The 57,671-nt window shown below is 63.9% G+C and carries 48 protein-coding genes (2 of these 48 only partly in view); 23 read left to right on the top strand and 25 right to left on the bottom strand.

Features of this window, described 5'->3' with window-relative positions:
- A protein-coding gene (gene katG / locus KA712_07390; protein ID MCG5052769.1) for a catalase/peroxidase HPI crosses the window boundary here: on the bottom strand, positions 1–240 show its 5' end (the start). 1,965 nt of this gene lie to the left of the window's left edge; only the first 240 of its 2,205 coding nucleotides appear in the window; the start codon lies at positions 238–240; its stop codon lies off the left edge, out of view.
- Positions 241–396: 156 nt separating this feature from the next.
- Positions 397–837, bottom strand: coding sequence for a VOC family protein (locus KA712_07385; protein MCG5052768.1), 441 nt, complete (start codon positions 835–837; stop codon positions 397–399).
- A gap of 157 nt (positions 838–994) precedes the next feature.
- On the opposite strand from KA712_07385, the gene KA712_07380 reads away from it, so the two are divergent.
- The 6 genes from KA712_07380 to KA712_07355 all read left to right on the top strand — a co-directional run bounded on the left by KA712_07380 (position 995) and on the right by KA712_07355 (position 10,003).
- Complete coding sequence (locus KA712_07380; protein MCG5052767.1) at positions 995–2,266, top strand: tetratricopeptide repeat protein; 1,272 nt, start codon at positions 995–997, stop codon at positions 2,264–2,266.
- A gap of 81 nt (positions 2,267–2,347) precedes the next feature.
- Complete coding sequence (locus tag KA712_07375; GenBank protein ID MCG5052766.1) at positions 2,348–3,157, top strand: hypothetical protein; 810 nt, start codon at positions 2,348–2,350, stop codon at positions 3,155–3,157.
- A gap of 74 nt (positions 3,158–3,231) precedes the next feature.
- A complete protein-coding gene (locus KA712_07370) occupies positions 3,232–5,427 on the top strand; it encodes a prolyl oligopeptidase family serine peptidase (protein ID MCG5052765.1) in 2,196 nt (731 codons plus the stop codon).
- 298 nt (positions 5,428–5,725) lie between these two features.
- Positions 5,726–6,136 (top strand): RNA-binding protein, encoded by a 411-nt coding sequence (locus KA712_07365; protein MCG5052764.1) that lies wholly within the window; start codon positions 5,726–5,728, stop codon positions 6,134–6,136.
- A 293-nt stretch (positions 6,137–6,429) separates the two neighbouring features.
- Positions 6,430–8,484, top strand: a complete 2,055-nt coding sequence (locus tag KA712_07360; protein ID MCG5052763.1) for a DUF1592 domain-containing protein — start codon at positions 6,430–6,432, stop codon at positions 8,482–8,484.
- A 55-nt stretch (positions 8,485–8,539) separates the two neighbouring features.
- On the top strand, positions 8,540–10,003 hold the full coding sequence (locus KA712_07355) for a DUF1552 domain-containing protein (GenBank protein ID MCG5052762.1): 1,464 nt from the start codon (positions 8,540–8,542) through the stop codon (positions 10,001–10,003).
- A 76-nt stretch (positions 10,004–10,079) separates the two neighbouring features.
- On the opposite strand, the gene KA712_07350 is transcribed toward KA712_07355, so the two are convergent.
- Entirely contained in the window at positions 10,080–10,724 is a 645-nt protein-coding gene (locus KA712_07350; protein ID MCG5052761.1) for a TetR/AcrR family transcriptional regulator, read from the bottom strand.
- 102 nt (positions 10,725–10,826) lie between these two features.
- Here KA712_07350 and KA712_07345 point away from each other — a divergent pair, with 102 nt between their 5' ends.
- Positions 10,827–11,861: a hypothetical protein gene (locus KA712_07345; protein MCG5052760.1), complete on the top strand. Its 1,035-nt coding sequence runs from the start codon at positions 10,827–10,829 to the stop codon at positions 11,859–11,861.
- A gap of 1 nt (position 11,862) precedes the next feature.
- Here the strand turns inward: KA712_07345 and htpG are convergent, their stop codons facing one another.
- The 5 genes from htpG to KA712_07320 all read right to left on the bottom strand — a co-directional run bounded on the left by htpG (position 11,863) and on the right by KA712_07320 (position 21,171).
- Entirely contained in the window at positions 11,863–13,779 is a 1,917-nt protein-coding gene (htpG, locus tag KA712_07340; GenBank protein MCG5052759.1) for a molecular chaperone HtpG, read from the bottom strand.
- Positions 13,780–13,903: 124 nt separating this feature from the next.
- Positions 13,904–15,844 (bottom strand): class I tRNA ligase family protein, encoded by a 1,941-nt coding sequence (locus KA712_07335; protein MCG5052758.1) that lies wholly within the window; start codon positions 15,842–15,844, stop codon positions 13,904–13,906.
- Between the two features lie 75 nt (positions 15,845–15,919).
- Complete coding sequence (locus KA712_07330; protein MCG5052757.1) at positions 15,920–17,362, bottom strand: DUF1552 domain-containing protein; 1,443 nt, start codon at positions 17,360–17,362, stop codon at positions 15,920–15,922.
- 24 nt (positions 17,363–17,386) lie between these two features.
- Positions 17,387–19,045: a DUF1592 domain-containing protein gene (locus KA712_07325; GenBank protein MCG5052756.1), complete on the bottom strand. Its 1,659-nt coding sequence runs from the start codon at positions 19,043–19,045 to the stop codon at positions 17,387–17,389.
- Positions 19,046–19,326: 281 nt separating this feature from the next.
- Positions 19,327–21,171, bottom strand: a complete 1,845-nt coding sequence (locus KA712_07320; protein MCG5052755.1) for a hypothetical protein — start codon at positions 21,169–21,171, stop codon at positions 19,327–19,329.
- Between the two features lie 218 nt (positions 21,172–21,389).
- Between KA712_07320 and KA712_07315 the strand changes: the two genes are divergently transcribed.
- The gene (locus tag KA712_07315; GenBank protein MCG5052754.1) at positions 21,390–22,790 is read left to right on the top strand and encodes a hypothetical protein; all 1,401 of its coding nucleotides are present in this window, start codon (positions 21,390–21,392) and stop codon (positions 22,788–22,790) included.
- A gap of 55 nt (positions 22,791–22,845) precedes the next feature.
- A complete protein-coding gene (locus KA712_07310) occupies positions 22,846–23,487 on the top strand; it encodes a GNAT family N-acetyltransferase (protein MCG5052753.1) in 642 nt (213 codons plus the stop codon).
- On the opposite strand, the gene KA712_07305 is transcribed toward KA712_07310, so the two are convergent.
- The 6 genes from KA712_07305 to KA712_07280 all read right to left on the bottom strand — a co-directional run bounded on the left by KA712_07305 (position 23,434) and on the right by KA712_07280 (position 29,514).
- Complete coding sequence (locus KA712_07305) at positions 23,434–24,486, bottom strand: HAD-IIIC family phosphatase (GenBank protein ID MCG5052752.1); 1,053 nt, start codon at positions 24,484–24,486, stop codon at positions 23,434–23,436. The two genes, KA712_07310 and KA712_07305, sit on opposite strands and share 54 nt — an antisense overlap.
- 28 nt (positions 24,487–24,514) lie before the next feature.
- Positions 24,515–25,654: an acyl-CoA/acyl-ACP dehydrogenase gene (locus KA712_07300; protein ID MCG5052751.1), complete on the bottom strand. Its 1,140-nt coding sequence runs from the start codon at positions 25,652–25,654 to the stop codon at positions 24,515–24,517.
- A gap of 3 nt (positions 25,655–25,657) precedes the next feature.
- Positions 25,658–25,909, bottom strand: a complete 252-nt coding sequence (locus KA712_07295; GenBank protein MCG5052750.1) for an acyl carrier protein — start codon at positions 25,907–25,909, stop codon at positions 25,658–25,660.
- Entirely contained in the window at positions 25,906–26,736 is an 831-nt protein-coding gene (locus KA712_07290; protein ID MCG5052749.1) for a 3-hydroxyacyl-CoA dehydrogenase family protein, read from the bottom strand. Before KA712_07290 ends, KA712_07295 begins: the two co-directional genes overlap by 4 nt.
- Before the next feature lie 35 nt (positions 26,737–26,771).
- Positions 26,772–27,848, bottom strand: coding sequence for a hypothetical protein (locus tag KA712_07285; protein MCG5052748.1), 1,077 nt, complete (start codon positions 27,846–27,848; stop codon positions 26,772–26,774).
- 160 nt (positions 27,849–28,008) lie between these two features.
- Entirely contained in the window at positions 28,009–29,514 is a 1,506-nt protein-coding gene (locus KA712_07280; protein MCG5052747.1) for an isocyanide synthase family protein, read from the bottom strand.
- Positions 29,515–29,710: 196 nt separating this feature from the next.
- Here KA712_07280 and KA712_07275 point away from each other — a divergent pair, with 196 nt between their 5' ends.
- Positions 29,711–30,808, top strand: coding sequence for an alpha-hydroxy-acid oxidizing protein (locus KA712_07275; GenBank protein ID MCG5052746.1), 1,098 nt, complete (start codon positions 29,711–29,713; stop codon positions 30,806–30,808).
- A 23-nt stretch (positions 30,809–30,831) separates the two neighbouring features.
- On the opposite strand, the gene KA712_07270 is transcribed toward KA712_07275, so the two are convergent.
- Positions 30,832–31,773 carry a hypothetical protein gene (locus KA712_07270; GenBank protein ID MCG5052745.1) on the bottom strand — a complete coding sequence of 314 codons (942 nt, stop codon included), beginning with the start codon at positions 31,771–31,773 and terminating at the stop codon, positions 30,832–30,834.
- Positions 31,760–32,587, bottom strand: a complete 828-nt coding sequence (locus tag KA712_07265; GenBank protein ID MCG5052744.1) for a hypothetical protein — start codon at positions 32,585–32,587, stop codon at positions 31,760–31,762. The genes KA712_07270 and KA712_07265 overlap by 14 nt, the downstream gene beginning before the upstream one ends.
- A gap of 265 nt (positions 32,588–32,852) precedes the next feature.
- On the opposite strand from KA712_07265, the gene KA712_07260 reads away from it, so the two are divergent.
- Together KA712_07260 and KA712_07255 are read left to right on the top strand one after the other, a co-directional pair.
- A complete protein-coding gene (locus tag KA712_07260) occupies positions 32,853–34,658 on the top strand; it encodes an SPASM domain-containing protein (protein MCG5052743.1) in 1,806 nt (601 codons plus the stop codon).
- On the top strand, positions 34,655–35,407 hold the full coding sequence (locus tag KA712_07255) for a sulfotransferase (GenBank protein ID MCG5052742.1): 753 nt from the start codon (positions 34,655–34,657) through the stop codon (positions 35,405–35,407). The genes KA712_07260 and KA712_07255 overlap by 4 nt, the downstream gene beginning before the upstream one ends.
- On the opposite strand, the gene KA712_07250 is transcribed toward KA712_07255, so the two are convergent.
- The 3 genes from KA712_07250 to KA712_07240 form a co-directional block, all read right to left on the bottom strand.
- Positions 35,303–36,070: a hypothetical protein gene (locus KA712_07250; GenBank protein ID MCG5052741.1), complete on the bottom strand. Its 768-nt coding sequence runs from the start codon at positions 36,068–36,070 to the stop codon at positions 35,303–35,305. The two genes, KA712_07255 and KA712_07250, sit on opposite strands and share 105 nt — an antisense overlap.
- A 6-nt stretch (positions 36,071–36,076) precedes the next feature.
- Positions 36,077–36,973 carry a ThiF family adenylyltransferase gene (locus KA712_07245; protein ID MCG5052740.1) on the bottom strand — a complete coding sequence of 299 codons (897 nt, stop codon included), beginning with the start codon at positions 36,971–36,973 and terminating at the stop codon, positions 36,077–36,079.
- Positions 36,974–37,679: 706 nt separating this feature from the next.
- Positions 37,680–37,901 (bottom strand): hypothetical protein, encoded by a 222-nt coding sequence (locus KA712_07240; protein ID MCG5052739.1) that lies wholly within the window; start codon positions 37,899–37,901, stop codon positions 37,680–37,682.
- Positions 37,902–38,120: 219 nt separating this feature from the next.
- On the opposite strand from KA712_07240, the gene KA712_07235 reads away from it, so the two are divergent.
- Entirely contained in the window at positions 38,121–39,104 is a 984-nt protein-coding gene (locus KA712_07235; GenBank protein ID MCG5052738.1) for a GDP-mannose 4,6-dehydratase, read from the top strand.
- Positions 39,086–40,198, top strand: a complete 1,113-nt coding sequence (locus KA712_07230) for a DegT/DnrJ/EryC1/StrS family aminotransferase (GenBank protein MCG5052737.1) — start codon at positions 39,086–39,088, stop codon at positions 40,196–40,198. Before KA712_07235 ends, KA712_07230 begins: the two co-directional genes overlap by 19 nt.
- On the opposite strand, the gene KA712_07225 is transcribed toward KA712_07230, so the two are convergent.
- Positions 40,170–41,885 (bottom strand): glycosyltransferase, encoded by a 1,716-nt coding sequence (locus KA712_07225; protein ID MCG5052736.1) that lies wholly within the window; start codon positions 41,883–41,885, stop codon positions 40,170–40,172. The genes KA712_07230 and KA712_07225 overlap by 29 nt on opposite strands.
- A 77-nt stretch (positions 41,886–41,962) precedes the next feature.
- Between KA712_07225 and KA712_07220 the strand changes: the two genes are divergently transcribed.
- Complete coding sequence (locus KA712_07220) at positions 41,963–42,736, top strand: hypothetical protein (GenBank protein MCG5052735.1); 774 nt, start codon at positions 41,963–41,965, stop codon at positions 42,734–42,736.
- A 10-nt stretch (positions 42,737–42,746) separates the two neighbouring features.
- Positions 42,747–43,712 (top strand): GSCFA domain-containing protein, encoded by a 966-nt coding sequence (locus KA712_07215; protein ID MCG5052734.1) that lies wholly within the window; start codon positions 42,747–42,749, stop codon positions 43,710–43,712.
- Between the two features lie 18 nt (positions 43,713–43,730).
- Here KA712_07215 and KA712_07210 read toward each other — a convergent pair whose 3' ends face one another.
- The gene (locus KA712_07210; protein MCG5052733.1) at positions 43,731–46,037 is read right to left on the bottom strand and encodes a VCBS repeat-containing protein; all 2,307 of its coding nucleotides are present in this window, start codon (positions 46,035–46,037) and stop codon (positions 43,731–43,733) included.
- Between the two features lie 71 nt (positions 46,038–46,108).
- On the opposite strand from KA712_07210, the gene KA712_07205 reads away from it, so the two are divergent.
- The gene (locus tag KA712_07205) at positions 46,109–47,671 is read left to right on the top strand and encodes an arylsulfatase (GenBank protein MCG5052732.1); all 1,563 of its coding nucleotides are present in this window, start codon (positions 46,109–46,111) and stop codon (positions 47,669–47,671) included.
- A 15-nt stretch (positions 47,672–47,686) separates the two neighbouring features.
- On the opposite strand, the gene KA712_07200 is transcribed toward KA712_07205, so the two are convergent.
- A complete protein-coding gene (locus KA712_07200; protein ID MCG5052731.1) occupies positions 47,687–48,796 on the bottom strand; it encodes a lactonase family protein in 1,110 nt (369 codons plus the stop codon).
- Positions 48,797–48,873: 77 nt separating this feature from the next.
- Complete coding sequence (locus KA712_07195) at positions 48,874–49,410, bottom strand: hemerythrin domain-containing protein (GenBank protein MCG5052730.1); 537 nt, start codon at positions 49,408–49,410, stop codon at positions 48,874–48,876.
- Between the two features lie 181 nt (positions 49,411–49,591).
- Here KA712_07195 and KA712_07190 point away from each other — a divergent pair, with 181 nt between their 5' ends.
- A complete protein-coding gene (locus KA712_07190) occupies positions 49,592–50,059 on the top strand; it encodes a DNA starvation/stationary phase protection protein (protein MCG5052729.1) in 468 nt (155 codons plus the stop codon).
- Positions 50,060–50,141: 82 nt separating this feature from the next.
- Here KA712_07190 and KA712_07185 read toward each other — a convergent pair whose 3' ends face one another.
- Positions 50,142–50,531, bottom strand: coding sequence for a PilZ domain-containing protein (locus KA712_07185; GenBank protein ID MCG5052728.1), 390 nt, complete (start codon positions 50,529–50,531; stop codon positions 50,142–50,144).
- 80 nt (positions 50,532–50,611) lie between these two features.
- Entirely contained in the window at positions 50,612–50,785 is a 174-nt protein-coding gene (locus KA712_07180) for a Trm112 family protein (protein ID MCG5052727.1), read from the bottom strand.
- 123 nt (positions 50,786–50,908) lie between these two features.
- On the opposite strand from KA712_07180, the gene KA712_07175 reads away from it, so the two are divergent.
- From KA712_07175 to KA712_07155, 5 genes are all read left to right on the top strand, one after another.
- Positions 50,909–52,996, top strand: coding sequence for a 4Fe-4S dicluster domain-containing protein (locus KA712_07175; GenBank protein ID MCG5052726.1), 2,088 nt, complete (start codon positions 50,909–50,911; stop codon positions 52,994–52,996).
- 4 nt (positions 52,997–53,000) lie between these two features.
- The gene (locus tag KA712_07170) at positions 53,001–54,368 is read left to right on the top strand and encodes a sigma 54-interacting transcriptional regulator (protein ID MCG5052725.1); all 1,368 of its coding nucleotides are present in this window, start codon (positions 53,001–53,003) and stop codon (positions 54,366–54,368) included.
- Between the two features lie 95 nt (positions 54,369–54,463).
- On the top strand, positions 54,464–54,991 hold the full coding sequence (locus KA712_07165) for a pyridoxamine 5'-phosphate oxidase family protein (protein ID MCG5052724.1): 528 nt from the start codon (positions 54,464–54,466) through the stop codon (positions 54,989–54,991).
- A 132-nt stretch (positions 54,992–55,123) separates the two neighbouring features.
- Positions 55,124–56,665 carry a PfaD family polyunsaturated fatty acid/polyketide biosynthesis protein gene (locus KA712_07160; GenBank protein MCG5052723.1) on the top strand — a complete coding sequence of 514 codons (1,542 nt, stop codon included), beginning with the start codon at positions 55,124–55,126 and terminating at the stop codon, positions 56,663–56,665.
- 102 nt (positions 56,666–56,767) lie between these two features.
- Positions 56,768–57,671 carry the 5' portion of a transporter gene (locus KA712_07155; GenBank protein MCG5052722.1) on the top strand. The gene runs 749 nt beyond the window's last position, so only the first 904 of its 1,653 coding nucleotides appear in the window; the start codon lies at positions 56,768–56,770; the stop codon falls past the right edge of the window.

Raw genomic sequence — 57,671 nt, 5'->3', positions numbered from 1 at the left:
GCCGAAATCCGCGGGCCAAAAGTCCTGCGAGTCGGTCATCACGGCGGCAAGATCTTTTTTGAGCGCCGCGAAGTCGAGGCTGGCGAACGCGGCCGCGTAATCGAATCCGTCGCCCAGGGGGTTCGACTTGGACGAGTGCTGGGCGAGCACCTCGAGGCGCAGCTGATGAGGCCACCAGTCGCGGTTGGACGTTCCGCCCCCGGCGGACTGGTGAAACGGACACTTGGATGGGGTCGACATGGGCTTTCTCCTGCGTTGGAATCCCCCACCGGCGTCGAGGCGGAAGAGGTTGGGAATGAGAAAACCCTAAGCCCGGGGGCGGCCATGCGGCAAATCGAATGATTTTATGCATGTGATAGCCCACAGCTATCACGCGAAACCAGCGCCTCAGACGAGCTACCCCTCCATCAGCTGCGTATACCGCCGCTGCATCTCTTCGGGTGCGAGCTCCTCGAGGCTGTGTCCCAGCATCCACTCGTGGCCGAAGGGATCACGAACGGTGCCAGAACGCTCACCGTAAAAGTGGTCTTGCGCCGCGCGCACCAAAGTGGCCCCTGCGGCCACCGCACGTGCAATGACCGCATCGGCGTCGTCCACGTGCAGATGAATCGAAAAACTCGTACCGCCGAGCGACTCCGGCCCCCGCAGATTCAACTCGGGATACTCCTCGGAAAGCATCAACGTGGTGCCTCCGAGGTCCAGCTCTGCGTGGCCTACCCGCCCCGATGGCTCGACCAGGCGAAACTTTTCCTTCGCGTCGAACGCGCGCTCATAAAACGATATGGCCTCCGCAGCTCTGCGCACGCGGAGGTAGGGAAACACTTCGTGAACCTTCATCGCAAGCTCCTTGTCATGTTCGGGTTTCAGTGTGGCGCCGCCCCACCCCGTCGTCTTGAAGAATCGTGACCTGTCCCCTACGGACAACGCGCGGCATGTGAAAGCTGCCCCTCGCGGGCACCCGCTCTCGTGTTCTGGTGGTACGTTTGCATCCCCGTTGACCGCTCGACGAACCAAGGCCGGTGGCCCCAAAAAGCGCCCGACGCGCTACGCACCCCCCCACGACACGCCGCTCGATCTCGCCGAGGCGCTGCGCGCCCACCGCAAAGGCCGCGTCGCCGAGGCTGTTGCGCGTTACCGGGAACGGCTGGCCCGGAACCCCACCTGCCTCGACAGCCACATGAATCTGGCCACCGCCCTCGTGCGCCTCGGCCGCGCCCGCGAGGCCCGCTTGGCCTTCGCCCGCGCGCTCGCCCTGGCGCCGCAGGACCCCCGGGTGCACCGGGACGCGGGCATCGGGTTCGCCTCCCTCGGCGCCCTCGGTGAAGCCCGCACGGCGCTTGCCACGGCGTTTGACCTCGATCCGGGCAGCCTGGGCGCCCCCCTCGCCCTCGCCCGCCTCCTCGCCGAGCAAGGCCACAAGCGCGCGGCGCTCGATCTGCTCGCGCAGGCAAGCGCTGTCGATCCCACCAACGCCTCGGTGCAGCTCGAGCGCCACCGCGTGCTCTTCGACGATCGTGCCCTCGGCCCCGCGATCGAGGCCGCGCACCGGGCCGTGGACCTGGATCCGCATTACGCCCTCGCACGCTTTTTTCTGGCGGGGGCCCTGGGGCGTGAGGGGCAACGCGCAGCCATGCAGGACGCGCTCGGCCCCCCGGGACTCGTGGCCGAAGGCCTCGTGGACGCGCTCATGTTCGCGCTCGAAGAGCGCACGGAGCGGCCTCGACATTTCGCCACCAAGCGCGACACGTTCACCTTTGCACTGGGACAGACCGACCTGCCGGGCCCCCTCCTCGAGTTCGGCGTGCGCCACGGGATATCCACCCGCATCCTGGCCGAAGACGAAAACGTCACGGTCCACGCCTTCGATTCGTTTTGGGGCCTTCCGCAAGGCTGGCAGGGCCACGGCCCTGGCGCTTTCAGCACCGACGGTGAACTTCCGGACGTGCCCGCGAATGTTCGTCTTCACGTCGGCAGCTTCGAGGACACCCTGCCCCCCTTCGCGGCGCGGCTGCCGGAACCGCCCCGCCTCGTGCACATCGACGCCGATCTCTACGAGAGCGCGCGGACGGTCTTGCACCACCTTGGGCCCCACCTGACCACGGGATGCGTGCTGGTTTTTGACGAGCTCATCGGCAACGCCTCGTGGCGCCAGGACGAGTACCGGGCGTTCACAGACGCCGCGCAGGCGTTCGGATGGACTTTTCGAACACTGGCGCTCTCCTGGATCACGGGGCAAGGGGTGTTTGCGCTCGGCGAAAACGCATAACAGGTATTCCAGATACACATTTGATGCTATTCTGCCGACATCGGGGGCAACACCCCGCGCTGCATGACCCGGAGGTCGATCATGTTCCGTTCTTCCGCGCGCATTCCATCGCTTTTCGTCGCCTTTGCGCTCATCGGCTTCGGCCCCGGGGCCCTCTCGGGATGCGGTGAGACGGCAGAGCCCGAGCCCCTACCCCCCGAAGAGCCACTGCCCCCCACACCCGAATCGCCCCCTGCCCCCGAGGCGCCTCCCCCCTCGCGCTGCAGAGCCCCCGAGGGTGTGGACGACAACCCCGCCACGATCGCGGGTACGGTCACGCTCATCAACGCCCTTTTGGCGCAGCAGGAAGGACAGGCGCTGACCCTCCCCTGCTTCCTCGAATCGCTCGCGCGGCCCCTGCGTCTGAACGGCACCCTGAGCCGCATCAGCGCCCAGCCTGCCGACGGCCCCGCGAACCCGCGTTTGTTTTTGCTCACCCGGGACATGTGGCTCTCCGTCGTGCCAGACGGCTCCGGTAGCCCTTTTCTCGAGCTCGGTCAGCTCACGGCCGCGGACCGATCCATCAAGGCGGAGATCGAGTTCCCCATACACCAGCCGCTCACCGACGCCTCGCCCTTCGAACGCCTGCCCTTCGGCAACGTGACCACCTGCGGCCTCTGTCATGCCAACGAAGAACCCGTGCTGGGCATCCCGCACGCGATGGCGTCGCGGGCCCTGCGCCCGGCCCCGAACACCATGGTCCCTCTCGAAAAAATTCGCGCGCAGCACGAAAGCTGCGACGACGCCACGACGCCCGCGCGGTGCGAGATCTACACGGGTGTGTTCGGTCACGGTGACGTGCAGGACGAACCGTTCCCCCAAGAGATGCCCACGATCTTCCGCAGGGACTGATCTCTTCGGCCTGCGCCTCCGCGCACCAGACGCTCCGCCTTGCCCGCCTCCAGTGGCCGACTAGGATCGTGAGCATGTTCTTCCGGCCTCCCCCCGCGCCCCTTCGCGGGGGCCTGCGCCCCCCGGCGCTTCCCCTGACCCTCATCCTTGCCACCACGCTCACCCAGGGCTGCAAGCTCACGGGATCGGACAAAGGTGCGGGCCCGGTGGCCGCGCAGGCCGTAAACTCAGCTTCGATGTTGGATCCCCATTCGGACGAAACCTACGCGTGGCTCGAAGAGATCGAAAGCGAACGCGCTCTCGCATGGGCGCGGGCCCACAACGCCGCCTCGGAGGGCGTGCTCTCGCAAGACCCCGCCTTCGCGCCGCTCGCGCAGAAGCTCTTCGCGATCTACTCCGCAAAGGACAAAATCCCGGGCGTTCAACAAATGGGCCCCTGGCTCTACAATTTCTGGGTGGACGCCGCGCGGCCCCGGGGCTTGTGGCGGCGCACCACCTGGAGCGAGTACAGGAAGGCTGACCCCGCGTGGGAGCCGGTGCTCGACGTGCAGGCCCTGGGCGAGGCCGAGAAGGAAAGTTGGGTGTATGGCGGGGCCATGGCACTTCACCCTCACTACAAGAAGTGCTTGATCTCTTTATCGCGTGGAGGCGGCGACGCCGACGTCGTGCGAGAGTTCGATCTTACGACGAAGGCCTTCGTACCTGGAGGCTTCGTTGTGCCCGAAGCCAAGACCAGCGTGTCGTGGAAAGACGAAGATACGATTTACGTGGGCACGGACTTCGGCGCCGGCAGCCTCACGACCTCCGGTTACCCACGGGTGATCAAGGAATGGCGTCGGGGCACGCCGCTTTCCGAGGCGCGCGAAGTGTTCTCCGTGAGCGCCTCCGACGTCTCGGCCAGCGGGGGGCGCGTCTTCGATCATGACCGCGTTTATGACCTCTTCACGCGCCGCATCGACTTCGAGCGTTCGAAGTCGTTTTTGTTGCGAGACGGCCGCCTGCGCGAGATCCCCAAACCCGACGACGCGGACTTCGGCCTGTGGGACGGGCACGCCTTGCTGCGCCCTCGGTCCCCCCTCTCGCAGGGCGGCCACACCTACCCGGCAGGCGCGCTCCTCATCGCAGACCTCGAAGCCTTGCTCGAAGGGCGGCATGCCTTCCAGGCCCTGTTCACCCCGACCGCCAACGCCTCCCTCGACGATTGGACAGGCACGAAGACCCACATCATCGTCACCACGCTGGTCGACGTCAAAACCGCCGTGACCGTGTTTTCGAAGGGACCTGCCGGCACGTTCGAGGGGCGGACGTTGAAGGCTGACGTGCCCGGGTCGCTCTCCGTTTCGCCGGTCGCGCCCCACGACAGCGACGAGGCCTGGCTTGGCCACAGCGACTTTCTCACACCCTCCTCGCTCTCGCTGTGGCCGGTGAGCCAGGACGAGCGCGAAGTCCTCAAGCGCCTGCCCGCGCGCTTCGATGCCACGGGTCTCGTGGCCACCCAACACTTCGCCACCTCACGGGACGGCACGAAGGTGCCCTATTTCCAGGTGGCGAAGGCCAAGGCCGAGGGGCCGGCCCCCACCCTCATCAGCGCCTATGGGGGCTTCGAGATCTCCCGGCTGCCCGGCTACAACGCCACCGTGGGGGCCGCGTGGCTCGAGCGCGGTGGGGTCTTCGTGCTGGCAAACTTGCGCGGAGGCGGCGAGTACGGTCCCGCGTGGCACGAGGCGGCCATGCGTGAAAAAAGGCAAAACGCTTATGACGACATGATCGCGGTGGCCGAGGACCTCGTCGCCCGCAAGGTCACCACCTCCAAGCAGCTGGGCATCACGGGTGGCAGCAATGGGGGCTTGCTCACCAGTGTGATGCTCACCCAGCGGCCGGACCTGTTTGGCGCCGTCGTGAGCGCCGTACCGCTGGCCGACATGAGGCGGTTTCACAAGCTGCTCGCCGGAGCCTCGTGGATGAGCGAGTACGGCAATCCCGACGACCCCGCCGACTGGGCCTTTCTCAGCCGCTACTCACCGTTCCACAACCTTAGGCCGGCCGGCGCGGTGACCTACCCGCCCGTGCTTTACACGACCTCCACCCGAGACGATCGCGTGCACCCGGCTCACGCCCGCAAAATGGTGGCGCGCCTCGAGGCGCTGGGACACGCGCCCCTTTACTTCGAGAACATCGAAGGCGGCCACGGCGGCGCCGCCGACATCCGTCAGGCAGCGCACGTGATGGCTCTGGAATACGTATTTCTGGCCCGCACCCTGGGTCTTTAGCCCTTTTTTTCGCCTCGATGCGGCCGGGGAACGAGTGCACATCGGCGCCCTCTTTTCCGCATTTTCATAAATAAATTCAAGGCATTACGGAGACTTGCCACAGCCGCCTCCGCACGGAGCCGCGCAATTCGATCGGCAGATCCTCGTCTAAAGATTCCCGCAGCGGCGGAGATCGAGTAGACTATGGCCTCTGAAGTTGGTGGCGGCGGGGGGCAGTAAAAGTCGGGTAGCCGTCCTTGGGATCGACGGAGCACTAGACGAGAAACAACCTTCGAGATCCCTGAGATGGATACGAGACATGGGTAAGAGACTGTTCGTGGGCAATTTGTCGTTCGACGTGAACGAGGACGATCTGCGCGATCTGTTCGGCCAATCTGGCAACGTGGTGGATTGCAAGGTCGTTACCGACCGTGAGACCGGTCGCCCACGCGGCTTCGCGTTCGTCGAGATGTCGAGCGATTCGGAAGCCAGCGATGCTATCAACAACTTCAACGGCCGGGACTTCCAGGGCCGCACCATGAAGGTCAACGAGGCTCAAGAGCGCACCGGCGGCGGTGGCGGCGGCGGTGGTCGCGGCTTCGGTGGTGGTGGTGGTGGTGGCGGCTACGGTGGCGGCGGCGGTGGCCGTGGCGGCTACGGTGGCGGTGGTGGCGGCGGTGGCGGTGGCCGCGGCGGTCGTGGCGGCGGTGGCGGCGGCGGTCGCTGGTAAGCGGCCCGACAAGCCACACAGCAAGAGCCTTCGGGGTGAGCGGTCCAAGATGAGGACCGCCAACCCGGAGGCTTTTTGCATTTCTGGGGGATGTCGGTCTGGCCCAGCGTACCTGGGCACAATTGCGGGGCGCGTTTAAAGCAAGCCGTGGACCGGTGCGCAAGAGCGGCGTCACCGATTTGTCGTTTTGTACGACGAGTGTCAACTGTCCGCACGTGGCCGGCACGCTACACCCATGTTGCAGGGCGGTGTCGGTTCTTGCACCGCTCCCAACGCCAGCTTCGGAGACCCTCATGAATAGCCGAGTTCCCCGTAGGCCCCGCGCGCTCTCGTTGTCCGCCTCACTCACCGTACTCTTGGCGCTCGGGACCGCGTGTACCAGTTCTGGAACGTCCATGGACATGGACGACGAAGACGACAACGACAACGGCGGTGGGACCAACGGAGGTCGGGGTGGCAACGGAAGCGGCGGGAACGGCAACGCCGGGACGAGCGGAAACGCCGGCAATGGCGGTGGGACCAACCCGGGCGGCGGCAGCGGCGGCATGTTGGTCATGCCCCCGCCAGGGGTTGACGCCTGTGGCGCGTTGCCCCCGGCCCCCGTGCGGCGCCTCACGCGCCTCGAGTTCGCCGCGAGCGCCCGGGAAATTTTCCCTCACGCCTTCACACCCGACGCGGACGGCGTCTTCCGCCTAGACAACCACCGCGTGGAGTTTGTTCGTCCAGGGGCACCCCAGGGAGCGGCCGCCGCAAAAACACACTTCATCGCGCTCGGTGTACCGGATCCTGACACCTTCGGTTTCGAGAACCGCGCCGAGAATCTGAACCCCACGCCGGCGAAGGTGGAAAGCTTCACGGATCTCGGGGTGGTCATGGCAGAACTCGTGACCCTTCCGGCCAACCTTTCCAAGTCTCTGCCGTGCACGGACAAAACCGTGGCTTGTGGCAGGCAGGTGGTCGACACTCTTGGCCCCAAGTTCTACCGGCGGCCACTCACCGATGCCGAGAAGCAGCGCCTCTACACGTTCTTTGAAGACGAGTTCAACGCGGCCCAATCCGCAGGTGCCGGCGTCGATGCCTTCTTGGCTGCGTCCAGGCTGCTCATCGAGGGGTTGCTCCAGTCTCCTGCCTTCCTGTACCGACTGGAGACGGGCGACGAATCCACGAAGCAGGGTCAGGCCATTACGCTGGCGCAAAACGAGATCGCGGCGCGGCTCTCGTACATGTTCTGGCATGCCGGCCCTGACGCCGAGCTCATGACGGCCGCCGCCGAAGGCAAGCTGACCGACCCCGCGGAACGCGAAAAACAGGCAAGGCGCCTGCTTGCCGACAAGCGCTTCAGGTTCACGGCCACCGAGTTCTTCCGACAGTGGGCCGATTTCGAGAAGATCTTCAGCGAAAGTTACCGTCTCTACCCTGGACGAAGGCTTAACGAGCGGCCCCATTCGATTCAGCGTGGGCTCGCCCTCTCGGCCCGTTACGAGGCGGAGCGGTTCTCGGAGTTCTTTCTAGCCGATGCTGATGGGTCTCTAAACACCTTCTTCACATCCCGCAAAGGCTGGGTGAACAAGTACTCGAAGGCCATGTACATGGAGGGCCGGCTCCTTCGATACGACGAGGAAGAAGAGGCAGCCGCAGGCGCCCCCATCGACAGCTATGACTTCACTGATCCCAACTACCAGCCAATCGACAACCTGCCGGAGAACCGCCAAGGCTTTCTCACGAGGCTGTTCTTTCCGTGGGCTTACTCTCACTTCAGTACGCCCAACCCTCCCGCCCGCGGCTCGTTCATGATGTCGAAGCTCTTTTGTCGCTCCTTGGGGACACCGCCGGCAGACGCTCTCGAACGGGCCGCCGAAGCTGAAGGCAGCGGGGCTTTCCCCGAGAGCGGATCGAACCGGGAACAGTTCATTTTCCGGGTCAAGGACTCACCCTGCATCTCGTGCCACACCGTGCTCGACCCGCCCGGCTTCGCGTTTGAGAACTACAACGACTTCGGCCAGTACATTACGAAGGACGACAACAACCCCAGCAAGACGGTGGATGCCTCGGGCGTGCTCGGGTTTGGTACTGATATCGACGGTCCTTTCCAGAACGCTGTCGACCTCACGAAGAAGCTCGCTACGAGCGAGACGGTCCGTCAGTGCATCGTGTCCCAGTTCTACGAGTACGTCACCGGGCGAACCGCGGCGGGTAACCTTTCCCAAGATGACCCAGATTCGGAAGGCGTGGACGTCTGCCGCGTACGAGCGATGGACAAAGCCGTCAAAGACGCCGGCGGAGACTTACGCGAAGGCCTTGTTCAGTATGTCAAGAGCGCCGACTTTATCTGGCGGCCTGCTTACTGAGCGCAGGTGAGCACCCATCGCAGTCAACGGAATCAAGAAGAGAAAGAGAACGACCATGGCAGCGAATTTTCTTACCGGCCGTCGCCAGCTTCTCCACATGATGGGCCTTTCGAGCGCAGGGTTGTTCCTGCCATCCCTGATGTCTCGCCAGCAAGCACTGGCCGCCGCAGGGACCAAGCGATTGTTCGTCTACTACACACCCCACGGCCCCGTTCAGCAAAACTATACAATGCGCCCCAACGGGCCGGGCGGCTGGAACGGTATCCAGAAGTCGGATCGCGAGATGGCGTATGACTTCGCCCTGCCGGACGAAAGAGAGAAGTGGAGCACCATCTTGAAGCCCCTCTTCCCGTACCGGAAGAAGACGTTGGCGCTCGAGGGACTAGCCATGACGTCCGGACTGGCGGACCAAGACACGAACAATCACAACGTCGGAACGTCTCACGCGCTTACAGGCGCGAAGATGAAGATTCCGGGAGGGTTCAAGCAAGAAGGCGGCGGTGGGGATACTTCGATCGACCAAAGGGTTGCCGATTCCATAGCCGATCCAGGGCGCATCAAGAGCCTCTACTACACCACGGGAGGGTGGTCGCCGGCATTCCGCGGCCAGGCTGAGCTGAAGGGTGAAGCGGATATTACACGAGCTTACGATAAGCTCTTCCCTGCCTCCTCTACGAACGATGCAACCACCAACTGGCTCAAAAAGCGCCGACAGAATTCTCTGTCCATGCTCGAGAAGGAGTACCAGGAAGTGCTTCCCCGCCTTTCGGGCGAGGACAAGCGAAAGCTCGAGACGCACTTGGGCCTGGTGACCGATCTGCAAAGGAGCATCGCCTTCAAGACCACGAACGTCTGCTCCTACCAGCAGCAAAGCTTCGCGATGAACCCGGGGAGTGGCGGGGATGCGGTGATAACGAGCTTCGACATTCCCGTGGCACGCCCCTTGGTGAAGAACTTCGGCAAGCTGTTCACGGCGGCCTTCGCCTGCGACATGACTCGCGTCGGGCTCTTCGTGAACGGGGGCTTTGGTCCCGCCGTCAGCCACCTCGACGTGCACACAGACATCCACCTCGACATTGCCCACAACGCCATGCCGGGCAAGCCGGATGGTTTTTTGAAGATGACGCGTTACTACTCGACCCTCGCAGAGGAGTTCGCGCAAATCGTGGGCAGCTTCGATTCGGTACAGGTGGACGGTGGCAAAACGCTGCTCGATCAAACCACCTGCTTGTGGCTTTGCGAGCTGGCGAACGGACCGCATCACCTCCACGACATTTTGGCCGTGGTGGTGGGTGGCGGAGACTTCAACGGCTTCAAGCTGGGCCGCTACGTGAAGTTCAAAGAAGACCAGCCCTCGCCGGGAGGAACGGGTACCACCAAGCTGGGACCGGCCCACAGCAAGCTCCTGACATCGGTGATGAAGTCCTTCGGCATGAGCGACAACACCATCGGCATGACCAAGGCGGACACCGGCGGTAAGTTCGACCTCGACGGCACCCTGGACGGCATCAAGGCCTGACGGCCTCGTCGTCCCGCTTGCGGCGCTCCTCACCCGGGGGGCGCCGTTTTCGTTTCGGCTTTCGAAGTCGACGCCTTCACAGCTCTGGCCTCTTCGTGATGCCGTACACGAGCAGCGTCAGCAGCGCTTCTAGGGTCTTGGCCGCGGGGCCCACCTCGTGAAGGGGCGGAGGCAGGGTGCGTTCCACAATAAGCATGCTGAACCCGTGTACGAGCGACCAGCAGCTGAGGGCCATTTGGTCGACGTCTCCCTCACGCAGCGCTCCTGAAACGATCCCCTCCTCCACCAGCTCCCGCAACACGCCGTATGCCGCCTGCCCGGCCGCCAGGAGCGACGGGGGCATACGCGCCTTGTCGACCACACCACCGAACATCACGCGCACGTAGTCGGGGTGTTCCTGGGCGAACGAGACGTATGCCGCCCCCATCGCCTGAAGCCGGGGGATGACCGAGGCGCCCCCCATCGGGGCCACGGACGCCCGCAGGCAGCTCGCAAAGAGTACGAAGCCCTCCTCGGCGATCGCCGCCACCAAAGCTTCCTTGTCGGCGAAATGCCGATAGGGCGCAGCGTGGCTGACGCCCGCCAGCTGAGCCGCCGCCCGCAGGCTGAGGCTGTGTACGCCGCCTTCAGACAAGAGGCGCAGCCCTGCCTGGATCAACGCGTGTCGCAAGTTGCCGTGCTGATAGGTGTCCGCTGCTTTTTTCGGGACCCGAATGCCCATGCTCCTCTAGGCTTAGCATGTTTACAGCGACAACTATTTATGTTGACGACGACAACATCCGATGATTACACTGTCAACATTCTCTCGACGAAAGTTGCAGTTATGACGAACGTCCCCCGACTCACCAGGCTGGCTCGCACCGGGGTCGCCTTTTTAGCCACAGCGCGCCAGGGCAGCGCCCTGCTCGTCCACGTGGCCACCGGCTCGTTGGCCCTGCTGCTGGTCACCGCTGTCCTGCAGTGGCTCGATCCCCGACAGCTTGGCGGCGCATCCGTTTGGCTGAAGCCAGCGAAATTCGCGGCCAGTGTCGTGGTGACGGCGCCCCTCTTGGCTTGGGCCCTGGCACAGCTTGCCCCCGTGACCCGGGCCATGCGCGTGGCGGCCGCCCTCACGAGCGGGGCCTTCGTGCTCGAGTTGATCCTCATCGTGCTGCAGGCCGCGCGCGGCGTGCCGAGCCATTTCAACTTCGAGACCCCTTTCGACGCGCGGGTCTTTCAGGCGATGGCCGTGGCCATCACGGTGTTTTGGCTCGCACAGGGCTGGCTGACGTGGAAGGCGTTCCGCTTCCCGTTTGCAGAGCGGGCCCTTGGCTGGGGCCTTCGCATGGGATTGCTCGTATCCACGCTGGGCGCGGGTCTCGCGTTTGCGATGCCCTCACAGGTCAGCGCCCAGCAAGCGGCGGCCCTGGGGGCGCATCAGCCCACATTGATCGGCGGGCATACCGTGGGCGTGGCCGACGGCGGTCCCGGACTTCCCGTGACTCGCTGGAGCACGGAGGGAGGCGACTTGCGGGTCGCCCACTTTTTGGGGCTCCACGCTCTCCAGCTTTTGCCCCTCTTGGGCTGGATGAGCGCGCGACGAAGGCCTACGGGCGACCGAGCCAACCACCAAGCGGGGCGACGTGTGGCCGTGCTGGGGCTCGCGTATGCCGGCCTGGTGTTGACCACCTTCGTGCAGGCGCTGCGGGGGCGCCCGCTCCTTGCCCCCGACGCCGTGACGGGCGCGCTCGCGCTCGGCGTGCTCGTCCTCGGCGCCTTGGGGCTCGCATGGGCCCGTGTCGCGCGGCCGCCGGCGATCAAGCTCTCTCCCGGAGCTGAACGCCGAAGCGGACAGCATGCCGCCACGCCCCTCGTCTAAGTCAAGCCGCCACCATGAGATCAGCCACGAGCTTCGCGAAGGCTGCAGGGTTTGACAGTTGCCCTCCTTCCGAGAGCAGGGCTTGCCCGTAGAGCAGCTGCGCGTTGCTGCTGACCCGAGGATCATCCTTGTTCGCGCTTGCCAGCTTCGCGAGCTTTTGCACCGCGGGGTGCTTGGGGTTCAGCTCCAGCACGCGTTTGGTCTTCGGCACCGGCTGGCCGCTCACCCTGAGCAGCTTCTCCATTTGCGGCGTCATGTCCCCCTTGTCGGTGATGAGGCACGCGGGCGAATCCGTAAGGCGGGACGAAGAGCGCACGTCCTTGACCTCTTCCTGAAGGCTCACCCGCAGCGTCACCAGCAACGCATCGATCTCTGGGTCGGCCGCAGGGGCCTCGTTCTCGCTTTCGGCGCTTCCCGAAGCGATCGGCAGCTCGACGTCCGCTCCATCGATGGCCACCAAGCGGTGTTCCTGAAAGGTCTCGTTCTGGGAGAGCCACAGCGCATCGACGTGGTCGGTGAAGAACAGAACCTCGAGGCCCCTTGCCTTGAAGGCCTCGAGATGCGGCGACTGGCGGGCCAGCTCGAGCGACGCGTTCGTAAGGAAGTAGATCTGCTTTTGGCCTTCCTTCATGCGCCCCACGTACTCGGCAAGCGTGGTGAGCTTTTCGCCCTGCGTGGATGGCGCCAAAACGAGGTCGAGGACTTTTTCGTTCTTGTCCGGGCTGTAAAGCAGACCTTCTTTCAACACCGCACCGAACTCGGCCCACAGCTCTTCGTACGTCTCACGCTCGTTGCTCGCGAGCGCTCCCAGCTGCTCGAGAACCTTCTTGACGATCTGCTTGCGGATCACCCGCACCTGACCGTTCTGTTGCAGGATCTCACGCGAGACGTTGAGAGGCAGATCTTCCGCGTCGACGACCCCCTTGATGAACCGCAAGTAGTGCGGCACCAGCTCTTCGCAGTCGTCCTTGATGAAGACCCGCTTGATGTAAAGATGCACGCCCTTCCGCTTCATGTCCGAGCGGAAGAGATCAAAGGGAGCTTTGCCAGGAATGAAGAGCAGGCCCTTGGCCTCGAAGTTTCCCTCGATGCTGAAGGCCACCCGGGCCACGGGATCGCTCCAATCGTGAGAGATGTGCTTGTAAAATTGGTTGTACTCGTCGTCGCTCACCTCTGACTTGGCGCGCATCCAGATCGCCTTCATCGAGTTGATCACGCGATCTTCGGGCGGCGCGGTGTCTTCGGGTTTTGCATCCGCCGAAGCCACGAGGGGCCGGTCCTCCCGCATACGGATGGGGTACGCCACGAAGTCCGAGTACTTGCGCACGATGCGCTCGACCTGCCAGGGCTGGGTCAGGTCCGCGACGCCCTCGTCGTCGTTTTCGGGCTTGAGGTGCAACGTGACGCTGGTGCCCTGCTCGGCACGTGTCGCTTCACCCAGCGTGAAGGTGCCGTCGCCGCCCGAGCTCCACAGGAAGGCCTCCTCACTGCCCGCCCGCCGGGAGACCACCTCCACCTTGTCTGCCACGAGGAAACTTGCGTAGAAGCCGACGCCGAACTGGCCGATGAGCTCTGGACGCGAAGCGGCGTCTGACTTCGTCAGGGACTCCAGAAACTCCTTGGTGCCCGAGCGCGCGATCGTTCCCAGGTTCTGGATCATTTCCGCCCGCGTCATGCCGATCCCGTTGTCAGAGACCGTGAGCGTCCGTGCGGCTTTGTCCACCGTCAGGCGGATGTGTTGGTCTTCGGCCGCGAGCGAGGTGTCCGTCAGCGCCTGGTAGCGCAACTTGTCAAGCGCATCGGAGGCGTTCGAGATCAGCTCGCGGAGGAAGATCTCCTTGTTCGAGTAGAGGGAGTGGATCATGAGATCCAGCAGCCGCTTCGTCTCTGCCTGAAATTCGTGCTTTTCCGTGGTCATCGTGGTTGGGGCGATCCCTAACCACGATGTCGCTCGCGTCAAGCCCAAGAGAGAACTCTTGGGCCCGTCGGCGCCGCAGGGCCGCGCGCGGCCTTGGGTTCGCCAACGGGAACCTGCCCGATGGTCAGCCGGGCTCGTCGGCCGCGAGCTCGCCCTGACCGGGGAAGTAGGGCTGCTTGGGCCCAAGCTCATGGCCGGCCGGCAGGGGTGTTCCCAGCTCGTCGAGCCGAAAAACGGACGGGGGCAGGCGCAAGCTTTCGCGCAGGCGGTCCATCGTGGCCGGCACGAAGGGGTACAGCATGATCATGAGGTTCTTGAGAACATAGAACGCGGAGTACAGACCGTTACGACGGCCCTCTTCCGGATGGCGATCATCGTGCGGCTTGTATTGCGTAAACAGGCTGTTGATCGTGCGCGCGTAGTTTTCGATCTCGAAGAGCAAGTTCGGGTAGTCGGCACGGTCCATGGACTTGACGTAACGCTGCACGATGCGAACGGTATCGGCCTTGACCTTGTCGAGCAGGACCCCCTCAGGGACGCGTCCACCGAACTTGGAGTGCGCGGCCGAGAGGGGCCGCTCGAAAGCGGCGTTCATGGGCCCCGCCAAAAAGCGATTCCGCTCGTCCAATTTGTTGAAGTCGAAGTCGGATTGCTTTTCGGGCAGTCCCAAGAGCGCCAAGTAGTAGCGGATCTGATCGGCTTCGTAGCCTTTGTCTTCGATGAGCTGGTCACCCGTGTAGAAGTTGCCGCGGCTCTTGCTCATCTTCTCGCCGCTCACCAGCAAGTGGTAACAGCCAAAGACGTCGGTCAACTGAAGCTCACCCGGCAAGGGAAGTCGGTGAGGATCGGCCTGTGTGCCCAGCCACATGGCCCCTTGCATGAGGACGTAAAAGAAGACGTTATCCTGACCGAGAAACTGAATGACCCGCGCCTCGGGATCTCGCCAAAACTCGGCGTAGAGCGCGGGATCTCGACCCTGCTTTTCGAGGGCCACCTGGCAAAACGAGATCGGCGCGATGAGCGAATCGGGCCACACATAAAGCGTTTTTCCCTCGAGCGCCGGATCCACGTCGGCAGGAACGGGGATGCCCCAGGAGATGTCCCGCGTGATCGAGCGGTGACCCCATTCGTCAGCGATCTCGCTTGGAATGCCGTTCGCCGTCAAGGTAGCCCGAGCCGTCTCGAGCGACGCCTTGTCTCCGAATTGCAGCACCACCTGCTTGCCGGGAGCGTACTTGGCCTTGTGCTTCGGCAAGCTTGCCTTGAGGCCCTTGTACTGGTCCTCGAGCACGCCCTCGAAGCGCAGGGCCGGCAAAACTTTGTCCAAGACGTCCGCCACGACGGCCGGGCGCCAGGCTTTTTGTTTGCTCTGAATCCAGGTGCGCAGGGTCTCGGACACCGCCGACATGTCGAGAAACCAATGTACCGTGTCCCTCATTTCGGGCGTGGCGGCCGAGAGGGTGCTGCGAGGGTTGATGAGGTCCGTGGGCTCGTGCTGATGCCCGCAGCGATCACACTCGTCGCTGTAGGCGTCTGGGTTGCCACACTTCGGATTGGGACACTGCCCGCGCACGTAACGATCGGGCAGGAACCGCTTCATGTCGGGGTCGTACCACTGCTTGGTGCTTCGCTTCTCCAGCAGGCCGTTGGCGTGCAGACGGCGCAGGAAGTCCTGTGACAGAGCCGCGTGTACGGGGAAACATTCTGGTCGTGAGGTGCCCGAGTACACGTCGAGGCCAATGTGGAAGCGCTCGAGCGTGGCCGCCTGGCGGTCGTGGATGCCATCGAGAAACGCGCGTACGGGCAGGCCGGCCTGGGCGGCCGCAATCTCGCTGGTGGAGCCGTGCTCGTCCGTGCCGCAGACGAAAAGAACGTTGTCCCTCCCGATCACAAGCCCCATCCAACGGGCGTAAATGTCCGCCGGCAGATGGGCGCCTGCCAAATGGCCGAGGTGCAGGGGGCCATTCGCATAAGGCATGCCGGCGGTGACCACGGCGCGACGCGGCCGTCGCACCTGGGAGACCACCTGGGAAACGTCTTGCGGGGCGTGCGGATTGGCAGACATGAACGGCTGCGTTTTTATCAGACAAAACCACGCTGCGCGCCCCCCCGGCGCGAGGCGCACGGCCCCGGCGCCGACCTAGTCGACCAGGCCCGCCAGGCCCTCACTGCTGCTATGCGGCGACGAGGCCTCGGGAAAGCTCTTGATCTCGCTCACGCCCATCGCCTTGACGACGCTCATCCACACCTGCGACGACTTTGCCCCCCCGGAGCGCAGGTAGCGGCCGGTCCTGATCTTTCCGGCCCCCCGCCCCGCCACCAGCATGGGGATGTCCTTCCAGCCGTGCACGCCCGTGGAGATCTCCGAGGTCTTGACCAGGATGAGGTTATCGTAAAGCGTTTTGCCGTCGAAGTCCGGGGTCGCCTTCAAGTCCTTGACGAACTGCCGCAATAGCTCGGCCCGCCACAGGTGCACCATCTCCCACGAGGTCTCGCGCGCCTTTTCCCGCCACCAGGTGTGGGCGTAGTCGTGCGTGCCCAGGTTCTTTTTGGGCAGGTCGAGGAACTGGCTGTAGACCTGTCCGCTACGCCCTTTCTCGAAGAACAGCGTCACCACGCGGGTGAGGTCGCACTGAAACGCGAGCTTCGTCAGCTTCATCTGCAGCTCGGCGATCTTGGGGAACTGAGGCGCAGAACCGCCCGTCTTCTCGGCGCCCACGATGCCAGGTAGATCGTTGGCGAAGCCCGGCGTCTTGCAGGTGTCGGCCAACTCTTCCTTGACGCCTTCGTTCAAGGCGACGAGCGAGGTCTCCGCGTCGCGAATCGACGTGGCGTAAAACGCGAGGTGATCTTTGTCGCCCTTGGACAGCTTGCCCGACAAGCTGTTGATCTCTTCCACCGCGCTGTCGAGCACGCTCTTGCGCTTCTTCTGAAGGCGCGCCAGATCCTCCGCGTTTCCCGGTGAACCGCCGGCGCCGCCTGCGAACAAGTCGGCGAACACCTTGTTGGGGTCGATCTGGGGCGCGATCCACTGGCCGTCTTTGCGGTGGATGCGGCCGGCGTTGCTCGCTTCCTGGCCGTCGATCCAGGACCCAATGCCCAGCTCGAGCGTGCGGAAACGCGTCTTCATGCGCTTGCCGATCGCCTGGTCGATCGAATCAGGTCCGTCGCTGGTGAGGCTGAAGCGAGGGCCCGCCACGTGCGGGCAATTGGCGCCGTTCCCCCACTGCCGGTGATTGATGCCCTGGAGCATGACCAGGTCGCTCTTGACCTCTTCGAGCGGCTTCGACAGCTTGGCCATCGTGAAGTTGGTCTCGCTGCCGGTGGGAAACCACTTTGCGGCCGCCGTGGAGTCAGGGTCCAGGCCGCCCTGCTTGTCGTTTCCGTTGAACTTGTCCTCGATGCTGCCATCGGGGAACCACCAGATGATGAAGCGGCAAGGAGCCGCTGCAGCGGCGTCCACCCGCCGCGGCACAAGCGATGCGAAGAGCGGCAGGGCAATGGTGAAGCCGGCTCCGTGAAGGAAGTGGCGTCGGGACAAGGCCTTGGCTTCGGGGCCAGTCAGTTTGGTTTTGATCAGCACGGCAGGAACCTCTTGCGGCTGGGACTAGTTTCCCGTTCGGTGGAAGAACGCGTCGGACTCCACGTAGGCAAGCAAGGCCTCTCGCAGAGATCCCGCGCCGCCTATGGCGTCTTTCATCGCGCGCAGGGCGCACGCGTCTTCGGGTGTCTCCACACGGCCTGCGGAGTATCGGAACAGCTCGCGCGTGAGACATTCCTTGACCCAGCGGCTCTTGGCGAGGCGCTCGCCGAGTCCCGCGAGATCGTCGAACGGGCCGTTGGCATCGCCCGCCACGGTGATCTCACCCGAGGTGTCGATGGCAAGGCCATGCTCGGTCTCCTTGTACTGGCCGACCAAGTCGAAGTGATCGAAGGGAAACCCCAGCGGGTCCATCAGGCGATGGCAGCCCGAACAGGCTTGCGAGCTGTTGTGCAAGGCCAGAAGCTCACGCGACGTCTTGGACTCGTCGAGCTCGGGAAAGGGGGGAATCACGTCTGGCGGAGGCGGAAGCTCGCCACACAGGACCTGAAGTCGCATCCATTTGCCACGGAAGATGGCCTTGGTCTCCTCTTCTGTGCCGCTGGCCGTGAGTATGGCGCCCTTCGACAGCACGCCCGCACCCCGGCCGGCGTCGTCGATGCGCGAGAAGGCCTCGCCGCTTGCGGTGAGCCCGTAGTGTTGCGCAAGACGGGCGTTCACGAAGGTATGCCGGCCCGTGAAGAGTTCCTCGAAGGATAGAGGGCTGTCGGAGAGAACGGTCGCCTCGACGAACCTGAGAACCTCTTCCATCATGTCGCTTTGCATACCCTCGTAGACCGTGGGGTAGTGATCCTCGGGACGGGTCACGGAGTAGAGACGATCGAGCGTCAGCCACTCTCTGAAGAAGGTGCGCACCATGTCCTTGGCCTGATCGGAACCCAGCAAGCGCACGACGTGGGTCCGCACCCGCGCCTTGTCGGTGGCCAAGCGGCCTTCCTGGGCGTCAGCAAAGAGCGCTTCGTCGGGCATGCTGCCGGTGACGAGGTACGAAACGCGAGAGGCCAGCTCCCAATCGTCGAGCTTGGAGGCCTTGGCAGCCGCTCCTCCCGAGCTTTCCAGCCGGTACAGGAACTGAGGAGAGATCAAGATGCGTTCGATCACGCTGGCCAACGCCAGCGGGGCGCCCAGGTCTGGCCTGTTCTTCTCGTAGAGCGCCAGCAGACGCGATGATTCGTCGCTCGTGAGAGGGCGCCGGAACGCGCGCGTGCCGAAGCTGTCGAGGAAGCTCTCGAGGCACGCGTCGTTGCCATTGGCGCCGAAGCTACAGCCCATGAGCTTGTCGGGATCCGCGGTGACCTTGGCCGCGACGGACTCGGCAGCCCCGTAGTACGCCTTTGCCAGGTTCTGGATGATCTCTTGCTCGGAGGCGTCGTTGCTGAAGTTCCCTTTGAAGGCGTCCGCAGGGAACGTCAGCTCGCGCGAGGGGGTGCCGAGGTCGAAGCCGGGAAACAGATCCCTCAACGTGCGGTCGTACTCGGGATTCGTGAGGCGACGGGAAAAACTGGCTCCCACCTTGGGGGTGTCACACTTCAAGCCGCTGGCGGACACCGCAGGCAGAAGGCTGTCGTCGGACGTCTCACCCACGGGAGGACCTGCCGGAGAGCCTCCGCTGCCCCCCATCCCGTCCCCCATGGGCTCTTCGTCAGGCGACGCATCTGGAGTCACGGTGCCTGAGCAGGCCGCCAGAGCGAGCGACAAGCTCGCCCCCAGATAACCAGCGCTAAGGCTCGCACGAAGGCCGCGAAGGGCCCGATATACCCACGTGTCGATTGGTCTGAACTTCATGAAACGGCTCGAGGGGTGCGCCTTGAGGCTGAGGCCCAGGCGATTCGTGACGCAACATTTCACAAATGCTGGTCACCCTCCCGAGCATACTCACAACCCGTAACCGAAGTTCACAACAGATCACGGAGGCGCCTCCATAACCTGTCAAATGTCAGGGGCTTCTAATGCGCCGCGATGAAGTACCGGTAGTCGCCGGGCGCTTGCATCATTTGGTAGCTGTGGGAGGCCCACTTCGTGGGTGACCGGGCCCCAAGAGGGGCCGTGTTGAGGTACACGCGGATGCTGCCGTCCCGCATCTGAACCGGAATGTCTTCGCGGTGATCGCCGACGAGATCCACGTTGAACCAGAAATGATTCAGGTGGTCGGGGGTCCACGAGACCACCTCGCCTTCGGGGGCGTCGGAGAGATCCACCTCGTAGAGCACCTTGGCCCCCGGCCCCACAATCTTGGTGAAGTTGAACTGCAGCTGCTTCGAGCCATTGCCCAGCCAGTCCATGCTCCACATGCGGTCGCCGCTGTGAGGGAAGGCGTCGAGGGGGTAAGGAATGTCGGTGCCGTCCCACAGAGCCGCGAAGCCGCCCTGGGGGCGGTGCCCGCCGTAGGTACCCACGATGTCGAGGCCACGCTCCCTCATCGAGAAGGCCACGTTGAGCTGAAGGTGAGTTCCGGGCGCTCTTTTGGTCCACAACGCCTGGCCCGTACGCAGATCGAAGAGGCCCCAGCGATCGCCCATGGCGTTGTCCGGGTTCCACCCCTGCTCTTCGTGCAGCATGATCTCGAGCCCGGGACGACGGGGATCGATGTCATCAATCACTTGGCCATCGATGTGCGTATTCTGTCCGAAGAACTCGTTGGTTTGCCAAAGCACGCTGCCGTCGTCGTCCAGCATCGTGGCGCCGTTGCTGATCTCGTCCCGGCCGTCGCCGTCGATGTCCATGACCAAGACCGTGTGAGAGCAAGACCGATTCCCGGAAAAGCTGGGGACTTTCGAGTCGACGTGCCAGCGCAGGTCGAAGCCGTGACCGTTCCAGTCGTACGCCCAGATCTCGAACTCTTGGTACGTACCCGTCTGCAGAAGGAAGCTGTAGTGCGCGCCTCCGAGATCGGCGAAGAAGGGAAAGTGGCGGTTGTTGTTGCGGTCCTGCCCCACGGGGATGGGAGACTCCAAAAAGCCGAGCGCTTCGGCGTGGTCGCCCCGATCGGCCAACACGGCGTACTGATATCGTCCTTCGCGTTTGACCAAGGTGATGATCTCCGCCTTGTGGTCGCCATCGATGTCCCAGGCGACCGGCTTGAAGGTCCATTCGTAGTCCCAGTCCATACGCTTGTCACCTGCGGCAAAGGGCTCTGTTTGCATGCCCATGCCGGTGTCGTACTCCCACCGCGGGGCCAGGCCCTCGAACAAGTCGAGCAGCTGAAGCTTGAAGGTGGTGGGCATCGCGGCCCCTCTGTACGAGGGCACCTGGGGTGAGTACGTGACGAATTCGAGCTCGCCGTCACCGTCCGTGTCCGCAAAGTGGCGATCGGAGACTTGAAGCTTCCGTCCCCGTGCGGCGGGAAGGACCTCGACCCAATCCCGGCCTTTTGCGCTCGTGAGCACGTTGGCCACGTTCGACGTCTGCCCGGACAGAGAACCGGAGGCCGGGACCACCCAATAGGCAAAGCGGCCGCGGCCGGGATCGTCCGAGAACGTCGTGGACGTGGTGACCTCCCCCACACGCTCAGGTTGTGCGTCTGCACCCGAACGCCAGACGACGAAGGGGGTGTTCTCCTCGTCGCCCGGCAAAAAACGCCACGAGAGGAAGACCTTGTGATCGTCGCGAGGCACGGCCACGAGCGCTCGTCCCGTCAGGCGCAGCCCTCCTTTCGAAGGCGGGGCGACGGTGGCAGCTGTGGTCGCGGGGGCCGTGGACGCGGGGCCTTGGCGGCGACAGGCGGCGATGCCGAGCAGACTGCCGGCAACACAAGAGACGACGAGGGAGACGACGAGCCGGGAGGAGGCCATGGCGGGAAGCTAAACGAAAGCGCCCGGCTTCACAATGTATCGGCACACGGCAAGCCGAGTGCCCAACGTGCCGAGTGGCACCGTTAGATCGGACGGTGCGGTGGTTCCAGGCGCCTCCGGTTCACTTTCCCGTTTCCTTCCCCGGCAGAAGAGAGCTATCTTTCCCCCTCGACGTGCGCTCTCCGGGTCGAGGCTCTCCCGCCGCTGGTTTGCGTTCCATGAAGCCTGGACGCAGCCGCTCCCCCATAAGTCTGTCGATAGACGCCTTGATAGCGGACGCCGAGCGCCTCGCATCCCGGGTGCGCAATGAACTGCCATCGCACGACGGCCTAAGTAGCGTCGCGGATGCCACCGTCGAGGCGGCCCGACGCGCGCAGGGGGTCGTTCGGGCCATGCATGGCCCCCTGAGCCTGCACCGCCTTCCCGTCTACTTCTTGGGCCTCGCGCTCGTGACGCTCGCCGTGTGGCTTTACGTCATGTTTTTCCAGGTCTCTTCTTTGACGCTGGCCTTGCCCGAGCGCGATGCCGTAACACTCCGTCAACGCGCCCTGGACCGTCGGGTTCACTTCGAGATCGTCTCCGTACCGGGGTCTCGGGAATCCGCCGCGCTCTTGAACGCCGGAAAGGTCGATCTGGCATTCGTTCAGGGCGGGATTGAACTTCCGGCACACCTCGCGCGTCGTGAGACGCCCGGGCGCGAGCTGGTGCTGCTCTTCCTCCGGGAAGGCCTTGCAGGCCCTGCACGCGCACGCCGCATTCTGACGTCTCTCGAGGGAGAGGGCAGCCACACGGTGGCGCTGGCGTTCGCGAGGGCCTGGGGGACGGACGGTGACGTCACATTCATCCACGATTGGACCGCTCTGACAGCCGGGCATCTGGGGGTGCTGGCAGACGTGGACGCTGTCTTCGTGGTCAAGGATCCGGCGAGCAACGAAGCACAAGAAGCCCTGAGTCACCTCGAGAGCTCCGGCTTCCGGCTCGCTTCACCCGAGCTTGGCGCACGCGCGGGCCTGCTCGACTACCTCAGCCCGACGTCGATCTCTCGTGGGTTTCTGCGCCCCGACCCGCCTTTACCCGCCGAGCCGGTGGCAAGCTACGGCGTGGCGACCTTCCTGGTGGCCCGCGCAGGCCTCACGCCGCGCCTGTTGGCCCTTGCAGGCCAGATCTTCGAGTCCCACGCGGCCACGATACCCGAGGGACCGGCGCTGTCTGCGAGTCAGGCGATGAACGTCTTCCAGGGTGCGGACGCACTCCTCGGCATCGTGGTCAACATCGGCCTTGGCTTCATTGCGCTGCTTGGCCTGGACGGGGTGATGTGGCGAAAGCGGTTCCACGAACTCAACTCTCTCGTGAGCCTTTTGAGCATGCACCAAAGCAACAAAGATGTCCTGGGACTCGAGGATGGGCCCCGAAGACGGGACAACCTGCTTTATCTCGCGCTGTGCTCCGACCTGCTCGGTCTGCTCGGCGCGGTGAGCAGCTACTACACGCAAGAAAACTCCTCGTTGCTGTTTGGGAATCTCGCCGAGGTCGTTCATCAGCGCTGCGACGCTCTCAAGCTGAACATCCAGCTCAAGATCCTTCATGCGACGGTGCCCAATGTCAGAACAGCCACGTGAGGCCCCCGGTACGCTCCCAAACGGGACCACGAACGGACCGATCCCCCCTGGAACAATGCTGTCAGGACCTGCCGTCGCCCTCGACGCCTTGACGGAGGCCCATCGGCAGCCCTTGCGCTCCCTCGCCGATAGGGACCAGAGCATTTGGACTTATTTCCCCATCGGCTACTGCGGGGCTGGAGACGACTTCGATCCCTGGTTCGATCGCGCCCTGGCTCACGCACGGGCGGGCACGCAGCTTCCCTTCGCGGTCGTTCGCAAGGCCGACGGATGCGTCGTTGGCACGACGCGATTTTACGAGATTGTCCCGGAGCACCGCCGGCTCGCCATCGGGTCGACCTGGTACGGCCCGGACACGCGAGGTACCCTCACAAACTTCGAGGTGCGCCTACTCCAGCTGACCCTGGCGTTCGAGCGCTGGGGGATGAATCGGATCGAGCTCATCACGGACCCACTCAATATGGCGTCACGGGCAGCGATGAAGCTCTTGGGCGCAGTGGAGGAAGGCCGCTTGCGGAACCACTTGATTTACAAAGACGGACGAATCAGAGATTCGATTGTCTTCAGCATCATCGCCAACGAGTGGCCCGTGGTGCGGAGCCGGCTGCTGCGCAAGCTCGGATACGAAGGGTTCTGGGCGCCGTCACCCCTTGACCACGACGGCAACGTGGGCGGGAACAGGCCGAATCTCGACTAACGGATGCTCGAGGACGCGCACGTCACTCCGTGTCTGCGCCTCGAGGAATCCCGCGAACTTGTAGGTGACGTAGGAGATGCGGTTTTTCTCGTTCGGGATGAACAGCGCCTGAAGGCGGACACCTGCCGCTTTGGCGCGCTCGAGAAGGCAACTCAGCATCACCCCCCCCACGCCCCTGCTCACGACACGACATGAGGTGATGAGCAGCTCCAAGACCCATAGTCCCCGCTCGAGCGTGACGACCGCCAAACCAACGACACCGGATCCACCGTAGCGATCGTCGAGCTCCGCGACCCAAACGAGATGGGCGGAGGACCTCGACATGTCGTGGAGCTCTCGTGCGGTGTACACCCTGCCAGTGGTGTTCATTTGGCTCGTTCGGGACGTCAACTCCTCGGCTCTTGCAAGGTCATCATCGTTCGCAGGGCGAATCGTCACGACCATCCCGAGCTCCCGCAAAAAGGCCTCCCGACCTCCCTGGAACGTCTCCTCGCCGACTCTGCGGTTGATCTCAGCCTGGTAGAGCTGCCTCCGCTGCCTGGCCTCCGTCGTCCCCCCCGTGGGCAAGCGTGGGTCACGCAGCAACCGACTGAGATCCCCCGCGTCCACAGTCAGCACGCCAGGAAGGCAGGCGCTCACCTCGTCACGCTCGAAGGGTTGATCGTCAACGAACGCCAAGCTGTCCACGCCGATATTCAGGGCCGAAGCGATCTCTTTCAAGGACTCCGACTTGCGACCCCAGGAGAACCGGGGATAAAGAAAGTACCGATCGAGCCCAAAGGAACGCAGCCTCTCCATGGCTGACGAGTCGTTCCGACTGGCGATGGACTGCAACACACCCCGAGCATCTAGACCCTTGATGAGCTCAGCAACGCCCAACCTCAGCGCATCGCCACCACCTTCGAGGAGGGTTCCCTCCCAGATCGTATCGTCGAGATCCCATACGACGCACTTGAGCAGCGGAACCCTGCTGTTGCTGTGAGTAAGCTCGAGGCTCATGCTCTCTCGTCTCCCGCGACCACTCGGATTAGTCTAGAAAGTAGGGTTCTCGGAGTGCGTACGAGCCCAAAGCCAGTTGATGCATCTCATGCGTGCCTTCCACGATTCCCATGATCGTAGCGTCACGCAAGTATCGACTGACGGGGTAGTCGCTGGAGCATCCGTTCGCACCGTGAAGGTGAACCGCCGCGGCAGCTACCCGCATCGCAGACGCGGAGGCATGATACTTTGCCAGGGAGGTCTCCATGGGGGACCGCGGGTCACGCTCGGCTCGAAGGCAAGCGGCGCGCATGCAGAGCGCCCGTGCCGCGGAGTGCTCCACCAGCATGTCGGCCAGCTGCCGCTTGACCAATTGGTGATCCCCAAGCTTTGCGTCACCTTGTGCACGCAACTTCGCGTATGAGACACATGCGTGAAGGCAGGCTGCGAGGATTCCGACACTGCCCCAGGCAACGGAAAAGCGCCCCTGATCGAGCGCCACACTCGCGACGAAGTTGATCCCGGCACCATCCGCGCCGATCTGTCTGTCTTTCGGAACCTTCACACCATGAAAGCGTATGCTCGCAAGCATCGAGCCTCTGGTGCCGAGCACGTCATGGATGGGAAGCACCTCGATTCCTGGTGTGTTTCGTTCGACCACGAGTGCCACCGAACGCCCCTCGCAATCTGCAAATACCAGGAAACAATCAGCGACGGCGCCGAATGTGACCCATGTCTTCACGCCCGTCAGAATGAGGTCACGCCCCTCTCGAGCGGCCCGGGTTTGCAACACCTGAGTGGCGCTGCTCGACTCGGGCTCGGTCAAGGCGAACGCGATGAGCTTTTCTCCCGAACAAAGGTGAGGGAGGAGCTCCGCTTTCTGCGCCTGTGTTCCGAAGCGCAAGACGGCCTGCGTTGACATATCGTGAACGGTGAGAAGGCTCCTCAATGTCGAAGAAACCCGCCCTACCTCAGCGAGTTCCACCCCGTGGCTGACGGGATCGTAGCCTCCCCCACCCCACTCGGCGGGCAACGCCCGACCGAGCAAGCCTTCGCGCCTCACGGTCTCGAGAAGGGCAGCGGGTGTGGTGTCGCTTTGATCCACCAGCGTGGCGTTGGGTGCGAGCTCCCCGTCTGCGAACGATCGGGCCCGTCTGAGGCGCTCTTGCTGAAGCTCGGACAGCCGCATGTCCTAGGCTCCGCCGGCCGCGGCGGAGGTCTTGGCCTCGACGAACGCCGAAAGCGCGTTGATTGAGGAGAAGTTGTCGATGTTGAGCTCGTCGCCGTCAACGACGATTCCAAACCGGTTCTCGACGAAGGTGACCAACTGCAGGCCAAACATCGAGTCGACAAGTCCGAGGGCGAAAATATCGTCCGCGTCTCCTACCCGCTGATGAATCGTCGCTTCGAAGTACTCCCGGATCCTTTCCTTGGCTGCCGTCATCGCGCGCTGCTCCCCTCGTAATCGAAGAACCCTGCTCCTGTCTTGCGGCCAAGGCGTCCTTTGGCAACCATGCTGACCAACAAGGCGCTGGGACTGTACTTCCCGGCAGCATAACTTTCGTGCAGAAACTCGAGCGTCTTCAAGACGGTATCGAGCCCGATGAGATCCGCGGTGGCGAGCGGGCCCATCTTTTGTCCAATGCACTTTACGAAGATCTCGTCCACACCGCGCGCATCCGCAACCCCCTCTTGTACCAGGGCAATCGCCTCGTTGATCGCCAGCATGAGCACGCGGTTCGAGACGAACCCGGGGGAATCCTTGACGACCAGACCTTTTTTGTTCATCAGGCGTAGCCGTTCCAGGGACAACGCCACCGTGGTCTGACTCGTGTGCTCAGAAACGATCACCTCGACGAACTCCTTCCGTGGGACAGGGTTCATGAAATGAAGACCAATGACGCGATCCGGCCTGCTTGTCGAACGTGCCAATCTCGCGATGGGAATCGCAGACGTGTTGGCGGCGAAAATGCACTCCGGCTTGCACACCTCATCGAGCCGCCGGTACAAGGGCTCCTTGATGACCGGAGACTCCGTCACATTTTCGATGAGAAAGCTCACGTCTGCGACACCATCGAGATTCGTCGCGAAGGCGATTGCCTTCAATACCTGAGCTCGATTGGCGCCCCTCGACTGAGGGTTGAAGAGCGCCGACAACTTCAAGCCTTTGTCGATCTCCTCTCGCGCGCGCGCCAACGCCTTTGTGTCGACATCGACCAGGACGACCTGATGACCGGTTTCCGCGAGCACTTGGGCAACGCCTACGCCCATGACCCCCGCTCCGATGACGCCGATGCGAGGTGGGTTCACGGAACCCCTCCAGGCTGTAGTGCGGACGCGAGATCTTCAAGAACGATCTCGGCGATCCTGGGAGCTCCGCGCAGGTCGAGGAGACGACGATCATCTGCCGGGACCGAAGTACGTACGCGGGCGAGGACGTGGGAGAACAAGGCTGGAAGCTCCCCGAGGTCCGTAGACACCTCCAGATCGACAAAGGGCTTTAGGTACTTGGCGTGTTGAACTTGCTCGTCCCTTTCGTCTGTCCGGTACGGAAAGCATAAAATCCTGGCGTTGCCCTGAAGTGCCTCGAGAGTCGTGTTGTAGCCTCCTGACGAGATGACGATATCAGCGGAAGCGTTGAAAAGCGGCATGGATCCCGTCTCCCTGTGGAGACGAACCGCCCCCTCATCGACGAGGGTTTCGGTAGTTCGGTGCCAGGGGAGTGCCGATCGGGGACCCATGACGATGTCGAAAACGATCTCCTCGTGCTGCGAGGCCAGGGCCAAGCACGCCTTGATGAGCGCCTCTCCCCTTTGCCCGCCCCCCGCGGAAGCCACGACCCAAACGGCGTGGGGCCGGAGGCCTCGCTCGGCACGGGTTCGGACGATGACGTCGGGCCCGATCGGCTCGGTCACGTATCCCGTATGCAGGACCTTTCCCACGACCTCAGGCGGCAAGCTATAACGATGGCCAAAATCGAACACCCGCGGATCGATGGCGGCCAGAATGCGGTCGTAGTGCTTGACGAGGCTGGCATGAGCCTCTCCACCGAAGATCAGCCTTTGCAGATCTTCGGTCTCGTTCTGTACGCCACGGGTCACCAGATACTTCCGACACGGGGTGCTCTCCAGGATGTCCGCGAGCTCGCCCTCGGCTCCCAGCGGAAGATGGTCTACGACGAGAGCGTCAGGACGAAATCCGCGAACGATGCCCCTCAGGATCTCCGTGCGCAGGCCGAGCGCCTCTTGTCGACTGCAAGCCCAGAACGGCTCGCGGCCCCAGTAGGTTGCCTTGGAGGCGAAGAGGGTGTCCCAGCTCGGTAGGTGCACGTATTCGCAGCCAGACGGAATGAACCAATGGGCGGCCGTCCTGTGCCCGGTCACGAAGAGGCAGGCACACGGGCCCTGGAGGTGGGCGGCAATTGCACAAAGCCTGCGCAGGTGCCCAAGACCCGTACCACCCTCGAACGCATAAAAGAGTACGCGCTTTTGGGGGTCGGACGACCTTGAACGCTCGCCCACGCCTTCCTGAAGGGACCTCAGGTTAGTTCGATCGTCGCCTGTCGAGCCCAACAGCCAACCTCGAGATGAAGTCATCGATTCCTGTGACCCCCAGGCCCGCGTCGATGTAGAAGAGGGGCTGTGCGTGCGGAGAGCCTTCCTCGACGCAAACGGGAACCGCCCCTGAGCCCTCGAGGGCCAGAAGGGGAAGACTGCACAGACGAATCCCCCCGTTCCCCGCAGACTTGAAATACGCTGTCCCGGCCCAGGGCTGGACCACCTTCCCCTCCGTGGAAGGTGAGGCGATTCCGAGCTGTCCTGGCTTGGCATGGATTGTCCACCTGACACGTTCGGGCAGGCACAGGGCGATGGGATCGACCGCCAGATCTCGGTCACTCTTGATTTCCGAGATGTATTCGATCGCCGCCTCGAAAAGCTCGAGCAACATCGCTTCGCGTAACGACTCTTTCTCTTCGCCCGACACGATCGATGAGTCAAGCCTGGGAAGAGATTCGTCCGATCGGAAGAGGTGGCTCGTCAGCTCTCGATAGAAGGCACGAAAGATCTCGGCGGGAAGAGCCCTATAGGGTTCGAGGCAACGGTACCTGACCGTGAACGCGAGCGACTCCAGGAGCGAGACGAATCGCCCCTTCTCGTTCATCCTCTCGGGATCAGGGTCGAGACGTGTCACCCTCGCGAGAGTTCCGAGCATGTCGCGGGGATCGAACGCAGGCCACATCACTTGGGCGTATCGTTCTCGCGAAACGCGTCGCGTTATCTCCTTCTCGCAGCGGATCTCCCTGGGAAGCTGCGCGTGGATGTCCGCCCGGTAATCGAGCAGGCAGATCTCGTGGTCCAGACCCAGCCGCCGAAGCCAGTCACGTACCCCCGCCTGGTAGCGCATCACCACCTCGTCAGGCTCGTTCACGAGGGCGTTGAAGCGCGTTCCATCGCAAATGACCGTGAACCTCGCGAGCGATCCCGACCTGTCCGACGCCGACTGTCGGTAGAGGGTGTCCACGGCGACGAGGATCTCATGGACGCCGAGCAGGAAGTTGACCTCCCCGAGATCCGGAAGCTGGCCACGCGTTTTGAGCGGGCAGGAGAACTTGTAGGGTAAGGCGGGAATCACCATTTCGATAGGGAGTCCTCGAGCCATGCGCGCCAAAACGCTGTCTCGGATCGTCCGGCGCGAACATGTCTCCCGCGAGCCTCGCCGGAACTGCCGGTCGAACATGACCTCTGTCACGGCTTCGGCGCTCCCTACCGCCTCGGGCCGCGAGCATCCGTAACTGCCATGGTGCAGACGCGCTCTTTTCATGGCCGCCCGGGCACGCTCGTGTCCAAAAGACACGGAGGCCTTGACCAAGACCGGCAGGATCTGCTCCGCGACGGCCCGCCGAGAGATCGTGACGACCCTCTCGCTGAAGGTACGGTCGTCATAGAGCGAGAGCCGGTCGTCCCGGCTGAGGCCGTTCATGAAGTGCGAACTGACGACGGGCTCTTCGCGCCGGTTCAGCCCTGGCTGGTAGATTCGCTCTCGTTGCACCTTGATGTGATCCTCAGCCGCGGCCACCCCGAGTCAACCGCCCAATCCACTCAGAGCGTTGCCTTCAGACGGAATGGACGAATGGTCCTGACAGAGGCAACGTGTGTCAAGCGGCTTTCGGTTCGCCCTGGCAGTTTTTTCGTGGGTAAGCGCGGGGGACCTATGCGCTTCGGGAATCCTCCGGTAGGGTCGCGGGGTGGCAGACCACGCAACGACGAACCCTCGAGCGGCCCTGGCCGTTGGGGAGCTCCGCGCGGCAGCAAAAAAGATCGTTGCGACCCCGATCTTCGACTACATCGACTGCGGCGCCGGGACGGGGCGCACCCTCCGAGGGAACCAGCGCGATCTCGGCCGACTCGCCCTGGTTCCACGGTGTTTCAGAAACGTCGCGGCACCAGAGCTGCGCATGTCCGTGTTCGGTCGCACCTTTGCTGCTCCCCTGGGCTTCAGCCCGACAGCCTTCCACCGGCTGGTTCACTCCGAAGGGGAGATTGCAACCGCGCGCGCCTCGCGAAGTCTGGGACTTCCCATGATCTCGAGTTGTATGTCCAGCATCCCGCTCGAGACCGTAGCGGAGGCCTCTGGTGGCGCGGACCTTTGGCTTCAGACCTACCTTTTCAAGGACCGCGGGATCACGCTCGAGCTGCTCGACAGGGCTGAGCGAGCGGGCTACAGGGCCGTGGTCGTGACGGCGGGATGTCCCGTCCCAGGACACCGCCCACGCAACATCCGCAATCGGTTCAGTCTTCCCCCGGACGTTGGTGCGGCCAACTTTCCTCGGGTGGACCGCGTCGACTTCAACAACCCCGTGCACTCTGTCGGGGTGGAGCTGGACCCGTCGAGCACATGGCAGGATCTTGGCTGGCTCCGTTCGAAATCTAAGCTCCCCGTGGTAGTCAAAGGGATCATGAGCGCACGAGACATCCCCGCTCTGATTGACCTCGATCTGGCGGGTGTCATGGTCTCGAACCACGGCGGCAGGCAGCTCGACGGCGCCCTTTCCACGATCCGTGCACTTGGGAGAGTCGTCGAGGCGGTTGCGGGCAGGATGCCTGTGTTCATCGATGGAGGCTTCCGGACAGGGGTCGATGCGCTCAAGGCTCTCATTCTCGGGGCGACGGGCGTTTTTCTCGGGCGCCCTATCCTCTGGGCTCTGGCCACCGGCGGGCAGGCAGGCATCGAGAGCTCCATGAACCTGCTGATGGAAGATCTACGCCGGGCGATGCAGCTGGCCGGCTGTCCGGACCTCGCGAGTGCACGCCCTGACGCCGCCCATCTGCTCGAGTTCACGTAAGCGAACACGACGGGCAAGGCCGATCACACACACCCGTCTTCGCGGCGGGAGGGGAACATTTCAGCCGACCACGCCCTCAGGGCCTCCGGCGCATCCCCCCATCGCCACGGGGTACCGGCGTCGTGGACGATATGCCTTCGCGGATCGAAGCCGAATGCCTTGAACTGCTGGTTTCGTTCTCGATAACGCCGGTCAGCGCGTTCGCCGTGCCACAAATGCAAGACTTCCCCCTCGACGTAGCCGACCTGGCCCCCGACACAGGCGTCAACGGCCGCTGCCCACGCGAAGAAGTGCTCCAGGTAGGGGCCCTGTTCGCCGAGCATCGCCGGAATGCATGGCGACACGCCGCCTGCGGCGAAGGCGTGGGCCATGAGGTGGTCTCCGCTCCCCGTCAGGCACGCATCGTAAAGGCCAACGCGTGCGAGGATCTCTCGTCGTGCGGCCCAGACGAATCCCGTATGACCATGGTCGCAGTAAGGCGCGTGATGTGCCCGGTGGGGGTCGCGAGAGAACACGGCGCCGAACGACTCGAAGTGTTGATCCGCGTTTCCCCTCGCTCGCTGGCCACGCGGCAGGTGGATTCCGGTGGCGAACGGTTGGACCACCTTGTAATGGTCGAGCGCCTTCGACGTGTCCGATAGCCAGCGGGGATTGCCAAAGAGAAGGTCACAGTCACTCCAAACGACCTTCGTGCATGTCGGAGGCAGCAAGCCAATCGCAACGTTCAAGAGACGTTCTTTTTGCCAGATCCGCTCGGGCGACTTGAGATGCGTCAACGCGTAAGGGCCTTCGAGATGGGGATTTTGTCCTGGTCCCGTGAGCTCGATGACGAGCAGCCGCGCGCCTACCTGTGCAAGCCCCTCGACGAAGACGTCGAAGTTCTGCCTTCGCGTCTCGTAGCCACACGGGTTGAAATACGACGTGATGACCCAGATGTCGTCGGGGGACATGTCAGACGGTCTCATGGGCGGAGGGGCCATCCTCTGCACGAGACACGAAGAGATCGTGTGACCATGCCTTGATCTCGGCTGCCGAGCCCGCCCACTCCCAGAGGCCTGATTCCGTCGCCTGAAGATCTCTTTCAGGATCGAACGCGAATCGCTTGAACGTCTGATTGCGCTCGTGATATCTCCGGTCCTCCGTGCGCCCGTGCCAGAGGTGAAACACACGCCCTTCGATGGCGCCGAGCCGCCCGTCCACGAACCGCCCCGCCCTGGCCGCCCATGCGTGGAAGTGACGTGCGTGGGCGCCCCCTCCCAGGGTCGTGGACACACACGCTGAGTCGACGGTGCCCGAGAAGGCGTGTGCCATGAGGTGGTCCCCGCTTCCCGTCATGCAGGCGTCGTAGAGCCCGGTCGCCTGAAGGAGCTCCCGCCTCGCCGCCCACGCGTACCCGGTATGCCCATGAGACTTGAACGTGTACTTCTGCGCCGGTTCTGGGCTTCGCGCAAACACAGACGAGAAGGACTCGACTTCGTCGCAGCCGGCAACATCCCCGTCAGTATGCCCGCTCCGCGACAGATTCACAGCGCGACTGAACGGCTGCAGCACCATCTTCGTTTCGAGCATCGCGGAGGTCTTGGACAGCCACTGCGGATCTTCGAAGAGGATGTCCGCGTCGGCCCACACGATCTTGGAACAGGACGGAGGCAGACGAACCCTCGCCAGGTTGATGAGCCGTTCCTTCTGCCAAATGGCCGCGTTTCCGTTGAACCCAAGCACGTGCACCTGCCCCCCCGCGTGTGGGAGGACCTCGGAAACACCTTCTGTGAGTTCCACAACCAATACGTTGGCCCCAACCGCTTCCATACCCTTTAGGAACGCCACAAAATTCGCATACCTCGTCGCGTATCGACAAGGATTGAAGTACGTCGTCACGACCCAAGTGTCAGTCACGTTCGATGGGATCCGGCTCTTGAAAGTACTACGCCTCTGCATGGCAGCCAAGCCAACGACGCCCCAGCCGGCGACACAACGCGGCGCACTGCGCTATCGCCTTGAGACTTTACTTGCTCTGACGAGCGTCGGAATATGGCGGCGGTTGATGGGAAAGCAACACTTCGTGATCCTCACGAGCGGCCGCTCGGGCTCGACGTTGCTCGTTGAGGCGTTGAGGGGTGCAGGGGTCGCCGCGTACGGCGAGCTTCTTCACGACGAGCCCGACGTTCGCCGCGAGCACACCTTCGGGGAGGTCACACCGATTGCTGACGGACAAGAGGGCTCCGCGTTTCTCCAGTCCTTTTTCGCCGGCGAGCGCACGACAGGATTCAAGCTCTTTTACGAACAAGCCCGCATCGGGCCCATCGCCTCGGCTTGGGACTACCTCGTCGAGCACCGGGAGATTGCGGTCGTTCACCTCGTTCGACGAGACCTCCTCGCCGCATGGGTGTCGTATGAAGTTGCGCGCCGAAGCGGTGTGTGGACGCGTTCAAGAGGCGCGCCGCTCCCCCCGCCGGTCGAGCCGTTCGAGATCGATCCGGAGGAACTTTCGGCTTACTTCGATCGCGTCACGGCGCAACGGAGCTGGGCAAGGCGAGCCTTTCGGCACCACGCGTTCCTCGAACTTGGGTACGAACGTGGCCTTCGCGACAGATACGGGCCAACGATTGCGGACGTGCTCGCTTTTCTACAAGCCCCCGGGTCTGCCCCTGTAGAGCCCCCTCAAGCGCCTCTCCTCAGGAGACCTCTCCATGAACAGGTGGTCAACCTGCAAGCCCTTCGGGACCGCTTTCGAGCCACGCCCTACGAGGCCCTGCTTCCCCCGCTCCAGGCGAGCCCATCTGCCCGGGAGACTCACCCGGGCTTCTGCCCCCGGCCTTTCGAGTTCCTGGGAGTCGACGCCAAGGGAAAGCTGCGCGTTTGTTGCGAAGACTGGCTCCCCACGCCGATCGGTGACGTGCGGGAAGGCAACCTTCAAGAGCAATGGAATTCGCAGACGGCAGAGGCGATCCGCGAATCCGTCCTCGATGGAAGCTACCGGTACTGCGACCGTGCGCAGTGCCCAGATCTCGTGCGCGGGTCCCTGGTTCCTCTCGAGAAGGTTCGCGCGCAAACCCACCAGGCCTGGGTGCGAACGGGTGCAACCATTCTCGCGAATCCGCCGGCAACACTCAGCCTTGGATACGACCCTACGTGCAACTTAAGGTGCCCGACCTGTCGGAGCGATTTCATCTCCTTGGAAGGTTCAGCGTTCGAGAATGCGGCGGTGACACAAAAGATCGTGCTCGAGGCCTTCTTGGGAACCGCTCGCACCGTCATCGTGACGGGACATGGCGACGCCATCGCGAGCCGCCTCTACAGACAATTCCTCCGAACCTTCGACGCCTCCGTTCACCCCGGCGTGAAGATCTTGCTCATGACCAATGGGCTCACGCTCGACGCCGACATGTGGGCGTCTTTCGCCTCCGCCCACGGTGCCATATCCGGGGTCTCGATATCTGTGGATGCTGCGACGCCCGAGACCTACAAGGTGAACCGGGGGGGCAGCTTCCTCAAGCTACGACGCAACCTCGCGTTTCTCGGGGGGCTGCACCGCGAGGGCATTCTGGATTTCCTCGAGATCAGCTTCGTCGTTCAGACCAACAACTTCCACGAGATGCCCGCCTTCGTCCAGCTGGCTCGCGAGATGGGGTGCTCGACCGTGTTGTTCATGAAGTTCATTCACTGGCCAGGCACCTTCGACGAAGACGAAGCCCAGAAACGGTCGGTTCATCTCGAGACACACCCGCTACACGCTGCCTTTCTCCGCGTACTTGCCGATCCTTCCTTGGGAGATCCAGACATCGACCTCAGCAACCTGGCGAGCCTTCGCGCCCCCCTCCTGAGCTCACCACGGGACCTGGGGACATGAACCACCCGGACACGTCGAAAGCCAAGGTTCACTTCGTCCTTCTCGGTCACCCGAGAAGCGGGTCTACACTCCTGCTGAACGCGCTTCGCGAACACCCTGGGGTGCAGGCATTTGGTGAGATCTTTCAAGACGAGCCTGAGGAACGACGCTCGCAGCTGGGAGGGCTCTTCGCGAGCTACGAGAACGGGATGGACGGTGCGGCTTACCTCAGGACTCATGTATTCCATGCCCGTGACGACGAAGATCTCTTGGCCATTGGGTTCAAGCTCTTCTACTTCCAGGCACGGGAGAAACCTGCTGCAACGGCCTGGCAGTACTTGATTGACGAACCCAGGATCCGCATCGTCCACCTGAGCCGCGCCCAGGGGGTTGAAGCCTTTGTATCGCTCTGCGAAGCCGAAGCGACGGGGAAGTGGCACGTCGAACTCGACGAGCCGCCCGCGCCCACCCCGACTCCCGTTCACGTCGACCCGGAGGCGTGCCTCGCGTTCTTGGACAAAGTGCAGGTTCACAATGCTTGGGTACGGCAAGCCTTTTGCAAACACGACGTCTTGGATCTTTCGTACGAAAGACTGGTCCGTGACTTCAGCCGGTCTTTGTCTGACGTTCAGACCTTCCTTGAGCTTCCATGCCAATCCCTGCCCCTACTGCTGAGGAAGCAGGGAACTCGGCCCCTGCACCACCGCATCGCCAACTTCGAGGAGCTGAGACGCCGTCTCCGACATACGCTTCACGCGTTGGATACGTGACGCTCTCCAGGCCGCGACCCAACTTCCGTCCCAATGATGAATCGCGAATGTGTCGGGACCAACAAGCGTACGATCGGCGTCCTCGACCCAAGAGTAAGGATAAAAGGCTCGTCGTGGCATGACGTGAATGCTCTCACCGGTGGGTGAACGCAAACAGACTTCTTCGTCCGCATACGCGAGGCCCAATTCGACGAGGAGGCGGCTCACGAGGCGTGGCCCCGATTCCATGGGGGCCTGGCTTCCGTCGTCACCAGCAAGAAGCCGACGGAGCAGCTCGGAAGCGCCCCAGTGACCCCGGCACGCCCCCAAAACGGCTGAATTCACGCTTTCGAGTGGGTCGAAGCCCGCCTCGCGTTGGAACCCGACGAAAAAGGGACGGTCGCGCAGGGAATCGAGCGACCGCACACACTCCACGTCGGCGTCGAGGTAGATGCCCCCGTAGTTCACCATCAGCCACAGCCGCATGAAGTCTGCGGCCTTCGAATAGCTGCGCTCTCTCAAGACTCTGCGGAGATAGGGATGCTCGAGGGGAGCGTTCGTTTCGTCCCAGCGCATGACCGTGCTGCCCGGGTGAAGCAACCGCCACCCTTTTCGGAAGTCGGCGTGAGGCTCGGGACCCGAGCCGAACCAGCAGTAGTGGAGAAGGGGAGGGACGAACGACAAAACGAACTATCCTCCCCCGGCGCAGAGCCAACAGGTCGGGTCTTTGGGCAGGTCCCGGCGCACCTCCGATTTGCTCACCGAAGGGAGAGCGCCCACATGGCTGTCGCGGGTGTCGCGCGAGGCTTCGGCGCCAAGAGCCTCGAGCTCCCGGGGCGTGGGCACCCAGGCGACGTGGGTCGACCTCGTCACCTTGCGTTCGATGACATCGATGACCAGACGGGTGACCAAAGCCTGTGCCGCCACGACATCGACGTACCCATAAGGCAGATAGTGCTCGTGGCACCCATCGGCCAGGCGCGCCGAGGATTTCGTTGGCAAGGCGACGGGGTGGCGGAAAGCTCCCGACGGCCAGAAACTACACGCCAGACAACCTGGGTTCGAGAGCATCGCATGCGCCGCAGCCGCCTCGGGCTCGAGCCAACCGAGCACCAGAGGCGTTTTGCGTGGTCGAAGCCACTCGGCGAGAGCCAATTCATCGGGCCACGCGGCCATCGTGCTCACGATGACATCGGCCTCGAGGCGATCCGGGCTGCGCGCAGCGACCTCCTGCCAACGCTCTGCAAGTCCCACGACCTCGGGTGTCGTCGGCAGATGAGAGCGCAGGCTCGCCGCAACCGCAAGCGCTTTGGGACGCCCGATCGAGTCGCCTCCGAGCGCGTGTCGAGCCACATTGTCCCAACTCAGAGTGTCGGGATCGATGAGCGTCAGCTTGCCCACTCCGGCGCGGGCCAAAAGGCCTGCCACACCTGCTCCCAGAGAGCCACAGCCGAGGAGCACGACGTGCGCCGAAGCGAGGCCACCACTCAGACCGGTTCCCCCGCGTTCGTGAAGCCACGCCCGATCGGCGCGGTCGACACGCAGACGCGCAAGGGTCCCCTCTTCGCTACGGACTACGGCTACCATGAGCGGTCCAGCCTCGGTCGGGACACCATAGACAGCTAAACCGCCGCGATCCAAGGCCCTGAGGGCCCGTGGGGAAAGGTCCGCCAAGTCGCGGGGAACTTCGGAGAAACTGTCCACCCACGAGACCCACGCCTGATTTACGGGAACCGGAGGTACACCCCGATGTTCCACCCAAGCTTCGAGGTCTCTACGATGCGCGGCGACCACCCAACGTCCTTGAACACGGGCGGCGCAGGCCGCGCCTTTGAAGCCTGACACAGGAATCAAAGACCAGACCCTCACGGGGTCGTTCACCCAACGATGTCTCTCGCCGACAGTGTCCGGACGAGGCTCGCGCGCGTTCAGATTTACGGACAACACGCCAAGTAACGAACGCAAACCAGCTGCGATGGCCCTGGGGTGAAGGAACGGCTGCCAGCTCGCCCCGGGGGGAAGCAGACAAATGGTTCCATCGCGCTCCACATGCCGCCAACAGGTACGAGCCGATGCGGGTTCGGTTATCGAGACCTTGGGCGCCCCGAAAGGCGTGTCCTGCGCGAGCAAATAGCGAACCCGCGCCCGGCCATGCCAATCGAGGTCCCACCCTAAAGCGGCCCCGGCCAAGGCCTCCCCACTTAGGCGCCGATGATCGAATCCGAAGGACTCGAAACCGCGCTCGTGGAGGCCTACGACCAGACCGCGATAGGCAGGAAAGAACAAGGTGACGTCAGCCTGCGCGGCCGCCACCCCAAGGATCGCCCCACACATCGCCGGGGCCCCAACCACCCCACGGCGTTCGCCCTCCAAAGCCCGGGCCAAATCCCGGACCGACGACCGGACCGGGGAAGTAAGGTCTCGACAAGCGCAGTATCAGCTGACTGGCCTCGAAGGCCACCCGCGCGTCTTCGTCATCGACCAGTTTGGCCAGCCGATCCACCGCCGACTTCATGTGAGCTTCAGCGAGGTCCTTCAGACCCAGATCGGAAACTGGGCTCGTTGCCTTGCCACCCTCCGCTGTGATTCGCTTCGCCCCTGAACCCTTTCGTCTCGCCATGTGTCCCCTTCCGAGTTGTTGCAGCGAGGTTACTCCAAGCTCCGCGAAATGGACAAGTCAAATTCGTGTCGACGCTTGACAGACTAGACCTGGCTGGCGGTACTCTGCCATCGCATGGAGGACGTGTTGAAGCTGGCAGAGCAGACGACGCTGGTCACGGGGGGCGCAGGATTTGTAGGCTCCGCACTTACGCGCGTACTGGTTGAGCTCGGAGCCCGGGTGGTGTCGTTCGACGACTACTCGAAGGGATCGTCCGCGAATCTGCCACGCGTCCCTCAGGTTCTCGACGTCGAAGGGGACGCGATGGATCCGTTTCAGCTCACGAAGGTGCTGCGTGCGAACGAGATCGATTTGGTGTTCAACTGCATCGGCGACACGTTCGTCCCTGAGGCCTACGAGTTCCCGCAGCGCTTCTTCGATCGGAACCTGATCACCACACTGAACGTCCTGCGCGCAGCGAAGGAGGCAGGGATAAAGCGGGTCCTTCACGTCTCGTCGACCGAGGTGTATGGCGAAACGAAAGAGGACAGGATCGACGAAGGTTCCGCCTTGCTCCCCGTGAACACCTACGCGGTGGCAAAGCTTGCTGCGGACCGGCTCTGTCACACGTTTTACCTCGAGCACGGGCTTCCCGTGTTGGTCGCCAGAATCTTCAACTGTTTCGGTCCGCGAGCAACCCATCCCTACCTGATTCCCGAGCTGATTCGGCAACTCAGCAACGGACCGAGCTTGAGCCTCGGCAACCTGGAGGCCGAACGCGACTTCACCTTCGTCGATGACACGGCACGGGCGCTCGCCGCTCTCATGACCTCTCAGGTGCCCGATGGGGACGTGGTCAACGTCGGTTCAGGCCACGCGCATTCGGTCGCAGGGATCGTGAAGCGCCTGGCGGCAATCATGGGCGTCAAGGACGTGCGGGTCGATGTCGACCCGAGCCGCCTTCGTCGCCACGATATCCGCAGGTTCTGCGCAGACAATCGCAAGCTGCGGACGTTCACGAACTGGGAGCCACTCGTGTCGCTCGACGAGGGGCTCAGCCGGACCGTGGCCTGGTTCCGCGACAACGGAGCTCGCTGGTCATGGATGCCTCGAGACTAGCTCCGCGGGTACCCGTCTGCCGCCCTCACCTATTCGGACTCGAGGAAGGCTACGTACTCGAGGCCCTGCGCTCGACGCAGATATCGGGAACCGGCAACTTCGTCGAGCGCATGGAGGCGCTCGTGGCCGAGGCAGCCGGGACACGCTACGCCGTCGCGGTGTCGAGCGGTACCGCTGCGATCGACTTGGCGCTGGAAGAACTTCGGGCTGGCCCCGGTGACGAGGTCATCGTTCCGAACTTCTGTATGTTTGCGCCGATCGCCGCGCTCCTTCGCCGGGGTGTAAAGGTGGTTCCGGTCGACGCCGACGACACCTGGAACATGGATCCAGACGAGGTAGAAGCCGCCCTGACCCCCAAAACTCGCGGGGTCATGATGGTCCACACTTACGGCCACCCCGCCGATGCCCTCCGCATCTGTGACATTGCCAAACGGAACGGGCTATGGGTCCTGGAAGACGCTGCGGAGGCGCTAGGCGCCACGCTGGAGGGAAGGCCGGCAGGTTCGTTCGGCGACATCGCGGTGTTTAGCTTTTACGCCAATAAGGTCGTAACGACCGGGGAAGGGGGGGCCCTCGTCACGAACGACGCCGCAACGGCCGAACACCTGCGGGACCTGAGGAATCTGTGTTTTGGACAAACCTGGTCCGAGCGCTTCGTCCACCACCGCGCGGGCTACAACGCACGGCTTTCGAACATGCTGGCGGCGTTTGGATGCGCGCAGCTGCCGTTCTTGGGGCGGGCCCTCGATGAGAAGCGTTCACTGGCACGCCGCTATAGAGAACGCCTCGAGGGCATCCCCGGGCTGATCCTTCCGCCGGAGTCACCACGGGCACTGAACTCGTACTGGGTATTCGGGGTCCTTCTTCCTGAGCATGCCGTTCGGGAGGCTTTCGCGGACCGGCTGCTGAAAGCCGGCGTCGAGACACGCCCCTTCTTCCATCCCGTAAGTGAGCAGCCCTGCACGCCCATCGCTCACAGAGACTTTCCCCGGACAGCGCGCCTCTCTCGTCGCGGGATCTATCTGCCTTCATTCGTGGGAATGCCGGACGGAGATTTCGACAGAGTCATCGAAGGGGTTCGCGCGAACTTGTGACCTGCGTCGAAGCCACGCTCCGAGAGCTTTCGTCGAAAATCGGCCAGCCCGCAAGCATGTGCTCGACGTAAAGACGCGTCCTCTGCTCTTGAACCTTCGGGTTGTGATAGAGGGCGATGTTCGGATCGTCTGCACAGGGAGTGAACTCGAAGATGTCGGGTGCGCATAGCTTGCGGAGCGTCACTCCGAGGCGTGCCGAAAGGACATACGACAACCAATAGTCATCCACGAGCACGTACTCGGGGTGGGTCATCTGATGAAGCGACGCTCGACGGAGCAGATCGAGCGAGATGACGAAATTGTCGGCATGGGCGAAGTGGACGTCGCATTCCGGAGCCGATTCATCGAAAAATGCACTGTGCTCACCGCGCCGCCATTCTCGGCCTGGGTCTTCGAGATTGAGGGCATGAGGCTTGAACTTGTGGCCCCTCAGGCATAGCGCGGCCTCCGGACCCAACCGACGATGAGCGTCGACCATCACGCGAAGGTAGGATGGTTTCGGGCAGACGTCGTCGTCGCAGACGAGCAACACGTCACTGCGTGCGAAGGCCGGCACCGCCCATCGCATGGCGCAGTAGATGTTTTCGCTGCTGTGGATCACACGAATCCTGAGATGACCGGGAGCGTTGGCAACGATCTCGTCGATCTCGCGAGAGTTCCGTGCGTCGTTGTTCCACAACACGATCTCGAATGTCGGCGCCTGCTCTTGGCGCGAAAAGGCCTCTAACTGTGCGCGGAGGTTGTACACGCGAGCGTAAGTCGCAATCAGCACCGTGACCTCGAAGGACGGGAACTCCGTGCGCGAAGACGGCGGGACTGGCAACGACACGTAACAGGCGCTCCCCGCCAGCCGTTCGAGGAAATGGGTATCCGATCCGAAGGTGGTTCGACGCTCCACGAGGTAATGGTGAGCTGCACGTACCCGCTCGAGGTCGCCCAGAACTTCGGCAGCATCGCCGCGGTGATACAGGGGATACGCCCGTCCGAGGTACTCTTCGATGCCCCCCACCCGATTCACGCAGAGGGGCGTTCCTCTCGCGAGACACTCCACGACGGCCGTGTTGGCAGGTGCATCGAAGAGGTCGAGAAAGACCGCGCTATCGGTCAGCACCTGGTCGTACTCCTCGTTCGAGAGCGTAGGAAGGAGCTCGACGGAGTCGTTGAGGTGTAGTGCTTTCGAGCGACGCTCCCAATCTTCCGGCAAGAGCATCACCTTCTGCCAATCTGGAACGTCCAGATCGAAAAACGCCTGATAGTTCCTCAGAAACTCGCCCACATGAAGGAGGCGGCGCCGCGGACGATTCATGAACCGATGCCAGTCGAAGGCTGGAACGTCGCGCGCTGAGGGATACGGGACCACGCCCACAGGCACCCTGACCCCGCGGTCGACGAGAAACCGCCGCAAATAGTCGCACAACGTCCAAAGGCCCCGGCAGTACGGCTCGCTTTCCTTCCAGGCGCGAAGCTTCACGAAACGCTCGAGGTCGGGAAATCCAGGGAGGTCATGGTGAGGCACTTGATGGATGACGCCTACCCAGGGCTCTCGCACGGGCCCGTAGTGAAACAGCTGATCCTCGACGGCGCTTACGAAAAGCAAACCGTCCGCTGTGACCAGATGCTTTTCCACGAGGTCCTCTACGCGGGACCACCCCTCCCGGTGATGCTCCCAGGCGAATCGCCGCGCCATCCTCAATTTCCGGACAGGAGCTTGCTCATTGACCGATCGACTCGACACACGAATGCGTATATCATGGTTCGCCCGGGATGAGACAGACGCGACAGCGTGAGAGCCGTGTCGGCCCTGACTACGGAAGGTCCCGCCTTCTGGTTTGCATCACCACATGCGAGCGCAACCATGATCGGGTTCAAGCCATCCGGGAGACCTGGTTGGCTCAGCCTCTTCCCAAAGGCGTCGCAGCGCTCTTCGTATACGGCGACGGCATGGACCCGGCACCCACGGTGGTGGGTTCGTCTCTGACCCTTCCCGTGCGCGACGCGTACGAATGCCTACCGGAGAAAACGCGAGCGCTTTTCCGGTGGGCTCTCGAGTTCTCTGCTTTCGAGCACATCCTGAAGTGTGATGACGACAGCTACGTCCACCTGGATGTTTCGGCAAACCTCGAGCTCGACGGCGTCGACTACGCGGGGCGGTTGACCCCTCCCGTTCCGGGCATCGTCGAAACGTGGCACTACGGAAAGTGCAGCTCCCGCGATGCCGAGGTCCCCTTCCGGGGCCCCTTCCCGGACCTCTTCGCCGAGGGCTTCGGCTACTTCGTGAGCCGCCGGGCAGCCTCCGTGGTGGCCGCGGCAAGTGACCTGAGCCTGCGCCAACACGTTCTAGAAGACGTCTTTGTGGGCTGGTGCCTGGCCCATGCGGATTTTGCCGTGAAGCGGGTGGACCTGTCTCGAGGAGTCCGCGCGCGGCGTACCGCCCTCGAGCCGCAGCAAGGCGTGTACGTACGGCACCCGCTCGGGCCGGAAGAGCTTCGCCTCTTCCACTCTCAAAACGCCACGGCGCATGCCTTACCGAACGGATAGGAGTGAGTTGATGTCGTGGAGAAGCGACCTTCCGCACGTGGGCGCCAAGTGGACGAAGCAGAGTAGCCCTCTCGAGCGGCCCATCAGGCCCCGAAGATTTCTCGAGTGGGACTCGCGCACCTACTCCATTGGGAGCTGCTTCGCCATGGAGCTCAACCGGTGGCTGCGCCACCACGGGTTCTCCGTGCCTGCAGTGTCCTGGGGTATGCACTACAACCCCCGCACCATCCTCTACGAGCTGCGCAGAGCAGTGGGGCAAGCGGTTCCGCACGTCGACTGGGTGGTCGATGTCGAGGGCGGGACCCGCGCCTACATCGATGCTACCCGGCATTGCGTGGATGCAACGACACCGGGCGAGCTTGCCCTCGTCAAGGAAGAGGTTTCAGCCAAGTCGCGGGACATGTTTGCGGCAGCGGACTCCTTCCTCATCACGCTGGGTCTGGCGGATATCTGGGAGGCTCAGGTGGGAGCAGCGCGCGTGGTCGTGAACCGCGCCCCCTACAGAGACGCCGTCGCTTTCGACGGACTCCCGCCGGGGGCCTTCTCGAACCGCTTCTTGTCGCCCGACGAGTGCCTCCAAGACCTTCGTGACATCGTGAGCCTGATCCAGCTGCACAAAGGCCCGACGATCCCCATCGTCATCACGGTGTCGCCGGTACCGCTCAAACACACGGCGAAACGAGGTCTTCACCCTCAGGTCGCCAACTCCCGTTCGAAAGCCGTGCTGCTTGCCGCGGTCTTTGCGCTCCTTGAAGAGCAGGACGAAACCTCAGGTGTTTCGTACTTTCCCATTTACGAGTTTTTCCAGACGAATCCCTTGGGAATGGACCTGTGGCAAGGAGACGCGAGACATCCGAGTGCAGAGGCCGTAGGGGCGGTAGCCCACGCCTTCGTGCACGCCTACTCGCGCGTCGAGATCGAGCCAAAGCCAGGATTTTCCGTTCCGCGCTTCCATGGCGAGGCCAAGGGTACTTAGCTGACGGGGCGCGTGCGCTCACTTCACGAGGGCCCGGTTCTCCAACACCCAGAGCGTGGGCGTGTACCAGCCCACGGACACGACATCCAGGTCACCGTCTCCATCGAGATCGACGGGCACCGATCCATCGTGATGGTCAATGAGAGCTGCATCACCAACATCGACCGCGCGGCGTGTGAACCGACCTTTGCCGTCGTTGACGAAGATCCAGGTGTGGTTCTCGCGGACCCCTCGGTGCTCTCCCACGACGACGTCCAAGTCACCGTCACCATCAAAATCTGCCGCGCCCATGCTGAACCCGCCACCGGGCGTATGGCCGATGACTCGGCGCCGCCAGGGCTTCCGCGGGTCTTTGCCGGCGCTGAACAGCAGCAGGTCGGTGCCCTCCTCCAACCCCACCACGGCGTCAACTCGGCCGTCCCCATCGAAGTCACCGAGAGCGTGCCTATCGGGTTCGGCTTTGGGTTGGGTCACCTCGCCAATCACGTGAGGAGGCCAGGGGCCCTCGGGGGTGCCGGGGTTCTCGAGCCATGCGTTGCCGAGAAAAAGGTCTTCGTCACCGTCGCCGTCGAGATCTCGCGCCGTCAGCTCTTCTTTTTCGGTGAAGGGGCCGAGAGGACGAAGCGCCCAAGGACTGGTGGGATCGGCGGGAACGGTAAGCACCTCGATCGAGGTCGCGACGTCGTGCCAGGAGAGCGCGATCTCGAGGGGCCCGCCGTGGCGGAAGCGCGCGAACGCCACACCCTGAAGGAAGTCACCGCTGCCCACGGGGATGTTCGTGAACACCGTGAAGCTTGCCTGGCCGTCGTTGCGCGCCCACGCAAAAGCCGGGTTGCGCGCGGCCCCCTCCCCTTGCGTTCCCAGCACGTCGAGATCGCCATCGCCATCGATATCGAGGAGAGCGGCCACGTTCCGTAGCGGCGCCCCAATGGGCTTTCCAACCCAGGGCGCAGACAGAGAGCCCGGATTCAGATACACGCGATCCGCAACCGCCACATCGATCCATCCGTCACCATTCAGATCACCCGTGCGCACGAACATGCCGCGGGCCTTCAACGCGTCGAGGGCGTGGCGACGAAAGGGCGCGAGGGGAAGCGGATGGACCCGGGGCCGGGTGCCGTTTTGAAGCCACAAGTCCACGCGAGGGGCTTGCCATGTGTAGGGTTTGTTGAGGATGTCGAGATCACCATCGCCATCGAAGTCACCGAGCTGCGGTTCGTGCCAGCCATGGCCCTTTACGAGCTTGGTGGTCCTAAAGCCCCCACGGCCGTTGCCGTAAAGGACGAATGCCTCTGCCTCGGGGAAGCAATCAGCGGGACAGGGCCCCCACGCCGCCATTTCGGCCGCAAAGATGTCTTCGTGGCCATCACCGTCGATATCGGCCACCGCCAACGAATGGCCGTGGGTGAGATCGCGGTCGAGCAGCGCACGCCCTTTCCAACAAGCAGGCTCGAGCGGATTGCCCGTGCACTCGTAGTACATCAGCGGACCGCTGCCATCACCAGGCGCAATCACGATTTGCGCCACCTTGCTGCCGTGTCGAAACCTACCCGCCACGATGCGCCCTCCCTGGACCCCGACCCGGGTGGCTCGCCATTGCCCTTTGTCGACCTTGAACCAGGCGTTGCCCGCGAGCAGATCGGGGCGCTCGTCGCCATCGACATCGAAAGCAAAAGCCCCTTCAGGGTAGCTGGCGGCGCTCTCCTCGCCCTCGCCGGCCCGACCGGCGTAAACCACCTGCAGGGGCCAGGGCGTGTCTTGCCGTGGATTCGGGGGTATGGGCGCCAAGTACAACGTCTTTGCGCCCTGATTCCAAAACACCAGCTGCGGCCGTTTGAGGCCCAAAAAATCGGCGAACACCTGGTCGTGATGTTGATGCGCGCCGCCGCTCTTGATGAGGCGTCGGTGCCAGGGCTTCGAGACGTCGGGCGCGGGGTTCTCCCACCACCACAGGTCCGCGCCCGAGGCGTCCTGCCCGAAGACCAGATCGAGGTCGCCGTCACCATCGATGTCGTGCGAGGTCCCGCCCGCCTCGATCGCCAACTTGGCGGGCTCAATCACGTGGCGTGACCAGCCGTGGGCGCTACGCCGGTAAAAGACGAGGGCCGGGGCCGTCTTGCGCATGGCCACGACGAACTCGGGTACGCCATCTCCGTCGAGGTCGCCCGCGAGGGAGCCGGTCTGCTGGGTCGAGGTGCCAGGGGGGGGAAGCTGGCCAGCAGCGCTCGACAGGTGCTGCCAGGAGGGCTTTGGGTTCCCGGCGGCCGGGCGCGCAAGGACAGCCAACAGGCAAAGGCTCAAGGAGGCGCGAAGGGGGGCAGACATGACTGCCTCTACTTACTGCGTTTTCAGGCGTTTTTCTGCAGGGCGCGCGCGGGAAAAACACCTTGCTTGCCATGAGCGGGCCCCCTTACGATGGCCCTCTTTTGACGAAGCTTGGAGCCACCTGGTTGGGGGTGTGGTTGACGTTCCTGTGTCAGTGCGGGAGCGCCACCAGGTCGAGTGCAACGACCTCAGCGCTGACGTCAGCCGCCCCGAACGTGCTCGTCATCCTGGCCGATGACTTGGGCTGGGCAGACGTGGGCTACCATGGCAGCCGTGAGGGGCGCTCCCCTGGCGGGCGCATCACGACGCCCCACCTCGACGCGCTCGCCCGCGCAGGCCGCAGGCTCGAAGCTCACTACGTGACCCCGCAATGCACGCCCACGCGCACGGCCCTGCTGACAGGGCGCTTTCCTTCGCGCTTCGACACGTTCTTCGTGACGGATGAACCGGCGTTTCCTGACGACACACTGACCCTGCCTCGGTTGTTCAAGGCGGCTGGCTACCGCACGGGCCTCGTGGGCAAGTGGCACCTCGGGGCCACTCCCGGCCATCGGCCGTGGGAGCAGGGCTTCGATGACAGCTACGGTGCCCTTTCGGGGTTTGTCCATCCGTGGACGCAGGACTATGTGCCAGGCCCCCTCGCGCGCACCTGGCATCGCAACGGCGAAGCGCTCGATGAACGGGGCCACAACACCACCGAACTCGTGACGGCGGAGGCGGAGCGATTGCTCCGTGGCTACGCAGGGCGGCCGTGGTTCTTGATGCTGTCGCACTTTGCGGTTCACGCGCCCGTGGACGCCCCCAAGAACTTCACGGCGACCTACGAGACGCTGCCAGACGACCTCACGCCCGCAGATCGGGACAGCTGGCGACGTTATCTGGGCTTCGTCGCGCAGCTCGATGCGTCCGTGGGGCGCCTCGTGGACGTGCTCAGGGATACCCGCCAATTCGAGGACACGCTCATCCTTTTCCTATCCGACAACGGCGCCGCAGGTCGGCTCGAACCGGGGCACTGGGCCGAGCGCGTGGGAGATCCTCCCCTCCTCTCGACGGTCGCGGGCTCGAACGCCCCGCTGCGCGGGCAGAAGGCCACCGTGTGGGAGGGCGGCATCCGCACGCCAGCGTTCGTTCATTGGCCGAGGAGGATCCCAGAAGGCATCGAAGCGGGTGTCATGCACGTGGCGGATTGGCTGCCCACGTTCGCAGCGATCTTGGCGCACGCGGGCCGCGCTTTGCCATCCCTTCCTCGTGACCTGGATGGCTGGGACCAGAGCCAACGGCTCTTCGGTCGGGGCGTCGACCGACCGCGCACGCTCTACTGGAAGTTTGCCGGGGGCATGGCAGCCCTGAGGCAAGGCGACTGGAAGCTGATCACGTTTGGCCGCTCGGGTTACGCCCGAAAGAAGATGCCGACGGAGGACCCCGAACGCACCGATGCCCTCTTCGACCTTGGGCGTGATCCCTACGAAGAACACGACGTCGCCCGCGCGCATCCCGCGATCGTGCGATCCCTGCGTGAGGCGCTCGTCAGAGCCGCTCGCCATGACGAAGTGGGCCGCGTGTTTTCCCCTCGCCACAGCCTCTTTTGGCGCCCCGGCCTGTCCCCGCAGACTGACGTTTACCCGATCCCTTGAGGCGCGGCTCGCCCCTCAAGGCGACGGGACCACGCCCACGAACGCGGGGCTGCCACGCGTCTTCGCCGTTTTTCCGGTGGCCCGTAGACGTCCGTCGTGGGGATCTCGGGCCAGGACGACGAGCTGATGGTGTTCCTGGCCGCCTACGACCAAAAAGCGACCATCAGGAGACAAGGCAAAGTCACGGGGCCCCGAGATGTCTTGCGCACTGAAGGCCTGGACCTCGATCAGGCTGCCGTCGTCGCCCTTCACCGCAAACACATAGATGACCGCGGGAGACCGCCGCACAGATCCATAAACGAACGCACCGTCGGGCGAGACCACGATATGGGCCCCACCGCCCGCCCGCGTGTCAACCGGCTTAGGGTCCGCGAGCGCACCCGACCGTGCATCGAAGCGGTAAGCCACCACCGGAATGTCCGACTCTGTCATGAGGTACGCGAAGCGGCCGGACGGGTGAAACGCAAGGTGGCGCGGTCTGCCCGGTGTCGACACGCGAAGGGGGTGGTTGGGCGTGAGTGTTCCCTTCCGAGAATCAAAGCGGTATTGCGCGATGTGATCGTCGTCACGACAGGGAATGAACACGAAGCGACCGCTGGGATCGGTGAGGGCCTGGTGAGGCGCGCGGCCGGGATTCACCTGGGCTGCAGCGGGACCCAGAACACCTTCGGCCCCGATGGGGAACACCGTCACGTTCGGATCCAGGAAGTTTGCAACCAGGAGCCAGCGGCCGCCCGGAGGAGCGAATACATGCACGGGCTGCCGCCCTCCGGAAGGCCACGTGCCGATCCGCTGGAGTTCCGCAGGTGCCGAAGAGACACGAAACCCTACGAGGCTTCCCGCGGTTTTATCCTCATCGGCAAGGTAGACGTGTGCATTCCCAGCCGCAAACGCTCCGTAACCGCCTTTGCTTCCCACGGTGGACTGCCCCGCAGGCGCAAGCCCTCCGTCTGCGCCCAGGATGAAAATCTCGACCTGACCTGCACCACTCACCGCGAGCACCACGGTAGAGCCGCGCAGCGCGGGGACCGTGCCTGGCGACCGCGCAGCGGCCCTCGCCCCGCATGACAAACACGCGACGAGCGTCAGGATCGCCAAGGCCCCGGTCCAGAGGAACGTTCGCACCAACGTCGCCGAGGGTGAACGATCTCCGGGCCGGGGATCGACTGAGCCTTCTCAACCGCAAACGGAAGTATGTTCGATCAGCTCAAGGCCGAAAGCTCGGCACGGTGAACCTGCTCGTAGCCGTCGTTCATTTCGCGCAATCGGTCCTTGTCGAGCACATCGGCCACGCGGGGAAAAAGATCGTTCTCCTCTTCCTTCACGTGGTGCTGGACATTGTCTCGAAGCGCTCGGAATGTGTTCATCCAACCCGCATCGGTGTCGTCCATCCGCGCCAGCTGCTCGAGCAGAGCCTCGATGTCTTGGTGTTCGTTCATCGACTGGCGCGCCAGAGGCTCCGTCTCCGGAAACTGGAGGAGGCGAGGATAAAATTCTCGCTCCTCTCCCCGGGCGTGAGCCAGAAGCTCACGTCGAACCTGCTGGAACACTTGCTGGCGTTCTCGGCTGGCGTTGTCTTTGCCTTCCGTGGCGACCACCTTGCCCATCAGCGCCGACACTTCGCCGTGCTCCTGTTTGAGCGTCGCCAGAATGCCTGTCTCTCCGGATAGCCAGCTCGCGGCTTTTTTGGCTGCTCCCATGACCTTTCCACTCACGTTCGCTTTATCGTCGCTTGCCATTTTCGTCTCCTTCACCGGAATCGACTGCAAGTGCCGTTCCTGGAGGCTCCTGCAACGAAGGAAGGGCCTGATCCGCGTCAGCTTTACGGCTTCGTAACCTGCAGGGGGGTGGTGTGGCGATCGAGAGATCAAAGTTGTAGCTTGATCGTCTCGGCGTCGGAATTTTCAAAGGAGAGAGCGAATGGAAGTGAACATTGGCATTGATGCGCAACATCGCCAGCAAATCGCCACCGGGCTATCGAAGGTGCTGGCTGACACGTACACGCTTTATCTCAAGACTCACAATTTCCACTGGAACGTCACGGGTCCGATGTTTCAGACCCTGCATTTGATGTTCGAGCAGCACTACAACGAGTTGGCCTTGGCCGTGGATGCGATCGCTGAACGTGTTCGCGCGCTTGGCTTCCCCGCACCGGGGACCTACAAGCAGTTCTCGTCACTGTCCTCTATCCAGGAGGAAGAGAACATTCCCAAGGCGCAGGAGATGATCCAGCTGCTCGCACAGGGACACGAAGCGGTGGCCAGAACGTCACGTGCTGCCTTTTCCACGGCAGAAGAGGCCAATGATCAGCCCACCTGCGATTTGCTCACGCAGAGAATGCAGATCCACGAGAAGACCGCCTGGATGCTTCGCAGCTTGCTCGAGTAGGTCAAAACGCCACGTCCAAGCTGGCGGGATCTATCGCGGCCGCCCCTCCTCGGGTGGGGCGGCCTCAACGGCCGTTCGCGCGTTAGATCCAGGCACTGGCCGCGCCGCCCTCTCGGGAGGAGGTTCGCACACGGGTCCGGCAGAACAGGTCGATCTTCCTGGCCGCTTCGCCAGACAACTCGGAAAATCGGAGGCCCGTGCGGCGAAACTTGCCAGCGCGTTGGTCGCTCATGACCACGGCGGTCGCTTCGATCTCCTCGCCTTGGCCGGGAAGCTCGAAATACAACGAGACCTGCATGCCTTCGGCCAGGGGTAGCCCGCCAGGACGGCGAAGGGTCATGCCCGAAGGGGCCAGGTCCTCACACTGGCTGAGATGAACGTCCGGCCCCACCGCGCTTTTGACCGCGAAGATGGACATCACCCGATCGGACTGCCTCCGATCCTGGGCCACGCGACGTCGCTCTAGGTTCATGGTGCCAGACTAGGGCGCCGCGCCACAGGCGCCAAGAAATCCGACATGGCCCCACCTGCGGCCCAGGGAGGAACGGGCGCTCAGCTTTCGAGAGGCCGGGCTTCCTCGATGACGAAGTTCGGTATGTCATCGATTACTTGGTAAGAAAGCTTACACGCCAGGCAGCGAAACTCGCTCTCGTTGGCAGCCAGCTCGAGCGCGCCTTTGCATTTGGGACAAGCCAGGATGTCGATGAGGGCCTTATTGAGCGCCATGCGGGACGTATAGGGCGGTCGAGCCGGCAAAGCAAGCGTTCCGCAGACAGGCGGCGGCCGTTGGCCGAAGACTGACTCGCCGCACAGCTCGCCCCTCGGGCCGGAGCGTGATACCACGTAGCTATGCTGAAACGCTTGATCTTCGCGGCGGTTCTGGTGGCCGCGCTCGGGTTCTTCGCCTGGACCGTTCGGCGATTCGGTCGACTGGTCCTCGCAGGGAAACCCGAAGACCGCTTCGACCGCGTCGGCGAACGCATTGGCTCCGTCATCACCTTCTTCTTCGGCCAGCGCAAAGTGGTCGAACGCAACCATTTGCCCTCGAGCCGCATGCAGGGGCTCGTGAACGCCATCGGCTCGAAGCACCACTTCATCATTTTCTGGGGCTTCATCGTCATCACCATCGGGACGGTCGAGATCCTCACCCAGGGGCTGTTCCCGAGCTTCAACCTGGCGCTGGTGCTGGGCGACACCCTGGCACGCTGGACGTGGACGGCGATCGACTGGTCCAACGCCCTCGTGCTCGGCGTCATCGCGTTTTCCGTATTCCGCCGCGTGGTCATGCAACCGCGGCTCATCCCCATGAGCCGCGACGCGGCGGCGATCCTGGGCGCCATCGCCATGCTGATGATCACCCACTTCCTGATGCACGGCTTCGCCGGGGTCGCTCATGGCACACCCGAGCCCGGGTTCCCGCTCTCGGCGCTGATCGGGCAGGCTTTTTCGGGCGTGTCGAGCGGCCTCGCCCATGTGATCGCCGAAGTGAACTGGTGGGTTCACGCCCTGGTCGTTCTGGGGTTCCTGAACTACCTGCTTTACTCGAAGCACAGCCACATCATTGCGGCGCTGCCCAACATCTACTTTCGGGAGCTCGGGCAAAAGGGCGTTCTGCCCAAGCTGAACATGGAGGCCGACGAGATCGAGCAGATCGGCATCGTCAACGAATACAAGGACTTCACGTGGAAGTCCCTGCTTGACGGCTACGCCTGCACCGAATGCGCGCGCTGCACGAATGCGTGCCCCGCCTACAACACCGACAAGCCGCTATCGCCCATGCAGATCGTGCACGACGTGCGCGACGACATGAAGCACAACTTGAAGCGCGGGCCCCTCGACACGCTGCTCGAACGCTTTCAGCACGGACAGGAGGGCGAGAAAGCCATTGCCTCGGACATTCCCCTCGTGGGAGGCCGCACCTCCGAGGAGGCGTTGTGGGCGTGCACCACCTGCGGCGCGTGCCAGGAAGTCTGCCCCGTGTTCATCGATCAGCCGGGCAAGATCCTCCAGATGCGCCAAAACCTCGTTTTGCTGCAGGAAAAGGTCCCCCCAGATTTGGCACGCACCTTCAAGAACCTGGAGCAAAACGGTAACCCCTGGGGCCTCGGGCCCGACAAGCGCATGGATTGGGCAGAAGGCCACGATGTGCCTACCCTCGACGACAAACCCAACGCGGAGTACCTGCTGTGGGTCGGCTGTGCGGGGGCTTACGACGACCGCATCAAGAAGCAGACCGTGGCGTTGGTCGACATCCTCAAGGAGGGTGGCGTGGACTTTGCGGTGATGGGCGTGGAAGAGACCTGTACGGGAGATCCCGCGCGGCGGGCGGGCAACGAGATGCTGTACCAAATGCTGGGGCAGCAAAACGTCGAGTCTCTGAACGAAAAGAAGGTCAAGAAGGTCATTACGGCGTGCCCCCACTGCCTTCACACCATCAAGAACGAATACCCGCAGCTGGGCGGCACCTTCGAGGTGAAGCATCACACGCAGGTGATCCGGGACCTGGTCGAAGCGGGCAAGGTGAAGGTGCAAAAGGATGGCGACGGGGTCAAACGCGTCACCTTCCACGATCCCTGCTACCTCGGCCGGTGGAACGACGAGTACGACGCGCCCCGCGCGGCCCTCGACCACGTGGGCGGGTCGAGGATCGAGATGGAGCGTTCCCGCGAACACGGCTTTTGCTGCGGTGCCGGCGGCGGGCGCATGTGGATGGAAGAGCACACGGGGACCCGGGTGAACCACAACCGCGTCGACGAGGTGCTCGCCACGGGGGCAGACGCCGTGGCCACGGCCTGCCCGTTCTGCACGATCATGCTGCAAGATGGGGTGAGTGATCGAGGCGCTCAGGAAAAGGTGCAGGTGCTTAACGTGTCGGAGCTCGTGGCCAAGTCCATGATCCGCAAGAAGCAGCTCGAGGCCGGCACCGACCCGGTGTGACGCCATGAACGAACCCGCGTCGCCCCGGCCTGCCCGCGCCCGCAGCTCCACGGTGGCGCGTGCCCTGGAAACCGTGGCCGGTGCCGCCTTGGTGCTCGACGGTGAGCTGAAGATTGTCGACGCCACCCCCGCGGCAGCTGGGCTTCTGGGCAGTGAGTTGCCCCCGGGGGCCTTCGTCGTGAAGCTGCTCTGCGGGCAAGCGGCAGAGCGGCCCGTGGCCGAAGCGCTGGCGGCAGGGCGTCCGGTCACGGCGATGGTGCCCCGGCCGGGCCCCGGGGGTCAGCTGCGCGAGATTCGCGTGCGCACGGTGCCCCTGTCTCCCCTGGGACGCGACGGCTGGCTCGTGCTGCTCGACGAGCTTCCAGGCGCGGTCGAGGGGCCCCACGGGGCCGTTTCATTCCACGGGCTTTGGTCCCGCTCTCCGCTGATGAAGCAGTTGTTTCATCGCATCGCGAAGGCCGCGCGCAGCGACGCCACGGTGCTCGTGCGCGGCGACACAGGGACGGGTAAAGAGTTGGTCGCGGGGGCGGTGCATGCGGCCTCTCGCCGCAGCAAAGGGCCGTTTCTCGCGCTCAACTGCGCCGCGCTGCCGCCCACCTTGCTCGAAAGCGAGCTCTTCGGCCACGTGAGAGGCGCCTTCACGGGGGCCGTGCGCGATATGCCTGGCCACGTCCGCGCGGCGCACGGAGGCACGCTGTTTCTCGATGAAGTGGCGGAGCTGCCGCTCGAGCTTCAGGCAAAACTCTTGCGGGTCCTCGAGACGCGCAGCGTGTTGCCCGTGGGCGGCACGAGCCCCGTCACCGTGGACACGCGCATCGTGGCGGCTACGCACCGGTCCTTGCGGCAAGAGGTCGAGGCGGGTCGATTTCGCGCGGATCTCATGTACAGGCTGCGTGTGATACCTCTCTTCCTTCCGCCGCTACGGGCGCGGCCCGAAGACATCGACCTCCTGGCCTTGCGTTTCGTCGAGGAACAAAACGCCAAAACGACTGACCGTCACGTGGAACGCATGAGCCCGGGGGCCCGCGCGGCCCTGCAGGCCCACGACTGGCCCGGCAACGTGCGCGAGCTGCGCAACGCCATCGAGTATGCGTTCGTGATGGGCGAAGGCCCCGTGTTGCTCGACGCCGAGCTTCCCCCCGAATTGCTGGGCGGCCGTGACGTCGATGCGGATGCCCTGCCCCTTCGCAACCTCCCAGAACCCGTGGCCTCCCACGCAGCGTCGACGAACGACGAAAGGGAAATCGAACGCATCGAGCGCGCGCTCGAGCGGGCCGCGGGGCATCGCGCCGCCGCTGCAAAAATGCTGGGGTGGAGCCGCGCCACCTTGTGGAGGCGCATGAAAGCGCTGGGGCTCGTGGACCACGACTGAGTGAACCTGAGTTACCGCCGCGTGACGGCGCCGCTCGTACCCTGGAGCCGCGCGCGCTTTCCGCGATGGCGCGCGCCTTGCTGTCGATCGCGCGCATGACGACGATACAGAGGGAAGATCAGGGAGCCTCCGCGCGGGAAGAGCTGCGTGAGGTGGTGAGTTCGTTCGACACGGCGATGTTGGTCACGGAACTCGATGGTTTTGGTCTGCGGGCCCGCCCCATGGCCCTGGCCGCGGGCGGCATGGCGGAGCACGAGGCCGGCAACGACGATCTGTACTTCGCCACCCGCATCGATTCAGGCAAGACGCGCGAGGTGCGAGATGACAGCCACGTGGTGGTCACTTTCCAGAGCAAAACGAAGTTCGCTTCCCTCTCGGGACTGGCACAGGTGGTGGGTGATCCCAAGCTGGTCGAGCGGCTGTGGTCGGACGCGTGGCAGACCTGGTTTCCGCAGGGCGCGGGCGACCCCACGTTGTGCATCATTCGGGTCAGCCCCACCGAAGGGGAATACTGGGACATGGGTGCCGCCCGTGGACTCCGTTATCTCTTCGACGCCGCGAAGGCCTATGCGACGGGCGAACCCGCCGGTGGCGACGTGAAGAACCAGCGCGTTCGGCTCTGAGCGCAGCGTTTCGGTGCGGTGGCGGTGGGCGAGTTTCGTCTGCCGCGCTATCGTGCGCCGGTGTTCGATCCCCTGAGCCCCGTTGCCGGCTTCGTGCCCGGCTCCGAACTCCCCTCTTTCTCGCCCGAAGCCCTGGCCGCGGCGTCGTTGCGCTTTCGGGAGCCGGCGTTCGTCGTGCGCGACGGGGCCGCGGGCCCCCTGGGGCTGGCGTTTGGGGGGGAGAGCCGTGCCGAGGCGGCAGGCGCCCGCTATCCCGTGCTGGGACGTTTGCCTGCGGTCTACCCGGAGTGGCTGGGTGAACGCGCCTTCTGCGAGGCGCATGGCGTGCGCTTCGCATACGTGGCGGGCGAGATGGCCAACGGCATCGCGACGCCCGCCCTGGTGATGGCCATGGCCCGAGCCGGCATGCTGGGATTCTTTGGGGCGGCGGGGCTGTCGCCCGCGCGGGTCGAGGCGGCGATCACGGAGCTTCAGGCCACATTGGGGGACGACCTGCCCTGGGGCACCAACCTCATCCACAGCCCCGCCGAGCCTGACGTGGAAAATGCCGTGGCGACACTTTACATCCAGCGCGGCGTCAAGCGCGTGTGCGCGTCCGCGTTCATGAGCCTCACCCCGGCGGTGGTGCGTCTTGCGGCCACGGGTCTGCGCCAGGACGCCAGTGGACGGGTACAGAGGCGTCATCACATCTTCGCGAAGATCTCTCGCCCCGAGGTGGCCGAGGCCTTCATGAGCCCTGCCCCCGAGGCGCTGCTCGAGCCGCTGGTGCGCGCGGGCCATCTCACACGCGACGAGGCGGCGCTGGCGCGCAGCGTGCCCGTGGCGACCGACATCACGGTCGAGTCCGACTCGGGCGGGCATACCGACAACCGGCCCCTGGGCTCGCTTTTCCCTGTCATCGCGTCGTTGCGCGACCGCCTCACACAAAAGCATGGCTTTGCCGAGCCCCTGCGGTTGGGTGCGGCGGGAGGCTTGGGCACGGCACAGGCCGTGGCGGCGGCGTTCGGCATGGGCGCGGCCTACGTGGTGACGGGCTCCGTGAACCAAGGCGCCCTCGAGGCGGGGCTGTCGCCCGAGGGCAAAGCGCTTCTGGCACAGGCGGGCTTGGCCGACGTCATCATGGCGCCCGCTGCCGATATGTTCGAGATGGGGGTGAAGGTGCAGGTGCTTCGTCGCGGCACCCTCTTCGGGCCGCGGGCCCTGCGTCTCTACGAGCTTTACCGGAGCCATGACAGCCTCGAAGCGCTGCCGCAGGAGGTTCGGCTCAAGCTGGAACGCGAGGTCTTGGGCTGCGGGGTCGAGGAGGTCTGGCAAGAGGTCCAGGCGTTCTTCCGGCAGCGCAACCCCGCCGAGCTCGACCGCGCGGCCAAGGACCCCAAGCATCGCATGGCCCTGGTGTTCCGCTGGTACTTGGGCCTCTCGAGCCGCTGGGCCATCACGGGCGAGCCTGGTCGCCGCGCCGATTACCAGATCTGGTGCGGACCGGCGATGGGCGCCTTCAACGCCTGGGTGGCAGGATCATTCCTGGAAGCGCCCGAGAACCGACAGGTGGCGCAGATCGCGCTGAACCTGATGGAAGGAGCCGCCGCGGTCACACGAGCGCAGCAGCTCCGCAGCGCGGGTCTCGTCGTGAGCCCCGCCGCCTTTTCCCCCCGCCCCCGGCCCCTCGGCTAGGCCGCAGGCCTCGGAAACCCGCCCGATACGAATTCGCGTGCGCAAAGCGCTCGAGAATTCGCCGCGCCGAAACGAGGCCCTCGCTATGCTCCCGGCACAAGCTTGAACGACGATCCCCAGATCCGGTCCCTGCTCGGCGAAGCGTTTCGCAGCAGCGAGCTGTTTTTGCTCTTCGGGGTGGTGCTGGCCGGCTTGGCGCTGGGGCGCGTTTCGGTGCGGGGTGTGAAGCTGGGGGTGGCGGGCGTGCTCTTTGCGGGACTCGGCTTCGGGGCTTGGCTTTCAGAGCCGGAACAGCCGCTCCGCCTGGCGCCGACCCTGCGCGACATCGGGCTCGTGCTCTTCGTCTACCTGGTGGGTCTTTCGAGCGGTCCCGGGTTCTTCCGCGCCTGGCGCCAGGGCGGCCAGCGGGCGAGCGCCCTCGTGCTGGGGGCCCTGCTGGCGGGCGCGGCTTTGGCCTTTTTCGGCGCCCGGGGACTGGGGATTGCGCCCGGGTACATGGTGGGCATCTTCACGGGCGCGCTCACCAACACGCCCGCCCTGGCGGCCGCCACGGAGACCCTGCAGGGCACACCCTTCGCAACCCAGCCCGCCGTGGGGTATTCGCTGACCTACCCGCTGGGTGTGCTGGGTCCGCTGCTCTTGTTTCGGCTCGCGGCCCGCCGGCAGGCGGACCGGCTGCGGGCCGAGGCGGCAGACCGGGGCGACGATGCGCCCACGGCGCTCGTCACGGCGAACTTCCGCATCACGAACCCCGCCGTCGTGGGGCGCTCCATCGGAGAGCTGCGGGTGCGCGACGAGATGGGGGTGATGATCTCGCGCCTCAGCCACGAAGGGCAGACGCGCGTGCCCACGCGCTTCAGCGTGCTGACGCTGGGCGATGTCATCACGGTGGTGGGCCCTGCAGCCGCGGTCGCAGCGGCCCAGATCCGCTTCGGTGAACTCAGCGCCCGCCGGCTCGAGGGCCTGCGCGATGACGTGGACATGCGCCGCATCCTGGTCTCGCGCC

The sequence above is a fragment of the Myxococcales bacterium genome (genome assembly GCA_022184915.1).
GTDB lineage: Bacteria > Myxococcota_A > Polyangia > Fen-1088 > Fen-1088 > JAGTJU01.
This window is presented reverse-complemented; position numbering and strand designations above follow the sequence as displayed.

Bases quoted from the DNA above. Each gene is read 5' to 3' on its own strand.
- KA712_07385 (MCG5052768.1), bottom strand. From the start codon at position 837: ATGAAGGTTCACGAAGTGTTTCCCTACCTCCGCGTGCGCAGAGCTGCG.
- KA712_07375 (MCG5052766.1), top strand. From the start codon at position 2,348: ATGTTCCGTTCTTCCGCGCGCATTCCATCGCTTTTCGTCGCCTTTGCG.
- KA712_07370 (MCG5052765.1), top strand. From the start codon at position 3,232: ATGTTCTTCCGGCCTCCCCCCGCGCCCCTTCGCGGGGGCCTGCGCCCC.
- KA712_07365 (MCG5052764.1), top strand. From the start codon at position 5,726: ATGGGTAAGAGACTGTTCGTGGGCAATTTGTCGTTCGACGTGAACGAG.
- KA712_07360 (MCG5052763.1), top strand. From the start codon at position 6,430: ATGAATAGCCGAGTTCCCCGTAGGCCCCGCGCGCTCTCGTTGTCCGCC.
- KA712_07355 (MCG5052762.1), top strand. From the start codon at position 8,540: ATGGCAGCGAATTTTCTTACCGGCCGTCGCCAGCTTCTCCACATGATG.
- KA712_07350 (MCG5052761.1), bottom strand. From the start codon at position 10,724: ATGGGCATTCGGGTCCCGAAAAAAGCAGCGGACACCTATCAGCACGGC.
- KA712_07345 (MCG5052760.1), top strand. From the start codon at position 10,827: ATGACGAACGTCCCCCGACTCACCAGGCTGGCTCGCACCGGGGTCGCC.
- htpG (MCG5052759.1), bottom strand. From the start codon at position 13,779: ATGACCACGGAAAAGCACGAATTTCAGGCAGAGACGAAGCGGCTGCTG.
- KA712_07335 (MCG5052758.1), bottom strand. From the start codon at position 15,844: ATGTCTGCCAATCCGCACGCCCCGCAAGACGTTTCCCAGGTGGTCTCC.
- KA712_07320 (MCG5052755.1), bottom strand. From the start codon at position 21,171: ATGGCCTCCTCCCGGCTCGTCGTCTCCCTCGTCGTCTCTTGTGTTGCC.
- KA712_07315 (MCG5052754.1), top strand. From the start codon at position 21,390: ATGAAGCCTGGACGCAGCCGCTCCCCCATAAGTCTGTCGATAGACGCC.
- KA712_07310 (MCG5052753.1), top strand. From the start codon at position 22,846: ATGCTGTCAGGACCTGCCGTCGCCCTCGACGCCTTGACGGAGGCCCAT.
- KA712_07305 (MCG5052752.1), bottom strand. From the start codon at position 24,486: ATGAGCCTCGAGCTTACTCACAGCAACAGCAGGGTTCCGCTGCTCAAG.
- KA712_07300 (MCG5052751.1), bottom strand. From the start codon at position 25,654: ATGCGGCTGTCCGAGCTTCAGCAAGAGCGCCTCAGACGGGCCCGATCG.
- KA712_07295 (MCG5052750.1), bottom strand. From the start codon at position 25,909: ATGACGGCAGCCAAGGAAAGGATCCGGGAGTACTTCGAAGCGACGATT.
- KA712_07290 (MCG5052749.1), bottom strand. From the start codon at position 26,736: ATGGGCGTAGGCGTTGCCCAAGTGCTCGCGGAAACCGGTCATCAGGTC.
- KA712_07270 (MCG5052745.1), bottom strand. From the start codon at position 31,773: ATGAGACCGTCTGACATGTCCCCCGACGACATCTGGGTCATCACGTCG.
- KA712_07260 (MCG5052743.1), top strand. From the start codon at position 32,853: ATGGGAAAGCAACACTTCGTGATCCTCACGAGCGGCCGCTCGGGCTCG.
- KA712_07255 (MCG5052742.1), top strand. From the start codon at position 34,655: ATGAACCACCCGGACACGTCGAAAGCCAAGGTTCACTTCGTCCTTCTC.
- KA712_07245 (MCG5052740.1), bottom strand. From the start codon at position 36,973: ATGGTAGCCGTAGTCCGTAGCGAAGAGGGGACCCTTGCGCGTCTGCGT.
- KA712_07240 (MCG5052739.1), bottom strand. From the start codon at position 37,901: ATGAAGTCGGCGGTGGATCGGCTGGCCAAACTGGTCGATGACGAAGAC.
- KA712_07235 (MCG5052738.1), top strand. From the start codon at position 38,121: ATGGAGGACGTGTTGAAGCTGGCAGAGCAGACGACGCTGGTCACGGGG.
- KA712_07230 (MCG5052737.1), top strand. From the start codon at position 39,086: ATGGATGCCTCGAGACTAGCTCCGCGGGTACCCGTCTGCCGCCCTCAC.
- KA712_07225 (MCG5052736.1), bottom strand. From the start codon at position 41,885: ATGGCGCGGCGATTCGCCTGGGAGCATCACCGGGAGGGGTGGTCCCGC.
- KA712_07220 (MCG5052735.1), top strand. From the start codon at position 41,963: ATGAGACAGACGCGACAGCGTGAGAGCCGTGTCGGCCCTGACTACGGA.
- KA712_07215 (MCG5052734.1), top strand. From the start codon at position 42,747: ATGTCGTGGAGAAGCGACCTTCCGCACGTGGGCGCCAAGTGGACGAAG.
- KA712_07210 (MCG5052733.1), bottom strand. From the start codon at position 46,037: ATGTCTGCCCCCCTTCGCGCCTCCTTGAGCCTTTGCCTGTTGGCTGTC.
- KA712_07205 (MCG5052732.1), top strand. From the start codon at position 46,109: ATGAGCGGGCCCCCTTACGATGGCCCTCTTTTGACGAAGCTTGGAGCC.
- KA712_07195 (MCG5052730.1), bottom strand. From the start codon at position 49,410: ATGGCAAGCGACGATAAAGCGAACGTGAGTGGAAAGGTCATGGGAGCA.
- KA712_07190 (MCG5052729.1), top strand. From the start codon at position 49,592: ATGGAAGTGAACATTGGCATTGATGCGCAACATCGCCAGCAAATCGCC.
- KA712_07185 (MCG5052728.1), bottom strand. From the start codon at position 50,531: ATGAACCTAGAGCGACGTCGCGTGGCCCAGGATCGGAGGCAGTCCGAT.
- KA712_07180 (MCG5052727.1), bottom strand. From the start codon at position 50,785: ATGGCGCTCAATAAGGCCCTCATCGACATCCTGGCTTGTCCCAAATGC.
- KA712_07175 (MCG5052726.1), top strand. From the start codon at position 50,909: ATGCTGAAACGCTTGATCTTCGCGGCGGTTCTGGTGGCCGCGCTCGGG.
- KA712_07170 (MCG5052725.1), top strand. From the start codon at position 53,001: ATGAACGAACCCGCGTCGCCCCGGCCTGCCCGCGCCCGCAGCTCCACG.
- KA712_07165 (MCG5052724.1), top strand. From the start codon at position 54,464: ATGACGACGATACAGAGGGAAGATCAGGGAGCCTCCGCGCGGGAAGAG.